Below are 57,064 nucleotides of genomic sequence, written 5' to 3'. Positions count from 1 at the left end.
CTGATCCAGCGCCCACGGCGCGTGCTCCCGCGAACTGCCGCAGCCGAAGTTCTTGCGCGTCAGCAGAATCGACGCGCCCTGATAGCGCGGCTGGTTCAGCACGAAGTCCGGATTGAGCGGACGCGTGCTGTTGTCCTGCCCGGGCTGGCCGACATCGAGATAACGCCATTCGTCGAAGGCATTCGGGCCGAAGCCCGTGCGCTTGATGGACTTGAGAAACTGCTTGGGGATGATCGCGTCGGTGTCGACGTTCTCGCGATCCAGCGGCGCCACGAGCCCGCTATGAACAGTGAATTTTTCCATGGTCTTTCTCAGTATCCCGATTGATCACGCGAGCTTGCGAACATCGACGAAATGGCCTTCGATCGCGGCGGCGGCGGCCATCGCCGGACTGACCAGATGCGTGCGGCCGCCCGCGCCCTGACGTCCTTCGAAGTTGCGGTTCGACGTGGACGCGCAGCGCTCGCCCGGATCCAGCCGGTCGGCATTCATCGCGAGGCACATCGAGCAACCCGGCTCGCGCCATTCGAAACCGGCGTTCGTGAAGATCTTGTCGAGCCCTTCGCGCTCGGCCTGCGCCTTCACGAGACCCGAACCCGGCACCACCATCGCGAGCCGCACGCTCGGCGCAACGCGCTTGCCGAGCGACTTCACCACATACGCCGCCGCGCGCAGGTCTTCGATGCGCGCGTTCGTGCATGAGCCGATGAAAATCTTGTCCGGCTTGATCGATTCGATCGGCGTGTTCGGCTGCAGCGCCATGTAGGTCAGCGCGCGTTCCATCGCGTCGCGCTTGACGGGATCTTTTTCACGCTCGGGATCAGGCACGCGGCCGTCGATCGACGTCACCATTTCCGGCGACGTGCCCCACGTCACCTGCGGCACGATCTCGGCGGCGTTGATCTCGACGACGCGATCGAACTGCGCGCCATCGTCCGAGTTGAACTGACGCCAGTATTCCACCGCCTGATCCCACTCGACGCCCTGCGGCGAATACGGCCGGTCCTTCAGATAGTTGATGGTCGTATCGTCGACGGCGACCATGCCCGCGCGCGCGCCCGCTTCGATCGCCATGTTGCAGACGGTCATGCGGCCTTCCATCGTCAGCGAGCGGATGGTCGAGCCGCCGAACTCGATTGCGTAACCCGTGCCGCCCGCCGTGCCGATCTTGCCGATGACCGCGAGCACGATGTCCTTCGCGGTGCAACCGCGCGGCAGCGGCCCTTCGACCTTGACGAGCATGTTCTTGCTCTTCTTCTGCAGAAGCGTCTGCGTGGCGAGGACGTGCTCGACTTCCGACGTGCCGATGCCGTGCGCGAGGGCGCCGAATGCGCCGTGCGTCGACGTATGCGAATCCCCGCAGACGATGGTCATGCCCGGCAGCGTCGCGCCCTGTTCCGGCCCGATGATGTGCACGATGCCCTGACGCAGATCGTTCATCTTGAACTGCGTGATGCCGAATTCATCGCAATTGGCGTCGAGCGTGTCGACCTGCAGCTTCGAGACCGGATCGGCGATGCCGTGCGAGCGGTCGGTCGTCGGAACGTTGTGGTCGGAGACGGCGAGATTCGCGCTGATGCGCCATACGGGGCGCTCGGCCAGCTTCAGACCTTCGAACGCTTGCGGGCTCGTGACTTCGTGGAGCAGATGACGATCGATATAGAGGATGGAGGTGCCGTCCTCTTCCGTGTGGATGACGTGCGTGTTCCACAACTTGTCGTAAAGAGTCTGTGACATGGTGAGCGCTTTCGTGGGTGACTGCGGGGTGTATTGGGAAGCGGCTTGTTGGACGATTATGCCACCTCCGCGCCGGCGCGTGGTACTAGGCTAGGCGAAAAAAGCGTGAAGAAACAGTGGGTTATCGTAGTGGTGGCGATACCTGGATGGGGAGTACCTGCCTGGGCGTTGTTGTTGCACCCGGATGCAATCAATGTCCAAGCATCGCGGCCAGACCAAGCTCCGATGCGACCTTGTGCAGGCGCTTGTCCCGCGTCCAGATGCTCACGCCCGCGCTTAAACGAGCGGACGCCAACAACGACGTGTCGACGAATCCAATGCCCCGGTTGAACAGCTTCTCCCGCTCGATCAGGAAAAAGACTTCCTCAGGCGTCGCCACAGACGCTTGGGGCAGATCGCGCAGCGCACCGAGCACGATATCGCGCGCGCGTAGGCTGCCGAGCGATATTTCCCCGATCACGAAGGGATGTGCCAGGACGCGTTCCTCGCTGAGCAGATCGACGAGCACGGGTTCCGAGGCGTTGATGTGGTCGATCCACACGGATGTATCGACGAGAATCATTCGGCGTCCTGCCGGCGACGCGGCGCTCCTTCGACGCCGGGCTGGCTTCCACCCAGACTGGCGAGGCGTCGGGCGGCCTCCCGCTGGATCAGGGCTTTGAGCGCCTCGCGGACGAGCGCCGATTTCTCGGCGACGCCGGTATAGGCTTGCGCCTTAGCGAGCAAATCGTCGTCGAGTGCGATGGTTGTACGCATGGATATCTCCTTTGTCAGGCACACATCGTAGCATCAAACGATGTCACCATGCGTGCCGATGGTGTCCACGCACAGGCCGCGCAAAAAGCAAAAAAAGCCCCGGCAGTCACCCGCCGGGGCTTCGAAACGCACTCTGCTCTACCGCATCAACCGATCAACGCTTGTCGACAGCCTTCGCTTCACGCGGCGTCTGGCCGATGAACAACTGGCGCGGACGGCCGATCTTCTGCTCGGGGTCGGCGATCATCTCGTTCCACTGCGCGATCCAGCCCACCGTACGCGCCATCGCGAAGATGCACGTGAACATCGACGTCGGGATGCCCAGCGCGCGCTGCACGATGCCCGAGTAGAAGTCGACGTTCGGGTACAGCTTGCGCGACACGAAGTATTCGTCTTCCAGCGCGATCTTTTCCAGTTCCATCGCGAGCTTGAAGAGCGGGTCGTCGTGCAGGCCGAGCTCGTTCAGCACTTCGTGGCAGGTTTCGCGCATCAGCTTCGCGCGCGGGTCGTAGTTCTTGTAGACGCGGTGACCGAAGCCCATCAGCTTCACGCCCGAGTTCTTGTCCTTCACCTGCTTGATGAACTCGGGAATGTTGTCGACCGAGCCGATTTCCTCCAGCATGTTCAGCGCGGCTTCGTTCGCGCCGCCGTGCGCCGGGCCCCACAGACATGCGATGCCCGCAGCGATACACGCGAACGGATTCGCGCCCGACGAACCCGCGAGACGCACCGTCGACGTCGACGCGTTCTGCTCGTGGTCCGCGTGCAGAATCAGGATACGGTCGAGCGCTCGCACGAGCACGTCGTTGACCTTGTACTCTTCGCACGGGTTCGCGAACATCATGTGCATGAAGTTCGCGCTGTACGACAGCTCGTTGCGCGGATACACGAACGGCTGGCCGATGCTGAACTTGTACGCCATGGCGACGAGCGTCGGCAGCTTCGCAATCATGCGGATTGCGGAGACTTCGCGGTGACGCGGATCGTTGATGTTCAGCGAGTCGTGATAGAACGCCGACAGCGCGCCGACCGCCGCCGTCAGGACCGCCATCGGGTGCGCGTCGCGACGGAAGCCGCGGAAGAAGAAGTGCATCTGCTCGTGCACCATCGTGTGACGCGTTACCGTGTCCACGAATTCCTTGTTCTGCGCAGCCGTGGGCAACTCGCCCTTCAGCAGCAGATAGCAGGTCTCGAGAAAGTCGGCGTTCACGGCCAACTGCTCGATCGGGTAGCCGCGATACAGCAGCTCGCCCTTGTCGCCGTCGATGTAGGTGATCGCCGAATTGCACGCCGCCGTCGACATGAAGCCCGGGTCATACGTGAACTTGCCGGTCTGACCGTACAACTTGCGGATGTCGATCACGTCGGGGCCCATCGTGCCCTTGTAGATCGGCATTTCGACGCTCGGCGAGTTGTCGCTGAACGATAGCGTGGCTTTAACATCTGACGGGGTCATAGCACATCCTCAATCGAAGTATGGATACAGGTTTTCGATAATTTGCACGACGGAAGCTGCGCGGCAGGACTGCACGATCGACCGCTGTCTGCTCTCGGCCGCCTGGCGCCCGGACTCAGGGCGCATTGTGCAAAACTCCGGGGATTTCTGCCGAAATCACACGGAACGCAGCATCTGAATCACGCGAATCACGTCCGGCGTGGCAAGCTCGCCTTCCGGCTCGGTCCGTGCGAGCAGCAGGTCCATCAGTTCGTTGTCGCTCAGCTCCAGCAGGCGGGTCAGAGCGGCCACGTCGGCGTCACTGAGGTCATGCTCATATCGGCTGAAAAAACGCTCGAAGATCAGATCGTTTTCCAGCAGGCCGCGCCGTGCGCGCCACCGAAGGCGCGCGCGGCGAAGAGGGTCGGACTGGTGAGCGCTGTCTTGCTTGTCGACCATTGCATCGTCCCTTTCAGACAGCCCGGCGCACCATCAATTCCTTGATCTTGCCGATCGCCTTCGTCGGGTTGAGCCCCTTCGGGCACACGTCGACGCAGTTCATGATCGTGTGGCAACGGAACAGACGATACGGATCTTCCAGGTTGTCGAGGCGCTCGCCGGTTGCCTGGTCGCGGCTGTCCGCGATGAAGCGATAGGCTTGCAGCAAGCCCGCCGGTCCGACGAACTTGTCCGGATTCCACCAGAAGCTCGGGCACGACGTCGAGCAGCTCGCGCACAGAATGCACTCGTACAGGCCGTCCAGCTCGTCGCGCTCGACCGGCGACTGCAGACGCTCCTTCTCGGGCGGCGGCGTGTCGTTGATCAGGTACGGCTTGATCGAGTGATACTGGTTGAAGAACTGCGTGAAGTCGCAAATCAGGTCGCGCACGACCGGCAGGCCCGGCAGCGGACGCAGCACGATGCGCTCCGGCAGATCGTTCAGGTTCGTCAGGCACGCGAGGCCGTTCTTGCCGTTGATGTTCATCGCGTCCGAACCGCACACGCCTTCGCGGCACGAACGGCGGAACGACAAGGTTTCATCCAGCGCCTTCAGCTTTACCAATGCGTCCAGCAACATGCGTTCGTGCGAGTCGATTTCGAGCTCGTAACGCTGCATGCGCGGGGCCGCGTCCTTGTCCGGATCGTAGCGGTAGACTTCAAAAATACGTTTTGCCATTTCGATTCCCTTGCCCTTAGAAGGTGCGCGCCTTCGGCGGCACCGATTCGACCGTCAGCGGCTTCATCTGGACCGGCTTGTAGTCGAGGCGATTGCCTTCGCTGAACCACAGCGTATGGCGCATCCAGTTGTCGTCGTCGCGATGCTCGTAGTCGCTGTGCGCGTGCGCGCCGCGGCTTTCCTTGCGCGCTTCGGCCGAGACCATCGTCGCGCGGGCGACTTCGATCAGGTTCGCCAGTTCGAGCGCTTCGACCTTAGCGGTGTTGAACACCTTCGATTTGTCTTTCAGATGCACGTGCTTCACGCGCTCCGCCAGTTCCGCGATCTTGCCGACGCCTTCCGACAGCAGCTTCGACGTACGGAACACGCCGGCATGCGCCTGCATCGTCGAGCGGATGTCGTTCGCGATGTTCTGCGTGTATTCGCCCGAGGTCGACTTCTCCAGAACGGCGAGACGCTCGAGCGCGAAGTCGGCGGCATCGGCCGGCAGCGGCTTGTGCTCGCGCGATTCCTTCGCGTACTTGATGATGTGATTGCCCGCCGCGCGGCCGAACACCACCAGGTCGAGCAGCGAGTTCGTGCCCAGGCGGTTCGCGCCGTGGACCGACACGCACGAGCATTCGCCCACTGCGTAGAAGCCGTTCACCGGTTCGTTGTAGCCGTTCGACGTGCCGACGACCTGCCCGTGCATGTTCGTCGGAATCCCGCCCATCTGATAGTGGATGGTCGGAACGACGGGGATCGGCTCCTTGATGCAGTCGACGTTCGCGAACTTCAGCGCGATCTCGCGAATGGACGGCAGACGCTTCATGATCGTCTCGGCGCCGATGTGCGACAGGTCGAGCAGCACGTGATCCTTGTTCGGACCCACGCCACGGCCTTCCTTGATTTCCTGGTCCATCGAGCGCGAAACGAAGTCGCGCGGCGCCAGGTCCTTCAAGGTGGGCGCATAGCGCTCCATGAAGCGGTCGCCGTTCGAATTGCGCAGAATGCCGCCTTCGCCGCGCACGCCTTCGGTGATCAGCACGCCCGCGCCGGCCACGCCGGTCGGGTGGAACTGCCAGAACTCCATGTCCTGCAAAGCGATGCCCGAACGCGCCGCCATGCCGAGGCCGTCGCCCGTATTGATGAACGCATTCGTCGATGCCGCGAAGATGCGGCCCGCGCCGCCCGTGGCGAACAGCGTGGTCTTGCCTTCGAGGATATAGACTTCGCCCGTTTCCATCTCGAGCGCGGTCACGCCGAGCACGTCGCCGTCGGCGTCGCGGATCAGGTCCAGCGCCATCCATTCGACGAAGAAGTGCGTCTTGGCCGCGACGTTCTGCTGATACAGCGTGTGCAAGAGCGCGTGGCCGGTACGGTCCGCCGCGGCGCAAGCGCGCTGCACCGGCTTTTCGCCGTAGTTCGCGGTGTGGCCGCCGAACGGGCGCTGATAAATGGTGCCGTCCGCGTTGCGGTCGAACGGCATGCCCATGTGTTCGAGTTCGTAGACTGCGTTCGGCGCTTCACGGCACATGAACTCGATCGCGTCCTGGTCGCCGAGCCAGTCGGAGCCCTTGATCGTGTCGTAGAAGTGATAGTGCCAGTTGTCTTCGCTCATGTTGCCGAGCGATGCGCCGATGCCGCCTTGCGCCGCGACGGTGTGCGAGCGCGTCGGGAACACCTTCGACAGCACCGCGACCGACAGGCCCGCCCGCGCGAGTTGCAGCGATGCGCGCATGCCCGAGCCGCCCGCGCCGACGATGACCACGTCGAAACGGCGACGCGGCAGGGAAGTCTTGATTGCAGCCATGTTCTTTAAACTCTCCAGAGAATCTGTGCAGCGTAGCCGGCGCATCCGATGAGCCAGAGCACGGTCAGCACCGTCAGGAACAGGCGCAGGCCGACCGGCTTCACGTAATCCATCCAGATGTCGCGCATGCCGACATACGCGTGATAGAAGAGCGAAAGCAAGGCTACGAAAGTGGCGAGCTTCATCCACTGCATTGCGAAGATGGACGCCCAGCCTTCATAGGAGAAGTTGCGCGCGCCGAAGAACAGCACGAGCAGGACGAGCGTATAGACAGCAACGACGATGGCGGTAATGCGCTGCGCGAGCCATTCACCGAGGCCGTAGTGCGCGCCGACGACCAGGCGCTTCGGGCCGACTCTGTTTTGCGTACCCATTATTAGAAGGCTCCGAAAAGTTTCAACGCGACGACGAACGTCAGCAGCAGCGACACGACGAGCACCGCCAGCGCGGTCTGACGGCCGCCTTCCTTGTTCACGGCGACGTGGGTGTCGAGCACGAGAAAGCGGATGCCGGCGCAGAAGTGATGCAGATACGCCCAGGACAGCACGAGCGTGATGATCTTGACGATGGGGTGGGCCAGAAAGCCTTTGAATGCGTCGAAACTAATTTCCGACGTCAGACTCTGATCGAGCAGATAGAGAAGGAACGGCAGTGCAACGAAGAGCAGCAAGCCGCTGATACGGTGCAGGATGGAGACCTTCCCTGCTAGCGGCAAGCGATATTTCGCAATCTGTCCAAGCCCGATGTTCCGGTACTCGGGCCTTGGTTTTTTTACGGCTTCAGCCATGCTAGACCCCAACTTGTTATTACACTAACCCGCGATTTTAGCGCCTTTTTATTTCACGCTGCAGGGAAAACCCGCCCAAGAGACTATTGCTGCACGCGTGAAAATGGCGAACGTGAATGCTTTGTCGATGCTCCGCGAGTCCTTCAGCCGATGCCCGCGGCCCCAGTATTCATTCGGTCAACTCAAGTCGTTCTGATAGTAATAGCCGGTCGTGACATACCAGCCGCGACGCACTTCCACCGGGCGATCGCCGTAGGTGTAGGAGATCCGCTCGACCGACAGGAGCGGAAAACCGGGCTGTACTTCCAGCAATTTCGCGACCGGCTCGTCGGCCGCCACCGCGCGGATCTTCTCCGACGCCCGGATCATGCGCGTGCCGAAGTCGGTCTCGAACATCGCGTAGAGCGGACCCTTGTAATCGGCGAGCCGCTCCGCCGTCAGCCCGCGGAAGATTGCGCCCGGCAGCCAGATTTCGTCGAACACGGTCGTGACGCCGTCGAACTGCAGCAGGCGCTTGATGAGCACCACGGGATCGGCGGGCTTGAGATCGAGCTGACGCGCGATTTCGGCAGGCGCACGCAGGCGCCGGCATTCGAGCAGGCGGCTCACGTGGGGATGGACGTCGCCATCGTCGGGCAGAAGGCGAAGGAAGCGGAACTGCACGCGATCTTCGCTGTGCGTCGCAACGAACGTGCCCTTTCCCTGGCGGCGCACGAGAAGATTGTCGGCGGCGAGTTCGTCGATAGCCTTGCGGACCGTGCCCTGGCTTACCTTGTAGCGGGCAGCCAGTTCCACTTCGCTCGGAATGATTTCGCCCGGCTTCCATTCGCCCGATTCGAGGCCCTGCGTGATGAGCGCCTTGATCTGCTGATACAGCGGGCTGAATGTCGGCGACGGCGCGCCCGCGGCTTCGGCCGACTGTGCGTTGCCGTTCGGTGGGGTGGTGCTCGCCGGGTTTGCCGCGTTGGAATTCATGCCGCGCATTTCAACACAAACGGCTGTCGCGCGTCCACATTTTCACGCACGATCCTATGTCTTATATAAGACATAAGATACTGTTGACTTTGCCTCCGACCAATCCTACACTCCTTGTCGAGCAAGGGTTTGCGGGTCGCTGCGCAGTCCGTGGAAAGTTCGTTCAGACCGGTTTTTTCGGCGGTTTTCGCCGCAAAGGCGCGGCGTTCGGCCAGTCACGGGGCGCGTCGCCAACCGCCAGGCACGCCCTTTCGCTTCCGCCTCACGCCGATCGGCCAATCGATTCGCGCGCCGCTGCCTGTCTATCGCCTCGCAACGTTCAGCGCCGTCTCGAAAGGGCGCTTGTCCGTCAGACTCTAGCGAATGGCCGTCCCCTCACGTCATACCGCGCAATCTCTCGCTCGAAGAAGAATTCATGGCATGACAGCCATGCCGTCACGCTTTCATGCCGCGCCATGCGTGGCGCCCCTACCGGGACGAGCGGCGGCATGGCTGGCATGTCTTCATCAACGCTTCGCGTAACGCGCATAAAATGGCGTTTTTCCCTAGCGTTCCACGCACCGTCAGGAGAGTTTCAATGGCTAAGTCCGCAAAGCGCGTTGCCGTCACCGGCGCCGCAGGTCAAATCGGCTACTCGCTGCTGTTCCGCATCGCCAATGGCGATCTGCTCGGCAAAGACCAGCCCGTGATCCTTCAGTTGCTCGATCTGCCGCAAGCGCAAGCCGCCGTGAAGGGCGTCGTGATGGAACTGGAAGACTGCGCGTTCCCGCTGCTCGCGGGCGTGGTCGTCACGGACGATCCCAAGGTCGCGTTCAAGGACGCCGACATCGCGCTGCTCGTCGGTGCGCGTCCGCGTTCGAAGGGCATGGAGCGCAAGGACCTGCTGTCGGCGAACGCCGAAATCTTCACGGTTCAGGGCAAAGCGCTGAACGAAGTCGCCAGCCGCGACGTGAAGGTGCTGGTCGTCGGCAACCCGGCGAACACGAACGCGTACATCGCGATGAAGTCGGCTCCGGATCTGCCGAAGAAGAACTTCACCGCGATGCTGCGTCTGGATCACAACCGCGCGCTGTCGCAACTGGCCGCCAGGTCGGGCAAGCCCGTTGCGTCGATCGAAAAGCTCGCCGTGTGGGGCAACCATTCGCCGACGATGTACCCCGACTTCCGCTTCGCGACCGCCGAAGGCGAGAACCTCACGAAGCTCATCAACGACGACGAATGGAACCGCAACACGTTCATTCCGACGGTCGGCAAGCGCGGCGCGGCGATCATTGAAGCACGCGGCCTGTCGTCGGCGGCATCGGCGGCTAACGCGGCCATCGATCACGTGCGTGACTGGGTGCTCGGCACGAACGGCAAGTGGGTCACGATGGGCATTCCGTCGGACGGCTCGTACGGCATTCCGGAAGACATCATCTACGGCGTGCCGGTCACGTGCGAAAACGGCGAGTACAAGCGCGTCGAAGGCCTGGAAATCGACGCGTTCTCGCGCGAGAAGATGGACGGCACGCTGAACGAACTGCTCGAAGAGCGCGACGGCGTGGCGCATCTGCTGGGCAACTAAGCCCGGCATCATCGGGAGCCTTCGCGGTTCCCGTCAGCGCGAGCGCTTCACGGCGTTCGCGGCTGATTCGATCGCGCTTGAACGAACGCCAACGGCATTCGAGCGCGGCCGAATCAGAAGCACGAGCAGCATCGAACTCTCTTTCCAACCGGAGCCGACGCCGACAATGCCCGCTCTCACCCCCGCCGAAGTGCTGTTCGACGGCGAGCCGCAACCCGCCGTCCTGCCGCCTTGCGACCACTACGCCGGCAGCGAGAAGCTGATCCGGAAGTCGCTCGCGCTGCAGGCCGAACTCGGGCCGGTGTTCGACATCACGCTCGATTGCGAAGACGGCGCGCAGGTCGGCCAGGAAGCCGAGCATGCGGAGATGGTGGCGTCGTTCGTCGGCGGCGAGGACGACCGCTTCGGGCGCGTCGGCGTACGCATCCACGACTTCCATCATCGGGCATGGCGCGAGGACGTTCGCATCATCCTTCGTCAGGCAAAGAAAGCGCCTGCTTTCGTGATGCTGCCGAAAATCCGCAGCGTGTTCGACGCCGCCGAGATGGTTGCGTTCATCGAGGCATCGCGTTGCGAGTTCGGCATCGCGCGGGCCATACCGTGTCATCTGCTGGTCGAAACGCACGGCGCGCTCGCGGAAGTCTTCGAACTGGCCGCGCTGGCCGGCGTCGAATCGCTGAGCTTCGGGCTGATGGACTTCGTGTCCGCGCACAACGGCGCCATTCCCGATACCGCCATGCGCTCGCCCGGCCAGTTCGAGCATCCGCTCGTGCGCCGTGCGAAGCTGGAAATCGCGGCGGCGTGTCATGCGCACGGCAAGGCGCCGTCGCATAACGTATCGACGGAAGTGCGGGACATGAGCATCGTCGCGAACGATGCCGCCCGCGCCCGCAACGAGTTCGGCTACACCCGCATGTGGAGCATCCATCCGTCGCAGATCAGGCCTATCGTCGATGCCTTCTCGCCGCGCTCGGACGAGATCACGCTTGCCGCCGAGATCCTCCTCGCTGCGCAACGCGCGCAATGGGGGCCGACGCGCCACGGCGACACGCTGCACGACCGCGCGAGCTATCGCTATTACTGGTCGGTGCTGCGTCGCGCCCAAGCCACCGGCCACGCGATGCCGGACGAGTGCGCCCCGCTCTTCGGAGCGGCTTCGATGGGAAGCGCGGCTTGAATGCAAGGGTTTCGTTACGCCGCGTACGGGCCGAATGTCCGACGCGCCTTTCAAGCAGAAGAGACGACGCTCTTTCACGAGCGTTCACAGGAGACTTGAGGCAATGAGCGACACCGCAACGACCGACGCGCCCGCCGCAGCGGGTGGTTTCAAGCCGAAGAAATCCGTCGCCCTTTCCGGCGTGACGGCGGGCAATACCGCGCTGTGCACCGTCGGCAAAACCGGCAACGACCTGCACTATCGCGGCTACGACATTCTGGATATTGCGACCACGAGCGAATTCGAGGAAATCGCGTATCTGCTCGTGCACGGCAAGCTGCCGAACGTCGCGGAACTGAGCGCCTACAAAGCGAAGCTGAAGGCGCTGCGCGGGCTGCCCGCGAACCTGAAGGCGGCGCTCGAATGGATTCCGGCGTCCGCGCATCCGATGGACGTCATGCGTACCGGCGTCTCCGTGCTCGGCACGGTGTTGCCCGAAAAGGACGATCACAACGTACCCGGTGCGCGCGACATCGCGGACAAGCTGATGGCGTCGCTCGGCTCGATGCTGCTCTACTGGTATCACTATTCGCACAACGGCCGGCGCATCGAAGTGGAAACCGACGACGATTCCATCGGCGGGCACTTCCTGCATCTGCTGCATGGCGTGGCGCCGTCCGAGTCGTGGGTCAAGGCGATGCACGTCTCGCTCAACCTCTACGCCGAGCACGAGTTCAATGCTTCGACGTTCACGGGCCGCGTGATCGCGGGAACGGGATCGGACATGTATTCGGCAATCACCGGCGCAATCGGCGCGCTGCGCGGCCCGAAGCACGGCGGCGCGAACGAAGTCGCGTTCGAGATTCAGTCACGCTATCAGACGCCCGACGAAGCCGAAGCCGACATTCGCCGCCGCGTCGAAAACAAGGAAGTGGTGATCGGCTTCGGCCATCCGGTCTATACGATCTCCGATCCGCGCAACAAGGTCATCAAGGAAGTCGCGAAGTCGCTGTCGGCCGAAGCGGGCGACACGAAGCTCTTCGATATTGCCGAACGACTCGAATCGGTCATGTGGGACGCGAAGAAAATGTTCCCGAACCTCGACTGGTTCAGCGCGGTCTCGTATCACATGATGGGCGTGCCGACCGCGATGTTCACGCCGCTCTTCGTCATTTCGCGCACGTCGGGATGGAGCGCGCACATCATCGAGCAGCGCATCGACAACAAGATCATCCGGCCGAGCGCGAACTATACGGGGCCGGAGAATCTGAAGTTCGTGCCGATAAATAAGCGAAAATAGCGGGCTTGCGCGATCGGAAGTGCGTCGTGAAGCGTTCCAATCCGCGCAACAACCGCCAATCAACCCCAATGTCTTTGAAAGGTTTTTAGATGAATAAGCTTCTGATCGCTGCAATCGTCGGCACGCTCGCCACCACCAGCGTGTTCGTGAGCGCCGACGCCTTCGCCGCGACAACCGAGTCGGGCGCGAGCAAGGCCAAGCGCCCCGCCCCGGCACGCCGCATCATCAAACGCTCTCCCAAGGCGGCGGCAGCAGCAGCAGCCAAGACCGACCCGATCCCCGAAGGCTCGGTGAAGTGGGCCTGCAAGGACGGTCTCGCTTTCTATCTGAAGGGCGACATGAAGCGTGACGCGATCGTCACGGTCAACTGGGCGAAGAAGGACTACAAGCTGCCGCGTCAGGAAACGACGACCGGCGCGGATCGCTTCCACGATTCGGCAACGGGCATGGACCTTGTCGTGATCCCGACCAAGGCGATGCTGTTCTCGGACAAGGATTCGTCGCGCCTCGCCGACGAATGCATGACGTCCGACATGGCCGCAGGCGCCGCAGCGCCGACGCAGTCCGAAGCGCTGAAGCAGAATCCGCTGCTGCTCAAGCCGGCGGAATAAGCAACGTCAGCATCCAAACAGGGAATCCTCGATGTCCGCACCGATCTCCAATGTCCGCCCCGAGCCGGACAAGGTACTCGTAGACATAGTCGACTATGTTCTCAACTACAGCGTCGACAGCACGCTCGCGCTCGAAACGGCGCGCAACTGCCTGATCGACACGCTCGGTTGCGGACTCGAAGCCCTCTCCTATCCCGCCTGCACCAAGCTGATGGGACCGATCGTGCCCGGCACGATCGTCCCCAACGGCGCCAGGGTGCCGGGCACCCAGTTTCAGCTCGATCCGGTTCAGGCCGCCTTCAACATCGGCGCGATGATCCGCTGGCTCGACTTCAACGACACCTGGCTCGCCGCCGAATGGGGCCATCCGTCGGACAACCTGGGCGGCATCCTCGCCACCGCGGACTGGCTCTCGCGTAACGCGATCGCGTCGGGAAAGACGCCGCTCACCATGAAAGACGTCCTGATCGCGATGATCAAGGCGCACGAGATCCAGGGCTGCATCGCGCTCGAGAACTCGTTCAACAAGGTCGGCCTGGATCACGTGCTGCTCGTGAAGCTGGCTTCCACGGCGGTGGTCGGCCAGATGATCGGCCTCACGCGCGAAGAACTCATCAACGCGGTATCGCTCGCGTTCGTCGATGGTCATTCGCTGCGCACGTATCGTCATGCGCCGAACACGGGCTCGCGCAAGTCGTGGGCCGCCGGCGATGCGACCTCGCGCGCCGTGCGTCTCGCGCTGATCGCGAAGACCGGCGAAATGGGCTATCCGTCCGTGCTGACCGCCAAGACCTGGGGCTTCTACGATGTCCTCTTCAAGGGCAACGAATTCCGGTTCCAGCGTCCGTATGGATCGTACGTGATGGAGCACGTCCTCTTCAAGATTTCGTTCCCGGCCGAGTTTCATGCGCAAACGGCGGTGGAAGCGGCCATGACGCTGCACGGCAAGCTGAAGGAAGCCGGCAAGGGCGTCGAGGACATCAAGAAGATCACGATACGCACGCATGAGGCGGCCATTCGCATCATCGACAAGAAGGGGCCGCTCGATAACCCCGCGGACCGCGATCACTGCATCCAGTACATGATCGCCGTGCCGCTGATCTTCGGCCGGCTGACCGCCGCCGATTACGAAGACATCGTCGCGAAGGACCCGCGCATCGACACGCTGCGCGCGAAGATGGAATGCGTGGAAGACCCGCAATTCACCCAGGATTATTTCGACCCGGACAAGCGCTCCATCGCGAATGCGCTGACCATCGAGTTCAACGACGGCAGCACGTTCGATGAAGTCGAAGTCGAATATCCGATCGGTCACAAGCGTCGCCGCGCGGATGGCATTCCGCTGCTCGTCGAGAAGTTCAGGACGAATCTCGCGCGCCGCTTTCCGACCAGGCAACAAGACGCGATCCTCGCGGTATCGCTCGATCAGGCAAAGCTGGAAGCAATGCCGGTCAATGAATACGTCGATCTGTACGTGATTTAGTCGATCGACTCGGTCATACAGAAACGTTGCATCGAAGCATTTCCTCGTTTAGTCCTAGGAAAACAACCATGGCCCACAATCTCCACAATACGCTCAAGGAATTCGACAGCGGTTCCGGCAAAGGCAAGTTCTACTCGCTGCCGCAACTCGGCGAAGCACTGAAGATCGACATCCAGCGCCTGCCGGTTTCGATCCGTCTCGTGCTCGAGTCGGTGCTGCGCAACTACGACGACAAGAAGATCAGCGAGGAGCACATCAAGCAGCTCGCGAACTGGAAGCCGAACGCGGCCCGCGTCGATGAAATTCCGTTCGTCGTCGCGCGCGTGGTACTGCAGGACTTTACCGGCGTGCCGCTGCTCGCCGATATCGCCGCGATGCGCGGTGTCGCGAAGCGTGCCGGCAAGGACCCGAAGGCAATCGAGCCGCTCGTGCCGGTGGACCTCGTCGTCGATCACTCCGTCCAGATCGACCACTTCCGCGAGCCGAACGCGCTCGACCTGAACATGAAGCTGGAATTCCAGCGCAATAACGAGCGCTACCAGTTCATGAAGTGGGGCATGCAGGCCTTCGATACGTTCAAGGTCGTGCCGCCGGGCGTCGGCATCGTGCACCAGGTGAACCTCGAATACCTCGCGCGCGGCGTTCACAAGAAGGCCGAAGGCAACGACACCGTGTACTACCCGGACACGCTCGTCGGCACCGACTCGCACACGACGATGATCAACGGCATCGGCGTCGTGGGCTGGGGCGTGGGCGGCATCGAAGCGGAAGCGGGCATGCTCGGCCAGCCCGTGTACTTCCTCACGCCGGACGTGGTCGGCGTCGAGCTGAAGGGCAAGCTGCGCGAAGGCTGCACGGCAACCGACCTCGTGCTGACCATCACCGAGATGCTGCGCAAGGAAAAGGTCGTCGGCAAGTTCGTCGAGTTTTTCGGTGAAGGCACGGCGTCGATCGCGGTTCCGGACCGCGCGACCATCGGCAACATGGCGCCCGAGTACGGCGCAACCATGGGCTTCTTCCCGGTCGACGAAAAGACCATCGACTACTTCAAGGGCACGGGCCGCACGGACGCCGAAATCGCCGCGTTCGAGAACTACTTCAAGGCGCAGAACCTGTGGGGCGTGCCGAACGCCGGCGAGATCGACTACACGAAGACGCTGACGCTCGATCTGTCGACCGTCGCGCCGTCGCTCGCAGGTCCGAAGCGCCCGCAGGATCGCATCGAGATCGGCAATGTGAAGAGCACCTTCACCGACCTGTTCTCGAAGCCGGTCGGCGAAAACGGCTTTGCGAAGAAGCCGGAAGAGCTCGAAGCGACGTACAAGACCGCTGACGGCATCGACGTGAAGAACGGCGACGTGCTGATCGCCGCCATCACCTCGTGCACGAACACGTCGAACCCGAGCGTGCTGCTCGCGGCCGGCCTGCTCGCGAAGAAGGCTGTCGAAGCTGGTTTGACGGTAGCGCCGCACATCAAGACGTCGCTGGCGCCGGGATCGCGCATCGTCACCGACTATCTGACGAAGACCGACCTGCTGCAGTATCTCGACAAGCTCGGCTTCACGCTGGCCGCTTACGGCTGCACGACGTGTATCGGCAATGCGGGCGATCTGACGCCGGAACTGAACGACGCGATCGTGAAGAACGATATCGTCGCGGCCGCCGTGCTGTCGGGCAACCGCAACTTCGAAGCGCGCATTCACCCGAACATCCGCTCGAACTTCCTGGCATCGCCGCCGCTGGTCGTGGCGTACGCCATCGCGGGCAACATCACGCGCGACCTGATGACCGAGCCGGTCGGCAAGGGCAAGGATGGCCGCGACGTGTATCTCGGCGACATCTGGCCGACGAGCGAAGAAGTGCACGCGCTGCTGAAATTCGCGCTCGACGCCGACGCGTTCCGCAAGAACTACTCGCAGCTCACGAAGGAAGGCGACCTGTGGAGCAAGATCGCGGGCGAAACGGGTCAGGTCTATGACTGGCCGAAGTCGACGTACATCGCCGAGCCGCCGTTCTTCGGCAACGACTTCTCGATGAAGCCGGCCGATTCCATCCCGGCTGTCACGGGCGCACGCGCGCTCGGCATCTTTGGCGATTCGGTGACGACCGACCACATCAGCCCGGCGGGTTCGATCAAGGAAACGTCGCCGGCGGGCGTGTGGCTGAAGGCGAACGGCGTGCAGAAGGCCGACTTCAACAGCTACGGCTCGCGTCGCGGCAATCACGACGTGATGATGCGCGGCACGTTCGCGAACGTCCGCATCAAGAACCTGATGATTCCGGCGAAGGCGGACGGCACGCGGGTCGAGGGCGGTCTGACGATTCATCAGCCGAGCGGCGAGCAACTGTCGATCTATGACGCAGCGATGAAGTACATCGCCGACGACACGCCGACCGTCATCTTCGCGGGCGAAGAGTACGGCACGGGTTCGTCGCGTGACTGGGCTGCGAAGGGCACGCAACTGCTCGGCGTGAAGGCCGTGGTCGCGCGCAGCTTCGAGCGTATCCATCGCTCGAACCTGGTCGGCATGGGCGTGCTGCCGCTGCAGTTCAAGGGCGCGGACAGCATTCAGTCGCTGAACATCACCGGCGAAGAAACGTACGACATCGAAGGTCTCGGCGAGGACTTCAAGCCGCAGCAGGAAGTCACGCTCGTGATCCATCGCAAGGACGGTAAGGACGATCGCGTGCAGGTGCTGCTGCGTATCGATACGCCGATCGAAGTCGACTACTACAAGCACGGCGGGATTCTGCCGTTCGTGCTGCGTTCGCTGCTCGCCGCTTAAGCGCGACCGTAGTTTTGCAGGTGACCGCGCTCGAAAGAGCGCGGGAACATTGGACCCGGCTTTGGCCGGGTTTTTTTTCGCGCCGGCCTCACAGGTTCGACGCGATCGTTCCGTTTTGCCCCGGGCGACGCGCAAACCACGCCCGCAGCACTTCAATCACGCTCTTGTCGCCCGCCGATGCCGACGCCAACGCGAACCGGCTGCCCTCGCATGTGCCGCTGACCCAGATCGTCGAATACGGCTTCAGTTCGACGGCGTCGCCGGCTTTCAGCCAGTGATCGTCCGCCTCTCCTTCGACCGTCATCCAGATTTGTCCGCGCAGCACGCGCAGCGTTTGAGGGCGATGGCTCGTCCACCGTGTTGGCGCATCGCGCCCGTCGAGTTCGAATGTCCGGATTTCACGCATGATGCCGCTCCCAGTCGATTCATCGGATGGCCGCGCCGTGGCAGTCGTCGCTTGGCCGTTGTGCATATTATTCGGCCGGTTCCGAACATCTTGAATGAACACTTGCATACAGTTGCATCGGAACTGTTAAGTCAGACAGGGTGAACAGTTTCCACTGTTCAGTCGGCAACAGGACACTGCGTTAGCCGTACGGACGGCTTGACATGGCTTTACGGCTGCGTTCGAATCACTTCTGACACTCAGCGAACAGCGCGTCCAACTGTTCACCCGACTCCACCGAACACTTGAAACGATGAACGCACTTCCGCTCAGAATCGACGGCGCGACCGGCGTGCCGCTCACCGAGCAGATCGTCAGCCAGATCGAAGCGATGATCCGCTCGCGGCGCGTGCTGGCCGGCGCGAAGCTGCCGTCGATCCGCCAGCTCGCCGCCGAGCAGCGCATCAGCCGCTTCCCCGTGATTGAGGCCTACGACCGCCTTGCCTCGCGCGGCCTCATTCAGCCGAAGCACGGCTCGGGCTTCTATGTGGCGAATCGCGTCGACGACCGCGACGCCGAGTCCGGAAACTGCGATCCGCGTCTCGCGGAAGAAGAATCGAATCAGGTGCTTCAGCAGTTCAACTATCCCGGCGAGACGCTAAAGCTCTCCAGCGGCTTCATCCCCGAGTCGTGGCGCGATGTGGACGGCCTCACGCAGGCCATCCGTCAGGCGTCGCGCAGCGATGTATCGAGCGTGATCGACTACGCGATTCCGCACGGCGACGCCACGCTGCGCCAGCAAGTGACCCTGCGGCTCAACGCGCTCGGCATCGCCGCCGATTCGCCGAACGTGATGATCACGAACGGCGCGAGCCAGGCGCTCGATCTGATCGTGCGCACGATGCTGAAGCCGGGCGATACCGTGTTCGTCGAAGATCCCGGCTACTACAACCTGTTCGGCCTGCTGAAGCTGCAAGGCGTGCGTCTCGTCGGCGTGCCGCGGCTCGCCAACGGACCCGACATCGACGCCGCCGAAATGCTGCTGAAGCAGCACAAGCCGAAGCTATTCTTCGTCAACACGGTCTTCCAGAACCCGACGGCGACGAACATCTCGCCGCAAGTCGCGTTCAAGCTGCTGCAACTCGCGACGCTGCATGGTTTCGCGCTCGTCGAAGACGACATCTACGCCGACTTCCAGGCTGTGCCGACGCAACGGCTGGCATCGCTCGATCAGTTCGACCGCGTGATCTACGTGGGGGGCTTGTCGAAGACGCTGTCGTCGTCGCTGCGAATCGGCTATCTCGCCGCGAACCGGCAGCTCGTGAAGGATCTCGTCGATGTGAAAGTGCTGACGAGCCTCGGCGGAACGCGATTCGCCGAGAGCGTCGCGGCAAGCCTGCTCGAGCGCGGGACGTATCGCAAGTATCTGGAGCGGCTGCGCAAGCGCGTGCGCGATTCGCTGTCGAGCGCGGTGCAGCAGCTCGAACGTTACGGCTGGAAAGTGTTCGATGAACCGGGCGGCGGCAGCCTGGTTTGGGCGAGCGTGCCCGGCATCGACGATTCAGCGGTGCTCGTGGACGAAGCGTTGAAGTTCGGCGTCACGCTCGCGCCGGGAAGCTACTATCGGCCGAACGGCGAAGCGTGTCCTTGGGTGCGGATCAACTCCGCGTACGCGGGCGACCGGCGCGCGGCGCGCTTCTTCGAGCATATGACCGAGAAGCGCGACGCGGCCTGAAATCCGCCCGTGCGATTACATCGGCGGGGCGACGCCATCCTTTTCGACGACGATCCGCTGCGCCGCATACGCGCCGCCGCTTTCCGGGCTCGCCACCACGAACACCTTCTTGCCGGGCTTGAGATCGTCATGCGTGGCCGGCGCGAAGGTCACGACGGGTACGTTCTCGGGCACCGTCACCGCGTTCGATCCGCCCTTGTACGACAGCTTCAAGTCGCGCCCGCTCGTGCCCTGCACGACCTGATCGACGTTCGCGTTGGTCATCGAGCTTTGCGGGCCGAGATCCCACGCATAGTGGCCTTCGCCGGTGCCGCGCGCGGCTTCCGGGAAGACGAGCACTTCGGTGGCCGTCAGCTTGCCATCGGTGCCGGTGGTGGCGGCCGTGCCGACGAACTGACCCGGCTTGATGTCGGACAGCTTGATGTTTTTCAGCGCCGTGACGGGTGTATCGGACTTCACCGCGATCTTCACGGTATCGCCGCTGCGGCGATGCACGGTCAGGGTATCGCCCGACAACGCGACGATATCGCCGCGAATGCGCGTCGGCTTGGCTGCAGGCGTCTGCGCGAAGGCGGCGGTCGTGAACGCGAGCACCGCGATGCTGAGGCCGAGTTTCATGCGAATCGACATTGAATCTCCTTCAGTGAGTGGACAAGGTAAGCGATGCAGAAGCGTCATCAGGAACCGCCGAACCAGTTATAGCCCTGGTTCTCCCAATAGCCGCCGGGGTAATCGTTGGTCACGGTAATCGCGACGATATGCTTCGGATTCTTGTAGCCGAGCTTGGTCGGCATGCGCAGCTTCATCGGGAATCCGTATTTCGGCGGCAAGACCTGGCCGTCGTAAGTCAGCGTGAGCAGCGTCTGCGCGTGCAGCGCGGTTGGCATGTCGATGCTCGTCGAGTAGTTGTCCGCGCAGTGAAAAGCGACATACTTCGCGCTCGTGTCCGCGCCCGCTCGCGCCAGAAAATGGGCGAAGCGCACGCCGCCCCACTTGCCGATCGCGCTCCATCCTTCGATGCAGATGTGCCGCGTCACCTGGCTTTCTTGCGGCATCGCGTGCAGTTCATCGAGCGTCCACACGCGCTTGCCTTTGACGAGACCGCCCAATTCCAGCTTGTACGCGGATGCATCCACTTCCGGCACTTCGTCGATGTCGTAGAACGCGTTGAACGGAAACGGGCGCGTGATCATCGAATCCGGATACGTCGGCGCGAGCTTGTTCGGATCGAAGAGCAGCGCCTGCGCGTCGTCGTTGAACGACGATATCTTGCGCAGCATCGCGTTGACGGATTTGTCGTCGGTGAGATTGCAGCCCGACAGCATCACGAGGCCGCCTAACGAAAGAATGCGCTTGCCGAAGAGACGCCGTGCGGGCGCTTTCAGTTCTTTCGCGGCATCCTTGATGATGGACTCTGCATCGAGCCTGGGTTTGAGAATCGACATGGCCTTAACGTCCTCTGATCATCAGCACGAGCGACCGCGGCACGAGGGCGACCATCACCACATGCAGCACGACGAACGCCACCAGGAAACTCATGCCGAAGAAATGCACGACGCGGGCGTTGTCGTAGCCGCCCATCAGCGTGCGAAGCAAGGGAAACTGCACGGACTTCCACACGACGAGGCCCGAAAGAACGATGACCACGATATCCACGATCACCGCGAGATAAGCGAGCTTCTGCACGGCGTTGTAGTGCGTGAGATCGTCGTGGCCGAGCTTGCCGCGCAATGCGGCGAGCGCATCGTGCGCGACGCTCTTGATGCTCAACGGAAACATGCGCCGGCGAAAGCGCCCGGTAAGAAGATTCATCGCCACATACACGATGAAGTTCGCCACCAGCAGCCACATGGCCGCGAAGTGCCATTGCAGCGCGCCGCCGAGCCAGCCGCCGAGCGTAATCGATGACGGAAACGTGAGCGGCCTGAAGATCGGCGATGCGTTATAGATCTGCCATCCGCTCGTCACCATCACGACGATGGCGATCGCATTGAGCCAGTGCGTGATACGCAGCCATAGCGGCTGTAGCGTTCCTTGCTGCACGTCGGACCTCGCGTCGGGTTAATGGGACTCGAAACAGGAGCATGAAACGGATGCTAACGGCGCGGCGCTGATGGATCGATGACCACTCGATGACTTTTTTGTCATACTCCGCCGGCCTCACGCGCGCGCTGGCAGAATGGCGTCAACGTATCGACGACAGCGAAGCACGCGCATGACCATCCTCGTGATCGAAGACGACCGCAAGACCGGCGACTACCTGAAAAAAGGGCTTATCGAGTCCGGCTATCAGGTCGATCTCGTGCGCAACGGCACGGACGGCCTGCATCAGGCCCTCGCGAACCCATACGAACTGATCGTGCTCGATGTGATGCTGCCGGGCATCGACGGATGGCAGATCATGTCCGCATTGCGCGCGAAGCGTGACCTGCCTGTCATCTTTCTCACGGCGCGCGATCAGGTCAGCGACCGCATTCACGGCCTCGAACTCGGCGCGGACGATTATCTAGTCAAGCCGTTCTCGTTCACCGAACTCGTGCTGCGCATTCGCACGCTGCTACGCCGTGGGGTGATGCGCGAATCGGATACCTTTCAGGTCGCCGATCTTCACGTCGATGTCCTGCGCCGCAAGGTCACGAGGAAGGGCATCGACATCGTGCTGACGAACAAGGAGTTCGCGCTGCTGCATCTCTTTTGCAGGCATCGGGGCGAAGCGCTGTCCCGCACGCTGATTGCATCCGAAGTGTGGGACATGAACTTCGATAGCGATACCAACGTGGTCGATGTCGCCATCAAGCGTCTGCGCGCGAAGATCGACAATCCGTTCGAACTGAAGCTCATCCATACCGTGCGCAGCATCGGCTATTCGTTCGGGGAAGATTCTTGAGGCGGCCTTCGCAATCGCTCGCGGTTCGCATTGCGCTGTCGTTTGCGGCGATCGTATGCGTGGTCGTCGGCATGGTCGGCGCATCGCTGTATCAGGCGACGAACTCCGCGCTGTCCACGCGCGCCGATTATCAGGTGATCGCGCGCGTCGAACATTTTCGCTCGCTGCTGCACGACCTCTATACGATCAACGAACTCGAAGCGCGGCCCCGGCTCTTCGAAACCATGCTGGGCGACCGGCAGGACGTGATCCTCTTCCGGCGCGCGGGCACGGCGCCGTTCATCAACGTCAATCCGGAGCGCATGCCGTTGCCCCCGCTGTCGATCGTGCCGGTCGATCGCCGCATCGGTCTCGACGACCTGTACGAAGGCACGCGCGCCGACGGCGTGCGCATGCGCTGGGTCGGCGCGCAGGCGCGCATCGGCGATAGCGGCGAAGTGGTCGACATCATCGCGGCGCACGTGATGACGCAGGAAGCGCGCGTGCTGTCCGCGTATCTCGAACGCGTATGGTTCACGGTGATCGGCGCGGTCGCAGTGACGATGCTGCTCGCGTACTGGGTCACGAGCCGCGGGCTCATGCCGCTCAGGCTGATGGCCGACAAGGCCGCCGAGATCACGCCGAACCGCATGTCGGCGCGGCTCGACGTCGCTCATGCGCCGGCGGAACTGCAAAGCCTCGCGGCGTCGTTCAACGCGATGCTCGACCGGCTCGAACACGGTTACGAACGTCTGCTGCAATTCTCGGCGGACCTGGCGCACGAGCTTCGCACGCCGATCGGCGTATTGATCGGCGAGACGCAGGTCATGCTCGCGCACGAACGCAGCGTCGCCGAATATCGCGGCGTGCTCGAATCGAATCTCGAAGAACTGGAGCGGCTCTCGCGCATCGCGCAGAACATCCTTTTTCTTGCACAGGCGGATCATTCGCAACAGCCGATCGCGCGCGAGCGTATCGACATTCGCGACGAACTCGAAACCATTGCGGCATATTTCGAAGGCATCGCGGAAGAACGCCGCATCACGTTCGATATCGACGCCAGCGGCGCGATGCACGCCAACGCGATCATGTGCCGGCGCGCGATCGGCAACGTCGTGGTGAATGCAGTGCGCTATGCGACGGCGGGGACCGTCGTGCGTCTGTCCGGTCATGCCGATGCGAACGGCGCGTGCATCGTCGTGGGCAATCGCGGCGCCGTCATCGCGAACGAAGAGCTTACGCGGCTCTTCGACCGCTTTTATCGCGGCGACGCGGCCCGCAGCGAGTTCACGGAATCGAGCGGGCTCGGCTTGTCCATCGTCCAGGCGATCGTGCGCATGCATGGCGGCAGCGCGTCGGCCGAGTGTTCGCCGGATGGATGGATCGAGTTCACGCTGCGGTTTCCGGCAGGCGCCTGAACGCTACGCCCCGGCGACGCTCAGAGCCTGCCGCTGCGCGAGCAAGCCGTGAATCTGCGCGACGACCGCCGCGCCCTCGCCTACCGCAGCCGCGACGCGCTTGGTCGATGTCGAACGCACGTCGCCGATCGCGAATACGCCCGGCACGCTCGTCTCCAGGCCCATCACCCCTTGCGTGCGTCCGTCGTGCGCTTCGGGGCCGGTCAGCACGAAGCCCTTGCCATCCACGCTCACGCTGCAGTCGCGCAGCCAGTCCGTGTTCGGGTCCGCGCCGGTGAAGAGGAACAGATGGCGCGATTCGAGCGTGAGCGGGCCATCGGGCGTCTTGCAGTGGATGGCCGTGAGCGCGCGGTCATCGCCCTTCAGCGAGACGATTTCGGTACGCGTGCGTACGGTCACGTTCGGCAGCGAGCCGATGCGCTCGACCAGATAATGCGACATGCTCGCCGCGAGCCCGGAACCGCGAATCAGCACATGTACGTGCTTCGCGTGCGACGCCAGATACACCGCCGCCTGCCCCGCCGAATTGCCGCCGCCGACGAGCACGACTTCCGCGTTCTTGCACAGCTTCGCCTCGACCGGCGACGCCCAGTAGTACGTGCCATGCCCTTCGTAACGCTCGAGCCCTTCGATTGCCGGCCGCCGATACGCCGCGCCCGACGCGATCACGACCGTTTGCGTGGTCACGCGCGCGCCGTTCTCCAGTTCGATCTGAATCGGCGATGAACCGCAGTGCAGCGCCTTGATGCGCGTCGGAATCGCGATATGCGCGCCGAATTTCTGGGCCTGCACGAACGCGCGGCCCGCGAGCGCCTGGCCGGAGATGCCGGTCGGAAAGCCCAGATAATTTTCGATGCGCGCGCTCGCGCCCGCCTGCCCGCCCGGCGCGCGGCAATCGAACACCGCCACCGACAATCCTTCGGACGCCGCATAAACGGCCGTCGCGAGACCCGCGGGGCCGGCCCCGACGATGGCGACATCGTAGACATGCGCCGGATCGAATTCGGGCAGCCAGCCGAGTTGGGTGGCGAGCTGATTTTCGTCGGGCGCGCGCAGCACGGTGCCATCGGGGCAGATGACGAGCGGAAAATCCGCCGTCGATGCCGAGATGCGTTCGAGCAGCGCGATTGCGTCCGGGTCCGAGCAGGCGTCGATGACCGTGTGCGGATAGCCGTTGCGGCGCAGGAAGCCTTGCAGCGACACGAGGCGGCCATCGTCGGACTGGCCGAGCAGCACCGGGCCGCTGCCTTTCTCGATCAGGCCGACGCGCCGCAGGATCAGCGCGCGCATGATCCGCTCGCCGAGTTCGGCTTCCGCGACGAGCAGCGCACGGAGCCGCTCGGGCGGCACGACGATGCCTTCGACGTCTTCCACCGCCATGCCGTCGACGAGACAGGGCTTGCCGGACAACTGCGCGACTTCCGCGAGGAAATGCCCCGCGCCGTGTTCGACGATGATTTGGTTCGCGCCGAGCGCATCGCGCCGCGTGACGCGCACGAGTCCGTTCAGGATGATGACCATGCCGCGCCCGACTTCGCCCATGCGGAACATCCACTCGCCCGCACGCCAGCGCGCCGCGGTGCCGAAGCGGCTCATGCGCTCGATTTCGCCGTCGGTGAGGCGCGGAAACATCTGATGCGAGCGCGTGTGCAGCGGCGAGAACGGCGCGCTGTCATCGCCGGATGCGGGTGCATTGACGCCCGTCGGCACGACGTTCGGATCGTCGGGCGGCGGCATTCCCGGGCTCCAGGCGACGACGTTCGGCATCTCGATTGCGTGCCCGTTGCTCGGGGTCGTACTCATGCGCGATCTCCGTGGGGTAAGCCTGGTTCATGCAGGGACGCAGCCGCCTGTGCCGCCTGAACTTCCTTGACCTGCTGCACGATGGGCAGCGAGCATGCCGCCGCCATCTGCTCCGCTTCTTCGGGACTCGTCGCCGCGAGTTCGCCGAACTCGGTGAGATTGGCGACTTCGAAACCGGCGAGCCGCCACGCGTCGAGGCCGCCCGTCAGCGGCAGCACGTCGCGAAAGCCCGCGTTGCGCATCGTCTTGGCCATCCACGCCGCCGACACTTCGTTCGGACACGAGCAATAGATCACGACCTTGCGCGACTTGTCGTAGCTTTCAATGATCTTCTGCAGCTCGCGCTCGTCGGCGAAGAGCGCGCCCGGAATGGCGAACGGATCGAGCATGCGCTTTTCGGCCGAGCGGATGTCGAAGATCACGGGCAGCGGTTCGGCGTGCATCAGCGAGTACAGATCGTCGACGGTGATGCGCGCTTTTTCGAGCGTCGCCATCAGCGCGCGGCGACGCCACCAGCGATACGTCACATAGATCGCAAGCAGGACGGCGACGACCATCCCGGCTTGCCGCCCGAGCCGCGAGATCAGCGCGAAGACCATTTCCAGCTCCGCGGCGAACAGGACGCCGACGCTCAGGCCGACCGCTCCCCACAGCGCGATGCCTGCGCCGTCGTGCGCGATGAAGCTGCGCAGCCGCACGCCCATTGCGCCGGCGAGCGGCACGGAAACGAGCGACAGTCCGGGGATGAACTTCGCGACGAGCAGGATTCGCACGCCCCACCGGCCGAAGAAGCGTTCGGTTTTTTTGACGCAGGTGTCGCGTGACAGCGAGAGCTTGCAGATGGTTTTGAGCGTGCGGTCGCCGTATTTGCGCCCGCCCTGGAACCAGACGAAATCGCCCAGCACCCCGCCCGCCACCGCGACGCACAGAACGCCCGCCAGCGGCGTCCAGAACGCGGCGCCGTTCACGGCCATCAACGCGATGGATGCGCCGACGATGATCATCGTCGGCATGGCGGGCACGGGCAGCCCGAGCGCCGAGCCCATCACGTTGAGGAAAACGATCGCCGGGCCGAAACGATCGACTAGCTGATGCAGCAACATGGGAATCTCCCGCTTGGGCGCTACGGCAAGTGACGGGACGAAGCGGCTTCGCGCGCGGAGGCGGCGAAGGGAGAACCGGAGATTGGGGAAAACGGGCGAGCGACGCCCGTGATCCATGGCGGCGCATGGAGCGCCGGGCCGGCCTTCGTCACATTTAAGGGATGAGTTTAGCGCGGAAATGCGGATGAAAGCGTGACGGCGTGCAGGGGGACGGGGTCACGCCGGTTGCCGGGAACGTGCGCTCCTTAAGCCCGACCCTCCTCCTCGATATAGCCCCGAACCACCTCCGCAAACGACCCATCCCCCGCCAGCCCGAGTTGCTTCGCCCGCGACGTGTCCCACGCGCCCGGCCAGCTTCCGACGATCTTCTCGATGCGCTCGTCGCGCTGCCAGTCGATGCGCGCCGCCGCTTCGTCGCCCGCCACTTCGCGCAATGCCGCGACCATCTCGTTCACGCTCACCGACAATCCCGGCAGATTCACGACGGGACGATTCCCCAGTGCCGCGCGATCCAGTTCACAGCCGGCGATGAGCGCCTCGATCGCGCTTCGCGGCGACAGCAGCCACAGACGCGTTTCACCATCGACGGGACACGTCGAGCGCTCACCGTTCAGCGGCTCGCGAATGATGCCGCTCGCAAACGACGACGCCGCCGCGTTCGGCTTGCCCGGCCGCACGCTGATGGTCGGCAGCCGCAGCACGCGGCCATCGACGAAACCGCGCCGCGCATAGTCGCACAGCAGCAATTCGGCGATCGCCTTCTGCGTGCCGTAGGAAGATTGCGGATTGAGCGCCGTATCGTCCTGAACGATGGCCGGCAGCGCGCCGCCATAGACCGCGACCGAACTCGTGAACACGACGCGCGGCACATGTCCCGCCGCGCGACACACTTCGAGCAGCGCACGCGATGCATCCAGATTGATCTTCATCCCGAGGTCGAAGTCGGCTTCCGCCTGCCCCGATACGATCGCGGCAAGATGGAAGATTGCTTCAGTGCTCGCGTCGACGTGACGCTCCAGCACCGCGCGGTCCGAGATGTCGCCGGTTTCGGCGCGCACGCGGGAATCGGCGAGAAGCGCGGCATCGGCGGGACGCGCCACGTCGAGCAAGACAAGCTCCGTGACGGGCTTGCCGTTCAATTCGCCGCGATCGAGCAGCCGTCTGGCTAGCCGCTGACCCAGAAAACCCGCGCCGCCGGTGATGAGGATCTTCATTCGCATCGCTCCCGAATCAGAGATAGGACTTGAGCCAGCCGAGGCCGTCGGACGTGCCCGCCTTCGGACGATATTCGCAGCCGATCCATCCGTCGTAGCCGAGCGAATCGATCAGGTCGAACAAATACGGATAGTTGATCTCGCCGATGTCCGGCTCGTTGCGATCCGGCACGCCCGCAATCTGAATATGTCCGATGCCCGCGTTGGGCCGCTTCATGTCGCGCTTGAGCTTGACGGCGACATCGCCTTCGACGATCTGACAGTGATAGATATCGAACTGCACCTGCAGGTTCGGCGCGCCGATTTCATCGCAGATGGCCTGCGCTTCGTCCTGACGATTGAGAAAGAAGCCGGGGATATCGCGCGTATTGATCGGCTCGATCACGATACCGATGCCCGCGCCCCGCGCCGCTTTCGCCGCGTAGTCGAGATTCTTCAGATACACCGCGCGATGCTCGTCTCGCGACTGCTGCGGCCCAATGAGACCCGCCATCACGTGCAGCTTCGGGTTGCCGAGCACCGCCGTGTATTCGAGCGCGCGATCGACGCTCGCCCTGAACTCGTCCTCGCGCCCCGGCAACGAAGCGATGCCGCGCTCGCCCGCCGCCCAGTCTCCCGGCGGCGCGTTGAAAAGCGCCTGCGCGAGGCCGTTATCGCTCAGGCGCGTCTTGATCTCGGCGGCGGGGAAGTCATACGGAAACAGGAATTCGACCGCCTCGAAGCCGTCCTTCGCGGCGGCGGCGAAGCGGTCGAGGAACGCGTGTTCCGGGTACATCATCGTGAGATTGGCGGCGAAGCGGGGCATTGCGTTCTCCTTGCATGTGTTGTCGTGGCAGGCCGGGCGCTGCGGTCACTTCGCGGTTTTCGGAACCTCGATGCCCGGAAAGATCTTGATGACCGCGATATCGTCCTCGCCGCCGTGGCCGGCCGTCGACGCCATCATGAACATCTGATGCGCCGCCGCCGACAGCGGAAGCGGAAACTTCGACGTGCGCGCCGTATCGAGCACGAGGCCCAGGTCCTTCACGAAGATATCGACGGCGGAAAGCGGCGTGTAGTCGCCCGACAGCACGTGCGGGACGCGGTTCTCGAACATCCACGAGTTGCCCGCGCTGTGCGTGATGACATCGTAGAGCGCGTCCGGATCGACGCCCTCGCGCAAACCGAGCGCCATCGCTTCGGCGGCCGCCGCGATGTGCACGCCCGCGAGCAATTGATTGATGATCTTCACCTTCGATCCCGCGCCGTGGGCATCGCCGAGCCGATACACCTTGCCCGCGATCGCTTCGAGCACGTCTTCGCATGCGGCGTAGGCATCGGCGGGGCCGGACGTCATCATCGTCATCTGGCCGGATGCCGCTTTGGCCGCGCCGCCGGAAACGGGAGCGTCGATCATCCGCAGGCCCGCCGCCTCCACGCGCTTGCCGAGTTCCACCGCGAAAGCCGGCGAAACCGTCGCGCAGGCGAGCACGACGCCGCCCGGCTTCATCGCGGGTACGGCGCCGTCATCGCCGAACAGCACGGCTTCCGTCTGCGCCGCGTTGACGACGAGCGTGACGACCACATCGCACTTGCCGCCCAGCTCCGCCGGCGACGCGCATGCGATGCCGCCTTCCGCGGCGAAGGCGTCGAGCACGTCGCGGCGCACATCGCACGCATGAACGGCGAACCCCGCGCGCAACAGCGAGCGCGCGACGCCCAGTCCCATTGCGCCCAAGCCGATGACTCCCACGTTTCTGGACATGGCGATTCTCTTCGAGTGATGGTTAGCGGATGCCGGCTTCCGCGAGACGGCGCGCGGCGTTGTAAAGATGCGTCTGGGCGGCGTGACGCGCCGCTGCCGGATCGCCCGCACGAATGGCGTCGGCAATTGCGGCGTGCTCTTCGCGCACCTGCCGCGAGAAGTCCTCACGCAGCGCCTCGTTGCGGCGCGTGACGAGCGTGCCCGCCTCCAGATACTGATTCAGGAACGCGAGTGTCTTGAGGAAATATGGATTGCCGGTCGCGTTCGCGATCTCGCGATGAAACGCCACGTCTTCCGCGACGCCATCGCGGCCAGCGCGCACCGCTTCGTCGATGCGGGCGAGCGCCGCGTCGATAGCGGCGAGGTGCGCATCGGTGCGGCGCGTGGCGGCCTCGGCGGCGACCTCGGCTTCGATAGCCCGCCGCAGCGCGAGAATCTGCACGACCGCGCCCGGCTCGACGGCCTGCGCGTAATCGATGCGCAATGGCCGGATGCCCGCCCGCTCGACAATGAACACGCCGCTGCCCTGCTTCGGCTCGACCATGCCTTCGTTCTTGAGACGCGACACGGCCTCGCGGATCACCGTTCGGCTCACGCCGAATTCCTGCGCGAGCACGGCTTCGCTCGGCAGTTTGCCGGTCGCCGCGAAACTGCCTTTCTCGATCAGCTTTTGAAGTTGCTGCGCGACGGTATCGGAAAGCGCACGGGGCGAAATCTTCTCGAACATGCGCGGCGGCGTGGTGTGCAATGTCATCGGGTCATCATACAAGTCGACGCCGCGCGTGTCTCTTCGGCGATAACCCTTAACTCGCCATCATTCGGCGAGCGGCTCGTCGATGAGCGCGAGCGCGTCGCGGATTTCGCCGGCATCGCCGGGGCGCACGAGGCGCGCGACTTCCTTGCCGCCGAGCATGAAGACGAGCGTCGGCCAGAGCTTGACGCGGAAGGACCGGCCGAGCGGACGGCCGCTGCCGTCCTCGATCTTGATGTGATGCACGCCGCGATGCGCCTGAAACGCCTGCGCGATCAGCGGCTGCGCGGCGCGGCAGTACCCGCACCAGTCGGTGCCGAACTCCACGACCGTGGGCCCGGTGAGGGCGTCGACTTCGCTGCGGTCGGGCGCGGTCTTCGCATATTCGGTGGTCATGCTCATGGCGCTGTCCTCGTGCGTTCGTTGTCTCGCGAAGCAGCAGAAAACCTGCCAGCCCGCGCGTGCTTCACTGCCCGAATCCCGTCAGGCCGATCAGCGCGCCGGCCCCGAGCAGCCACAGCGGATGCAGCCTCGTCCGGTAAGCCAGCCACGCGACGGCGACCGTGATGCCGGCGAGCATCGCGGTCTGATCGGACGCTTCCGCGATCAGCAGCGCGCTCGCCGCGACGAGCCCGACGGTGACCGGCACGAGTCCGAGCTGCACGTAACGCCGCCACGGACGGTCCTTGAAGCGCTCCCACGCGTGCAGCGCGGCGATCGTCACGAGCGATGACGGCCCGAACTTCGCAACCGATGTAATCAGCACGCCCGGCCATCCCGCGACGTGCCAGCCGATCAGCGTGACGACCATCATGTTGGGTCCGGGCGCGGCCTGCGCGAGCGCGAAAAGCGCGGAGAAGTCGGCTTTGGTCATCCAGTGATGGACCTGCACGACTTGCCGCTGCATTTCGGGAAGGATGGTGTTGCCGCCGCCGAATGCGAGCAGCGACAACTGGCTGAAGATCGCGGCGAGGGAGACAAGATCGTCTTTCATCGGCGCACCTTCCATGCGATGAGTACCGAAACCGGCGTGAGCACGAGCATGGACGGGAGCAGCGGCGTGCGGAACAGGGCGATGGCCGCGAACATCGCGAGCGCGACGACAGCGGCTTCGGGCTTCTTGCGAAGCGGCCACATGAGCTTGACCGACATCGCGACCAGCAGTCCCGCCGCGGCCGCCGCGAGGCCCGCGAACAGATGCGCGACGCGCGGATCGTGATGCGTGCGCTGATAGATCACGCCGAGCGCGATCACGACCAGCGATGGCCCGGCCAGCAGCCCGAGCAAGCCCGCGAGCGCGCCGGGCAGCCCGCGAAATTTCATGCCGATAGCCACCGACAGATTGATGACGTTGCCGCCCGGAAGAAACTGGCAGAGCCCGAGTAGATCGGTGAACGCGTCGGCATCGAGCCATTTGCGGCGCTCGACGATTTCGCGCCGTGCAAGCGGCAGCGCGCCGCCGAACGCCGTGAGGCCGAGCGTCAGAAAGCCGATGAAGATTTCGGCGATGGTGGGCCGGGGCGTGTCGCTCTGATGCATGGCGCGCAAGAAAAGGCGAGAAAGCGGCAAGCGTACAGCGTCAGGTGCGCCTCTCGCAATTGCTCAGCCTTTCGACGCACGCCCGCGCCGCGCCTCATACGCCTTCAAGTGCGCGTAGGCGACCGCCAGCAACGACGTTCCATCCACCGCTGCCTTTCGCCGCGCCAACAGATTCCCGACGATATGATCCGCTTCGATCGCCGCGTCGTTTTCGATGTCGCGCAGCATCGACGCGGTCATCAGCGAGCCGCGCTCCGAGAAGAACGTGCGCGAGCGCGCGATCACCGCTTCGCCCGGCGCATGACCGTTGTCACGGGCGACGCCGCTGCATTCTTCGAAGAGCCCGCGCAGCAGCGCTTCGCCGCCGGGCGCGGCCACGATATCGCCAATGGGCGCGCGCATCAGACAGGTTCCGGCGGCGAGCGTCGCGAGGAAAACCCACTTGTCCCACATTGCCTGCAGGATGTTCTCGGTGACGTTCAGTTCAAAGCGCGCGCCGGCCAGTTGCTCACCGATCGAATCGATACGCGCTGACCGCCCGCCCGCGCGTTCGCCGATGGTCATCGACTGCATCGTGTTCAGATGAACGATTGCGCCGTGAGCATCGAGCGTCGCCGCGATCACGCATTGGCCGCCCAGCACCTTGTCCGCGCCGAAGCGCGCGTCGAGCGCATCGAGATGCGCCATGCCGTTCAGGAGCGGCAGGATGGCCGTATCCGGGCCGACGGCGGGCGCCAGCGAATCGATCGCACTGTCGAGATCGTAAGCCTTGCAACTGAGCAGCACGAGATCGAACGGCTTGTCGATATCCTGCGTGAGCACGATCGGCGGATTGGTGAAACGCACATCGCCCTCGGGGCTTCGCACGTTCAGGCCGCCGTCGCGCAGCCGTTGCGCACGCCGCTCGCGCACGAGAAACGTCACGTCGCGGCCCGCTTCGAGCAGCCGCGCCCCGAAATATCCGCCGATGGCGCCCGCGCCCACTACCAGAATCCGCATGCCTCGCTCCTTGTTGTCGATTGTCCGTTTCGCTCAAGCCTGCCACACGCCATAGCCCGCTTCGCGCAAGCCGATTGCGAGTTCCACTTCCATGTCGCGTGCGCCGTCGTAGGGCATCGGGTTGTACATCTCGTACAGATGGGGCAGAAGGCGCAGCCCGAAGTCCCGCACGAACCGGTTCGACTGGATGCCGGCCTTGTGCTTGTCGAAACGCACGTCCGGGTCGATGCCCGTCATCCCGACATAGACGAACGGCTTGCCGGGCACGTAATCCGGGTTCGCGCGACGAAAGCGCGCCTCGTTCCAGACGGCGTCCGACAGTTCGACGACATAAACCGAATAGTGATGCGCTCGTGTGCGCCGGGACAGCGCCATGAAGAATGCGATACGGTCAGGGGCGTCCATTCTATGCCGATGCCCGCACGCGCGCGCGGTCGCGACCGCTGCCGGATGCGGCTCAAAGTGGTAAATTCGGGCGGTCTGCGCTCGCCCACTGGACATGCGTCGTTCGAATCCAGGACGCACCGTGGCGCGCGAGCGCCGCATCCATCGACAGTTTTCATCCGAAGCGCCCGCGCCACGAGCGGCAGGCGCTTCGGTCATTCGGAGATCAAGCATGAGCAAACAAGCTATCGGCGTGGTGGGCCTCGCCGTCATGGGCCGCAATCTGGCCTTGAACATCGAGAGCCGCGGGCACGCCGTTTCGGTCTACAACCGCAGCCGCGCCAAAACCGACGAACTGATTGCCGAACATTCCGACAAGAAGCTCGTGCCGACGTACACGCTCGAAGAGTTCGTGCAATCGCTCGAAACGCCGCGCCGCATTCTGCTCATGGTGAAGGCCGGCGCGGGCACCGACGAGACCATTGCGCAACTGCGTCCGCTGCTCGAAAAAGGCGACATTCTGATCGACGGCGGCAATACGCATTTCACCGATACCATCCGCCGCAATCAGGACCTCGCGAAGTCGGGCCTGCATTTCATCGGCACGGGCGTGTCGGGCGGCGAGGAAGGCGCGCTGAAGGGACCGTCGATCATGCCGGGCGGGCAGAAGGAAGCGTACGAACTCGTCGCGCCGATCCTGCACGAAATCGCGGCGAAGGCGCCGGACGGCGAGCCGTGCGTCGCGTACATGGGTCCGGACGGCGCGGGCCACTTCGTGAAGATGGTGCACAACGGCATCGAGTACGGCGACATGCAGTTGATCGCCGAGAGCTATGACGTGCTGAAGCGCGTGGCGGGCTTGTCGAACGACGAGCTCGGCAAGGTGTATGTCGAGTGGAATCAGGGCGAGCTGGACAGCTATCTGATCGAGATCACGTCGAAGATTTTTTCGAAGAAGGACGATGAGACGGGCAAGGATCTCGTCGATGTCATTCTCGACCGCGCGGCGCAGAAGGGCACCGGCAAGTGGACGAGCCAGAACGCGCTCGATCTCGGCGCGCCGTTGCCGCTGATTACCGAAGCGGTGTTTGCGCGCGTGCTGTCGTCGCTGAAGGATCAGCGCGTCAAGGCGAGCAAGGTGCTCTCCGGCCCGTCGCCGAAGTTCGATGGCGATCGTGAAGCGTTCATCGAATCGGTGCGTCGTGCGTTGTATCTGTCGAAGATCGTGTCGTATGCGCAGGGCTTTGCGCAGTTGCGCGCGGCATCGGATGAGTACAACTGGAACCTGCAGTACGGCGAGATCGCGAAGATTTTCCGCGCGGGCTGCATCATCCGTGCGCGCTTCCTGCAGAAGATCACGGATGCTTACGCGGCTGACAAGGACCTCGCGAATCTGCTGCTCGATCCGTATTTCAGCGATATCGCGGCGAAGTATCAGGATGCGTTGCGCGATGTCGTGGTCGCGGCGGTGAAGGCGGGGATTCCGGTGCCCGCGTTCTCGTCGGCGATCGCTTATTTCGATGCGTATCGGTCGGAAAGGCTGCCGGCCAATCTCGTGCAGGCGCAACGCGATTTCTTCGGCGCGCATACGTTCGAGCGGACGGACAAGGCGGGGAGTTATCACGCGAATTGGGCGTGATGACCTGAACCGTTGAAGGAGCGGGGCAGCCGAAAGCTGCCCCGTTTTTCAATCGATGCCGACCCACGCCCCATCACTCCGGCTACTCCTCAACACCCCTTCCACGAACCTCAACCCCGCGACCCCATCCTCGACGGTAGTCAACCAGTCATCCCCTTGAGTCGTCCCGCTCGCAATACACGCCGCCGCGTCCGTATAAACCTGCGCGAACGCTTCGATATACCCCTCCGGATGCCCTGCCGGCACGCGCGTCGCATGTTGCGCCTCGATGCCCTGCACCCGTCCGCGCGTCAGGCGCCGCGACGTCCCGCCGACCGGCGTGAACCACAACTCATTCGGCGACTGCTGATCGAACGCGAGACCCGCCTTCGTCCCATACACGCGCAAGCGCAAGCCGTTCTCTTCGCCCGCCGCAACCTGACTCGCCCACAACATGCCGCGCGCTCCGTTCGGATACCGAAGCATCGCCTGAACGTGATCGTCGACACGCCGCCCGGGCACGAACGTCGTCACTTCCGCCGATAGCTCCGACGGCCGCATTCCCGTCACGTATTCGGCAAGCTGATACGCGTGCGTGCCGATGTCGCCGAGACAGCCCGCCGGCCCCGCCATCGACGGGTCCGTGCGCCACGCCGCCTGACGGTTCGCCTGCGTCTCCACCGGCAACGAGAGCCAGTCCTGCGCATATTCCACCTGCACGACGCGGATATCGCCGAGCATGCCCTGCCGCACCATCGCGCGAGCGTGGCGCACGAGCGGATAGCCCGTGTACGTGTACGTCACCGCGAACACGAGCCCCTTCTCTCGCGCGAGCCTTGCGAGCGCCTCGCCTTCATCGAGCGATACGGCGAGCGGCTTGTCGCAGATCACGTGAATGCCCGCTTCGAGAAAGGCGGTCGCGATCGGCGCATGCAGATGGTTCGGCGTGACGATCGCCACCGCTTCGATACCATCGGAGCGGCCCGCCTCGATGCGCGCCATCTCGCGATAATCGTCATAGCTGCGCGGCAAGCCGATCGCCGCCGCGCTCGATGCCGCCCGCCGCGCATCCGACGACAACGCGCCCGCCACCAGCTCATAGCGATCGTCGAGCCGCGCCGCCATCCGATGCACCGCGCCGATGAACGCGCCCTCGCCCCCGCCGACCATCCCCAGGCGCACGCGTTTCATCGCTCGTCTCCGATGCCCAGCACATCGCGCATTCGCTCCCGGCTCGCGCCGCTGCCGGCGAAGTCATCGAATGCACGCTCCGCCACGCGGATGATGTGATCGCGGATGAACACCACCCCCTCGCGCGCGCCATCCTCCGGATGCTTCAACGCACATTCCCATTCGAGCACGGCCCAGCCTGCGAAGTCGTACTGCGCCATCTTCGAGAAGATCGCCTTGAAGTCGATCTGGCCATCGCCGAGCGAACGAAAACGTCCGGCGCGATCCACCCATCCCGAGTAGCCGCCATACACGCCTTGCCGTCCGTCGGGGCGAAACTCTGCGTCCTTCACATGAAACGCCTTGATGCGCGCGTGATAAATGTCGATGAACGCCAGATAGTCGAGCTGCTGCAACACGAAGTGGCTCGGATCGAAGAGGATGTTCGCGCGCGGATGATCGTCCACCGCCGCGAGAAAGCGCTCGAACGTCACGCCATCGTGCAGGTCTTCGCCAGGATGCAGCTCGTAGCACACATCGACGCCCGCGCGATCGAACTCATCGAGAATCGGACGCCAGCGTTTCGCCAGTTCATCGAATGCCGCTTCGACGAGACCTGCCGGACGCTGCGGCCACGGATACACATACGGCCACGCGAGCGCCCCCGAGAACGTGACATGCGCGTTCAATCCAAGGCGCTTCGATGCCGCCGCCGCATGCTTCAGCTGCGATATCGCCCATTCGGTCCGCGCGGACGGATTGCCCCGCACATGGGGCGCCGCGAAGCCATCGAACAGCGTGTCGTAAGCGGGATGCACCGCGACGAGCTGCCCCTGCAGATGCGTCGACAATTCGGTGATCGCGACGCCCGCATCTTCCACGGTGCGGCGGATATCATCGCAATATGCATCGCTCGATGCGGCCTTCTCGAGATCGATCAGGCGCGCATCGCAAGGCACCTGGATGCCCTCGTAGCCGAGCGAAGCCGCCCACGACGCTAGGTTCTTCAACGAATCGAACGGCGCGGCGTCGCCCATGAACTGCGCGAGAAAAATCGCAGGGCCCTTGATGGTCTTCATCTTTCGCCTCGATAAGAATGCCGGTCAACGCGTGACCGGCCTGGCGTTCAGAACGGCGAGTTCGGATAGTAGAACTGCTTCGCGTTGTCCTTCGTGATGAGCACCGAAGGAATGATGGTCGTCGGCGGCAGCTTGTCGCCCTTGAGACGCGCTTCGGCGGTCAGCTTGATCGCGTCGTAGATGAACTTCGGCGAGTAGGAGACATCGGCCTGCACGCGCTTGTCGCCATCCATGATGCGTTTCACCGCTTCCTTCGATCCCGCACCGCCGAACACTTCCTTGATGTCGGTGCGCTTCGCCTGATCGATCGCCTTCAGCACGCCGATCATCATGTCGTCGTCGGCGGCCCATACGGCGTCGATATGCTTGAAGCGCGTGAGATAGTCCTGCATCACCTTGAACGCGTCATCGCGATTCCAGTTCGCATACTTCGCGTCCAGTATCCTGATGTCCGGATGCTGCTTGATCACGCCTTCGAAGGCAGTCCAGCGTTCGTTGTCGAGCGTCGTCGGAATGCCGCGCAGCGCGACGATATCGCCACGGCCGTTGAGCGTTTTCGCGAGATACTCGGCGGGCAGCTTGCCGAACGCGGTGTTGTCGCCAGCAACGTAGGCATCCTGAGCATTGGTATCCGTCAGGCCGCGATCGACGACCGTCACGTACACGCCCTTCTTCTTCACTTGCGCCACCGGCTGCGTGAGCGAAGCCGATTCGAACGGGAAGATGACGAGCGCATTGATCTTGTTGACGGTCACGAGATCCTGCAGCTGATTCGCCTGCTCGGGCGCGCCGCCCGCCGTCTTGACGATGATCTTCAGGTCCGGATGCGCCTTTTCCAGCTCCTTTTTCGCCTCGTTCGCCCACCAGACGATGCCGCCCGTGAAGCCGTGCGTGGCGGTCGGGATGGCGACGCCCACCACGACCTTGTCGGCGGCGCGAGCGGATGGCGCAACGGCGAACGCGCTCGCCGTGAGCGTCAGCGCGGTGAGCGCGCGGAAGAGTTTCTTCATGACGATGTCTCCTGTTCGATTATTAACGACGGCCACGCTGCAAGAAGGCTACGAAGATGATCACGGCACCCTGCACCGCCGCGTTCAGATACACGCTGATGATGCTCGTGAGATTGAGGATGTTGTTGATGACCGATAGCAGGATCGCACCGATGACCGTGCCGATCACGCGCCCTTCGCCGCCCTTGAGCGCCGTGCCGCCGACCACGACGGCCGCGATCGCTTCGAGCTCCCACAAGAGGCCGGTCGTTGGCGTCGCAGAACCGAGGCGCGGGACATAGAGCACGGTCGCCACCGCGACGCACAACCCGAGCAGCACATAGGTCGCGATTTTCACGTGATCGACGCGTATCGCCGCATAACGCGCGACCTGCTCGTTCGACCCGATGGCCTGCACGTGCCGCCCGAACACCGTGCGGTTCAGCACGAGCGCACCGCCTCCCGCGACGATCGCGAAGACCCAGATCGGCACCGGCACGCCGAAGAGGCTCGCGTAATACACCGGGCCGTAGAGATCGACGAGGGAATTGTCGAGCGTCAGCGCGCCGCCGTCCGCGAGCCACGTCAGCAGCGCGCGAAAAACGCCGAGCGTGCCGAGCGTCACGATGAACGGTTCGATGCGCCCTTTCGTCACGAGCAGGCCATGCGCAAGACCGAACAGCGCGCCGAGCACGAGCGCGAGCACGATGCCGAGCGCGACGATCAGAAGCGGCGGCACCGCATGGCCGCTTGCTCCCTGCATCAACCCGTTCATCATGTAGATCATGCTGCCCGCGATCAGCGCGGCCATCGATCCCACCGACAGATCGATGCCGCCCGAGATGATCACGAAGGTCATGCCCACCGCGATGATGCCGATGAACGACGTGCGCGTGAGCACGTTCATCGCGTTATCGACCGTGGCGAAGTCGCTGTTGAGCAGCGTGCCGCCGATACATAGCGCAATCAGCCCGAGCAGCGGCCCGATGCCGAACAGGATGCGCGAAATGGCGGCGAAACGGCTTTCGCGTTCGGTGTCTTCAGTGTGTGCCGGTCGCATGCGCGATCAACCTCTCTTCGGTCAGAAGGTCCATGCCGAGTGTCGCGACGAGTTCGCCCGCGCGCATCACCGCGACGCGATGGCATAGCCCGATCAGTTCGATCAGCTCGGAAGAAATGACGATTACCGCGCGCCCTTCGGCGGCGAGGCGATGAATCAGAAAGTAGATGTCGCGTTTCGCGCCGACATCCACGCCGCGCGTGGGTTCATCGAGCACGATCACGCGTGGATCGGGATGCAGGAACTTGGCGAGCGCGAGCTTTTGCTGGTTCCCGCCGGACAACATGCGCGCGCGGTTTCCCGCATTGCCCGTGCGAATGCCGAAGTCCTTCAGCGCGACGCCGAGCGCATTGCGCTCCGCGCGTTTGTCGATGAGCGGATGCGCGTAGCGTTCGAGCGTCATCATCGTGAGGTTGTCCTTCAACGCCATGTCGACGTGCAGGCCGCGTCCCTTGCGGTCTTCGCTCAGATACGTGATGCCGTGACGCATCGCGTCGCGCGGGCTTTTCAGCGTGGCCGCCTCGCCCGCGATCGACACGCGTCCCGTGCTCAAGGTCCGCAGGCCCACGAGCGCTTCGAACAATTCGGTGCGTCCCGCGCCGACGAGTCCCGCAAAGCCGAACACTTCACCTTCGCGCACCGAGAAGCTCACGCCATCGGCCCAGCCCGGCACCGATGCCGCTTCCACTTCGAACGCGACGCGCGCATCGGCGGCAAGGGCGGGCTTCGGCGGAAACATGTCGGAGACTTCACGGCCGACCATCAGATTCGCCATCTGCTGCCGCGTCAGGTCGGACGTGGGCGCGCGCGCGACGAAACGGCCATCGCGCATCACGATGACTTCATCCGTCACGCGCTCGACTTCATCCAGCTTGTGCGAGATATAGACGATGGTCGCGCCGGCGTCCTTCAGGCGCGCCATCAGCGCGAAGAGGCGCTGCGTTTCGGAGGGCGTGAGCGTCGCCGTCGGCTCGTCCATGATGAGCAGGCGCGCATCGCGCAGCATGGCCTTCGCGATCTCCACGAGCTGCTTCTCCGCGACGATCAGTTCGCGCACCCTGGTATCGGGATTCTTGTGCAGGCCGACTTCGGCGAGCGCGGCGCGGGCCTCGTCGCGCATCGACGGTTCATCGAGAAAATAGCCTTTGCGCAGCTCGTGCCCGAGATACATGTTCTGCGTGATGCTCAGATGATCCGCGAGATTCAGCTCCTGGTGAATCAGCACGATGCCCGCGCGTTCGGCATCGCGCGAACTCGTGAAGTCCGCGCGCGCGCCATCGATCGACACGATGCCTGCGCTCGGCCGCTCGTAGCCCGCGAGAATCTTCATCAGCGTGGACTTGCCCGCGCCGTTCTCGCCGAGCAGGCCATAGATGCGTCCGGGCGCGAGATCGAAGCTCACGCCATGCAGCACGCGCACCGGCCCGAACTGCTTCTCGATTCCCTCAAAGCGCACGGCAAGGCTCATTGTCAGGCGCTCCTTCGTTGGATCAGCCGATGCGGCAGCAGCACGCCCGGCACATCCGCGCGTGGATCGCGCAGGCGCCGGAGCAGCAGATCGGCGGCGGCTTCGCCGAGCGCCTGCATCGGCTGCGCGACGGTCGTCAGCGGCGGATCGACGTGCGCCGCCACGGCGATATCGTCGAAGCCGACGACGGCGATATCGTCCGGCACGCGCAGGCCCACGCCGCGCAAGCCGTTCATCACGCCGATCGCGAGCGTGTCCGAGACCGCGAAGATCGCCGTCGGCCTGTCGCGACCAAGCGATGCGAGCTGCACGGCGGCACGTTCGCCCGCGTCGTAGTCGAGGCTGTCGAGGTCGATGCGCCATGCCGGATTCGGCGCGATGCCCGCGGCTTCGAGCGCATCGCGATAGCCTGCGAGCCGCTGCCGTCCGTACAGATAGCCCTGGCCCGAACCGACCAGCGCAATGCGCTCGTGACCCTTGCCGATCAGATATCGCACGACGTCGCCCGCTGCAAGATGATTGTCGATGCCGACATACGGCACGCCCGCGTCGGGATCGAACTCGCAGCACGCAACCCACGGCAGCGTCGATGCCTCGTCGGCCAGCGCGTTCTGCACGGCGGCGGGATCGAGACAGATGGCGCCATCGGCGCGCCGTCCCCGCAACAGGTCGAAATAGCTGCGTTCGCGTAAGGGGTCTGCGCCGGTATCGCACAGCAGCATGAAATAACCATTTTGACGCGCTACGCTGTCGATGCCGCGCACGATCGCCGCGTAGAACGGGTTGCCGAAGTCGGGCACCATCGTGAGGAGGAGGCGGCTCTCGGCCGTGCGAAGATTGCGAGCCAGCTCGTTGATGCGATAGCCGCTCGCCGCGACCGCCGCGCGCACCTTGTCGCGTGTGATCTCGCGCACGTTCGTGTGGCCGTTGAGCACGCGCGATACCGTCGCGACGGACACGCCTGCGCGTGCCGCGACATCGGCAATCGATACTTCCTCACGGGGACGAACGGTTTCCGACATGCTGCGCGCCACGACGGCGGACGGGATGTAATGGATTACATTATTTGATCCGACGTGCCCGCATGGCAACCGGAATCGGATAGGGATAAACGCTTAATGTCGATTCGGCGTGGGTTCGGTCGTCGTGACGTCATGACCCGACGAACCACCACGAGGAGCACGTCCATGCGATTCATGATGCTGATGATCCCGCGCGGTTACGAGAGCGCGGAACCCGGCACGATGCCGGGCGCCGAAGCCGTCGCCGCGATGATGAAATACAACGAAGCGCTGCAGAAGGCCGGCGTGCTGCTCGCGCTCGACGGGCTGCATCCGCCGTCGATGGGCGCGCGCGTCAGCTTCGAAGAAGGCAAGCCGCGCGTCGTCGACGGCCCGTTTGCCGAAGCTAAGGAAGTGCTCGGCGGTTACTGGATGATTCAGGTCAGTTCGCGCGAGGAAGCGATCGAATGGGCGAAGCGTTGCCCCGGCTCGCCGAACGAGACGATCGAAGTGCGGCAGGTCATGGAGTTCGACGACTTCCCGCCCGATGTGCAGGAAGCGTCCGCTGGCTTCGACGAGATGCAGAAGGCGGCGAAGCGGTAACGCCGGATCAGCGCGGGATGCCGGTGATATAGACCGGCGCTTGCGTCGAAAGCGATTGCTTGACGGCGCGGCCGGTGTCGTCGACGAGCACCTCTTCTTCGCCGCGCTCGACCGCCGCCAGCACTTGCTCGACCACGCTTGCCGGCGATGTCTTCGGCGCCGCGACTTCCGCGACCATGTCCGTGTCGATATAACCGGGATGCACGCCGACCACGAGCGTGCCCTGTGCGCGCAGTTCGTCGCGCAGCGCGTTGGTCACCGCCCACGCCGCCGACTTCGACACGCTGTACGCGCCGCCATCGGGCAATACGACCCAGCTCAGCACGGACAGCACGTTGACGACCGCGCCGCCGCCGTTCTTCCCGAGAACGGGCGCGAACGCCTGCGTGACGTTGAGCGGTCCGATCGCGTTCACTTCGATGAGATCGCGCACGCCCTGTGTCGATGCCGGATCGAGCAGCGGGCCGCGCGTGAGCGCACCTGCGTTGTTGATGACGATCTGCACGTCGGTGTACGTCGCTGCGGCCTGCGCGATCTCCGCGGAATTCGTCACATCGAGCTTGATGGCCTTCGCGCCTTCGATATCGACGCTGCCCGGATTGCGCGCCGCCGCATAGACTTTCGCTGCACCCGCATCGAGGAGCGACTTCACGAACTGCTTGCCGAGACCGCGATTCGCGCCGGTGACGAGAACGACCTTTCCTTTGATCTGCATGACGACCTCCACTTGAAGTGCATATGCACTGAAAACGGTATATAAAAGCCCGCATCGCTGCGAGCCACGGTTCAATCGATCATTCCATCTCGGTCAGTTCGAAGAGCGTCTTGCGCAAAGCCTTCGCGCGCTTCTCGCCGAACTTCGCTTCGAATTCCGTCTGCGCCGCGCGCCATTGCTCGTAGCCCTGCGCGAGCATGACCTTGCCCGCCGCCGTCAGCTTCAATCCGACCGCGCGCGAACTCGGCGCTTGCTGCTCCATCTCGACGATGCCATCGCGCTGCAGCGGCTTGAGCGCGCGCACGAGCGTGGTCCGATCCATCACCATCGATTCCGACAGCTCGGCCATCTGCACGCCTGGCTTGCGGGAAATCGCGGCAATGAGCGTGAACTGCGCCGGCGTGATGCCCACGACGCTCATATGCCGCTCGTAAAGCTGCGATACATAGCGCGCGGCCTGACGAATGGCGAAGCAATTGCAATCGAGAGGAGAAGAATTCGTTGTCATGGATGCAGCCTATCTGTGCATATGCACTTCGTCAAGCACGGCGTTTTTATCGCGACGATAGGCGCGGCACAAATCGTCGCGCGAGACGAAGCGCAAAAACCCGCGCCGCCGCGCCGCATCTGCGAAAGCGCGCGGCCGGGCCTGTGCCGAAATCCGCATTCCGTTCGCGATGAAACGACAAGACGCGGCGAATTTGGCTTCCTACATTGCCCATGTCCGCCGCTCTCGCGCGAGGGCAACTCCGTCTTGCCGGCGGGTAATTGATCGTGTTCCATGCAGTGGTCATGCGCGATGCAACGGCCACGTCTGACCGGACTGCCAAACCACAACAGGAGAGGAAACCATGCGTATCCGCACGAGCTTCAAACAGTCTGCATGGATCGCGGCGTGCGCCGCCGCGTTCGCCGCCGCGCCGATGATGGCTGCAGCCGAGGACGTCACGGTGAAGGTCGGTTTCGCCGCCCCTCTCACCGGCGCGAATGCAGGCTACGGAAAGGACCTCCAGAACGGCGTGCAACTCGCGCTCGACGAAGCCAACGCCAAAAAAATCACCATCGGCGGCAAGACGGCGAAGTTCGAGATCGCGGCGCAAGACGATCAGGCCGATCCGCGCGTCGGCGTGCAGGCGGCGCAAAAACTCGTCGATGACGGCGTCGCGGTCGTCGTCGGCCACTTCAATTCGGGCACGACGCTGCCCGCCTCGCCGATCTACAACAACGCCGGCATCCCGATGATCGATCCCGCCGCGACCAACCCGACCATCACGACGCGCGGCCTCGAGAACATCTTCACGGTGATCTCGAGCGATGCGCAGAACGCGGGCAACGCCGGCGTGTACGCGGTGACGACGACGAAGGCGAAGCGCATCGCGATCATTGACGATCGCACGGCCTTCGGTCAGGGCGAAGCCGACGAGTTCGAGAAGGCAGTGAAGGCGAACGGAGGCAATATCGTCGCGCGTGAATTCAGCGACAACCAGACCGTCGACTTCAGCGCGCAGCTCACGCGCCTGAAGGCCGTGAACGCGGACCTGATCTTCTTCGGCGGACTGGACCGGCAAGCGGCGGCGGTCGTCAAGCGGATGAAGCAGCTCGGCGTGAACGCGCAGTTCGTCGGCGGCGGCGGCGTGATGGACGCCGATTTCCTCAAGCTCGCCGGCGATGCCGCCGAAGGCGCGCAGGCGTGGGAATACGGCAGTCCGCTCGACAAACTTCCGCAAGGCAAGGCGTTCGGCGACAAATTCCAGAAGCGCTTCGGCGTCGCGATCCTCTCGTATGCGCCGTTCGGCTACGACGCCGCATGGGCCGCCATCAACGCGATGCAGAAGGCGAACTCCGCCGATCCGAAGGTGTATCGCCCGGTGCTGAAGAGCATATCGTTCGAGGGCATCACCGGCCCGATCGCGTTCGACGAAAAGGGCGCGCTGAAGAATGCGTCCTCGACGCTCTATCAGGTAAAGAACGGACAGTGGGAAACGATCGTCACGAAACACGGGATGTAGCGTGCAGCGCGTTCCGCGTGGCCGCGGCCTCGCCGTCGAGCCACTGCGCGAACTGCCGCAGCGCGGACGACGGCGCGGGCCGCTCCGGATAGACCAGGTAATAGCCCGCGCCGCTCGGCACGCGCAGTGAAAACGGCGCGATCACGCGTCTTGCGCGCAGGTCTTCTTCGATCAGCGATACGTCGCCGATGGTCACACCGAGACCCTGCATCGCCGATGACATCGCAAGATCGAGCGTATCGAAATGCTGCGCTTTCGCCGATGGCAAGCCCGCGTAGCCGTATGCGCCGAGCCACAGCAGCCAGTCGCGGCGATCGCGCGTCGGATGAAGCAGCGTCTTGCCGGCGAGGTCGCCTGGCGTGGGCGTCGTGTGCCTGCGCGGCTTCCACAGTTCGGGCGCGCATACGGGCGTCAGCACTTCGTCGAAAAGAGGATGCACGGTCACGCCTTTCATCGACGACACCACGGCCGGCACGCCGAAGACGATGGCGGCATCGAAATGCTCGGCGTCGAACTCGACGCCATGCGACACCGACGCCGTCACTTCCACCACCAGTTCCGGCCGCTCGTTCTGCAGGCGGATGACGCGCGGCAGCACCCAGCGCATCGCGCAGGTCGGGCATTTGACGCGCAGCGTGCCGGACTGGCTGCCGCTTTTGGCGAGCGCATCGCCGATTTGCGCGAACGCCTGCTGCAGCGGCGCGACCAGCAGCGTTCCCTGATGCGTGAGCGCGAGCCCGCGCGCCTGCCGCACGAAGAGCGCATAGCCGAGATGCGCTTCGAGTCCGGCGATTTGCCGGCTCACCGCGCCCTGCGTGACGTTGAGCAGGTCTGCGGCGCGCGTGAAGTTCAGCTTCTGGGCGACCACGAGGAAGGTCTTCAGCACGTCCAGCGAAGGCAGCGGTTTCATCGGGTTTTTGTCGAGTAGCCATGAGCAGCAAGCATGGCTAGTATGACAAACTTTCGATTGTCGGCGCTTTATTGCCGCGGTTGAATCGCCGCAATGCCAAAGTGGAGTCTTCTGCCGTGCAAAGCGCCTGCATCCCCGAGTCCAAACTGCCGAATGTCGGCACGACCATTTTTACCGTCATCGGCCAGCTTGCCGATGAACACGATGCGCTGAACCTGTCGCAAGGCGCGCCGAACTTCGCGTGCGATCCGAAGCTCGTCGACGCGGTTACGCGAGCCATGCGGGCAGGACATAACCAGTACTCGCCGATGGCCGGCACGGTCGCGCTGCGCGAGGCGATCGCCGTGAAGACGCTTAAGCTCTACGGCGCGCAATACGATCCGGGCACGGAAGTGACGGTCGTCGCGAGCGCGAGCGAAGGGTTGTACGCGACGATCAGCGCGCTCGTGCATCCCGGCGACGAGGTGATCTACTTCGAGCCGTCGTTCGACAGCTATGCGCCCATCGTGCAGCTTCAGGGCGCGAAGCCGGTTGCGATCAAGCTGTCGCCGGAAGATTTCAGCATCGACTGGGACGAAGTCGCCGCCGCGATCACGCGGAAGACGCGCATGATTCTCGTCAACACGCCGCACAACCCGACGGGCAGCGCATTCACGCCCGCCGATATCGAGCGGCTCACGGCGCTCACGCGCGGCACGAAGATCGTCGTGCTGTCGGACGAAGTGTACGAACATGTCGTCTTCGATGGCGCGCTGCATCACGGGATGGCGCGTTATCCCGAACTGGCCGCGCGCAGCGTGATCGTGTCGTCGTTCGGCAAGTCGTATCACGTGACGGGCTGGCGCGTCGGTTATTGCCTCGCGCCGGCGGCGCTCACCGCCGAAATCCGCAAGGTCCACCAGTTCATGACCTTTTCCGCCGATACCCCGATGCAGATGGCCTTCGCCGAGGCGCTCGCGGACGAATCCAGCTATCTGCATCTCGGGCCGTTCTACCAGCACAAGCGCGACGTGCTCGCGAAGGCGCTCGAAGGCTCGCGCTTCGAGCTATTGCCGAGCGCGGGCAGCTTTTTCATGCTCGCGCGCTACAGCGCCATTTCGGACGAGCGCGACAGCGACTTCGTGCTTCGGCTGATCCGCGAGGCGCGCGTCGCGACCATTCCGCTGTCCGCGTTTTATACCGATGGCACCGACAATCGCCTGATCCGTCTTTCGTTCGCGAAGGACGACGACACGCTCACCGAAGGCGCGCGCCGCCTTTGCTCGATTTAGCCTTTCGTTTTCCGGAGACCATCACGATGAAGAAGAATCACATTGCGGCCGCGCTGTTGATCGCGTGCTCGTTCGCAAGCGGCGCCGCGCTCGCCGCCGATACGCTGCGCTTCGGCCTCGAAGCGCAATATCCGCCGTTCGAATCGAAGTCCGCGACGGGCGAGCTGGAAGGGCTGGACATCGACGTGGGCAATGCGGTCTGCGCCGCCGCGAAGATGCAGTGCAAGTGGGTCGAGACCTCGTTCGACGGCCTCATTCCCGCGCTGCAGGGCCGCAAGTTCGACGCGATCAACTCCGCGATGAACGCGACCGAGCAACGCCGCCAGGCGATCGATTTCACGACGGTCGTGTATCGCGTGCCGACGCAGCTCATCGCGAAGACGGGTAGCGGTATCGAGCCGACGCCGGCGTCGCTGAAGGGCAAGAGCGTGGGCGTGCTGCAGGGCTCGATTCAGGAGACGTTCGCGAAGGCGCATTGGGAGAACGAGGGCGTGAAGGTCGTGCCATATCAGGATCAGAATCAGGTTTACACGGACCTGAAGTCAGGCCGCCTCGATGCGACCCTCGTGCTCGCGCCCGCCGGTCAAAGCGGCTTTCTGTCGAAGCCTGACGGCGCGGGCTATGCGTTCGTCGGCGCGCCGGTGCGCGATGACAAGATTCTCGGCAGCGGCATCGCTTACGGCATCCGCAAGGGCGACGATGCGCTCAAGACGAAGCTGAACGCCGCGATCGAGAAGGTCAAGGCGGACGGGACCATCGACAAGTACGCGAAGAAGTATCTGGGGAACATCGACATTTCGGCGAAGTAAGGCGGGGCGTGCGCGGCGTGCGTGTCGCGCACGCGTCGGTTCAGAGCTGCAGGAAGGTGCGAACCGCGAGCTTTCCAGCGGATGGCCCGGTCTCGCAGCGTGTCGACGCGTCGATACGCGCGCTGATGCTGCGTCAGGACGCCTATCGTCCGTCTGTCCAGCAGCATTCACTGACAACAGGCACACTTGCGGATCGACCAACCGCCGTCGCATGACCCGCGCGGCGATTCACCGGGAACCGCATGAGCACGCCGCCGCCAACCAACGCCGGGCAGCCGACGCCGCCGCCGCTTCAGGGCGCTCGACTCGTGCTCGCCACCTTTGCCGTGGCGCTCGCGACGTTCATGAACGTACTCGATTCGTCGATTGCGAACGTCGCGATTCCGACGATCTCCGGCAATCTCGGCGTGTCCGTCAACGAAGGCACCTGGGTCATCACGGTGTTTGCGGCATCGAATGCGGTGTCGATTCCGCTTACCGGCTGGCTCACGCAACGGCTCGGGCAGATCCGGCTCTTCGTCGGCGCCATTCTGATGTTCGTGCTGTCGTCGTGGCTGTGCGGCCTCGCGCCGAACCTGCCGGTGCTGCTTGTTGCGCGCGTGCTGCAGGGCGCGGTCGCCGGGCCGCTGATCCCGCTTTCGCAGGCGATCCTGCTCGGCTCGTATCCGAAAGAGAAGTCGTCGATGGCCCTCGCGCTATGGGCGATGACCGCGACCGTCGGCCCCATCGCCGGCCCGGCGCTCGGCGGCTGGATCACCGACAGCTATTCGTGGTCGTGGATCTTCTACATCAACATTCCGGTCGGCCTTTTCGCGGCGGGCGTGACGTGGGCGATCTACAGCAAGCGCGAATCGCCGACGCGCAAGGCGCCCATCGACGTGATCGGCCTCGCGCTGCTCGTCACATGGGTTGCGTCGCTGCAGATCATGCTCGACAAGGGACGCGACCTGGACTGGTTCTCGTCGCCGGTGATCGTCGTGCTGGCGATCGTCGCGGCCATCTCGTTCGCGTTCTTCGTCGTATGGGAGCTGACGGAGGCGAACCCGGTCGTCGACCTGCGCCTTTTCGCGGGGCGCAACTTCTTCGGTGGCACGGTGGCGATATCTGTCGCGTATGGCGTCTTCTTCGGCAACCTCGTGCTCCTGCCGCAATGGATGCAGCAGTATCTGAACTACCGTTCCGTCGACGCCGGCCTCGTCACCGCGCCGCTCGGCGTGTTCGCCGTGATCCTTGCGCCGGTGATGGGCAAGGTGCTGCCGCGCAGCGACGCCCGCGTGATCGCGACGATGGCGTTCATCGGCTTTGCATTCGTGTTCTGGCTGCGGTCCAGGTACGTGATCGAGATCGACACCTTCCATCTCGTGCTGCCGACGCTGCTGCAGGGCATTCCGATGGCGATGTTCTTCGTGCCGCTCACGGCGATCGTCTTGTCGGGCTTGCCGCCATCGAAGATTCCGGGGGCGGCGGGATTGTCCAACTTCGCGCGCGTGTTCTGTGGCGCAGTGGGCACGTCGCTCGCGGGCAACGCGTGGGACAACCGCATCGCGCTGCATCACGAGCGGCTGACCGATGTGGCGAATATCTATAACCCGGCGTTTTCCCAGTCGCTCGCGATGTCGCAATCGACGCTCGGCATCAGCGAAGCACAGGCGCGCGGCATGTTCAACTTCACGGTGAACTCGCAGGCCGCGATGATGGGGCTCAACGATATCTTTCTGATCTCGGCGGTAATTTTCATTCTGATCATTCCGCTGATCTGGATCACGAAGGTGGCGAAAGGCGGCGGGGGTGGAGCGGCGGCGGGGGCGCATTGATGCCTTGGAGTATCAGTCATAGAGCCGTTGCGCCCGCGCGTTTTTAGCTCTGCGGCGTCAAGAAATATATGGGCGTCAGCGGCATGCGCGCCCGTGCATTGTCGTCGAGCTTCCCATAGAACTCGATCCACAGTTCAATGAGGCGCTCTGCATCGATCAGTGTGATCTTGCGGCGCTCCTGGTCCCGCGCGAACGATTCCGCATCGCGGGTGAATCCGCCTAGAGAAACGAAGAGTCCGACGTCGTCATCGTTGATGATAGCGATGAAGGACTTGAGCCCGTCCTTGTCGACCGATGCCCTATCCGCTTCACCTGCACCTTGATGCGCGGTGCTCGCGTGCCCAGCGGATCCATATTCGCGATTATATCGACTCCGCCGTCCTTGCCTGGCGGCGATACCCAGCCGATGTGGTAACCCATCGCCCGCAACAGATCCGCGACGAGATCCTGAAAATCGTACGGTGGCATCTTGTGGAGATGCTGTTCGATCTCGCCCCACGCTTGCTCCTCGGCCTGTCATATGTGACGCTGGCCGCTTCCGCGTCAGCATCGAATGACAGCGCGACCTGCTCGCTTAACTTCGCTGAGACGTTGACTAGTCCGACGGGATCGCGAGACTGTGACGCCCGCCACTGTGCATACAGCCGACCGGTTTCGCGGCAGAATTCAGCAGGATCCTTGAACTTTGCATCGGCCGATATTCCGACGTCCGTCACTGCCCATATTCCCTTGTGCTTTACGAGCCAGCCCCCTTTCACGCAGGCCACAGTGGCAAACCGCACTATCTTCTCGAAGCGCCTCACACCGCTTTCATAGTGACCGGATTCATACGGCGTGAGCGTCACAGTGTTGGCGAGCGCTTCGAGCGCCTTGCCGGCAGGCATCCCCTCGGGATGCAACTTCAAGATTTCGAACAGTTTCTTCAACAGTTCGCCAGTGCGTTGTCTGGAAGTTTCGGCCATTGCTATTCCTTCGTCGTACCGCGCATATATGTGGGGAGCGCGGAAAGACTGCAATTGTCCCTGTGCAGAGCGATACAACAGTCAAAATTGTTGGCTAAGTCAGAAGGAATCAGTGCTTGCGCTGGCCGGCTCGCTTTGCGCGAATTTCGCAAAACGGGCTTGATCGGATTTCGCGATTCCGAATTCACCTGATCCTTACCACGAAGTGGCAAACCGCGATGAAGACGGCGCGGCGCATTGAACCGCGCCCGTGACAAAAGCGCGAGCCGGGCCGCTCGCGCGTTCGCGGTCATTCCGGCAGAAATCCCTCTTCAAGCACGGATGTCATCGGCCACGGGCATGTTTCCGGGAACGAATCGAAGTCGATGCCCGTCTCGGTTTCCGCCAGATTCCGGGCCTTCATCCATACAAGGTCGAGCCACCTCGCTTCCTCGAACCGGCGTCGCAGGCTCGGCGCTTCGCTCAGAAGATAAAGCGCTTCGGTCCTTTGCGTGCGGATGGTATTCATCCAGCTCTTGCCCCGCCGCTCAGGTTGATGTCGCCACTTGAGCAGATGCGCGAGAAGCACCGACACCCTGCTCCCCAGCTCGCGTAATTGGCTCTTACCCACGTCCTCGATTTCCTCTGCAATATGCTCGATATCGATGGCCGAGAGCCTTCCTGCCCGCAGCAGCGCGACCTGTTCTTCGGCCCACGCCACCACGTCTTTGTCATAAGGCGTTCCCATCGGCTCACTCCCGTTTTCCTCAGGACTTCCGGTATCGATCATGCTCTGCAGTTCCCTCTTCATCGAGTCGTCCGAATGGCCAGTTCGCTTCACTTCAACCCCAGCTCCACGCGGCTCCCCGCGCCCTTGTCGTCGATGCCGTCCGCATTCAGCTTCGGCGCGACGACGTATATTCGGCTGCTGTCGATTTTCCCGTCGAAATACTCCTTCACCGCCTGCGCGCGCCGCTGTGCAAGATCGCGCAGCGCCGTCTCATCGACCGGAGCGTTCTGCATCAGCGCAGCCTTCATGTCGGCATCGGGCAAACTCTTCGTCAGGCCGATCATGTTGCGCGGCTTCTTGAAGTCCGCTGCCTTGTAGACCTTCGCCAGATACTTGTCGTAGTCGTCGCCTGACACCTTCACCGCCGACCAGTCGACCGACTCGCCGCGATCCGACAGCTCGCGCACCTTCGCGCGCTTCACCTGCGCATCGACCCACGCACTGCGCAAGCCCGGCTCGTCCACCTTCGGATCGACGCGGCCCGTCACATCCAGCCTGATCGACGGCTTGTCGGCCAGCGCCTTCGCAATCGTGTCCAGCTTCTTCTGCGCGGCATCGCCGAGCGTGGCCGAGCCTGCATCGAACTCGACGTAATTCAGCTCCTCGCCGCTGCCGCCGATCGCGTGCGCGAGCAGCGAGAACGGCGCGGTCACCGCTTTCTGCACGAGGTTCACGATGGCCTGCCACACGAGTCCGCCGATCGAGAACTCCGGGTTCGAGAGCGATCCGGAAATCGGAATGTTCACGTCGATCTCGCCGCGCGAATTCTTCAATAGCGATACCGCGAGCCGCACCGGCAGCTTCGTCGCGCTCGGATTGTCGATGTGGTCGCCGAACGTGAGCTGGTCGATGAACAGGTGATTGTTCGCGGTGAGCTTGTCGTCGGCGAGCATGTAGTGCAGATCGACGTTGAGCTTGCCCTTCGTGATCGGATAACCCGCGTATTTGGCCGAGTAAGGCGTCAGGTTCGTCAGTTCGACATCGTGCGCGCTCGCGGTCAGATCGAGCGCGGGTTTCTCGATCAGCGGATTGACCTGCCCCTTGATCGACACCGGCCCGTTCGCCGCGAGCTTCGCGGTGACGTCGACGGGCGCGGGCGTCGTCGAATGCGTGCCGAACGCGCCGATGGTCCCGTTGATCGCGACGAGATTCGCCGTGTAATTCGGCTTGATGAAGTCGTCGGTATAAGTCACGCGGCCGTTCTGCAGCACGAGCTGCCCGAAGCGCATGTTGACCGGCGGCCCCGACTTCGCGGTGTCCGGCGGCGCGCTCGCCGCGACCGGCGCGGACGCCGACGGCTGCGTCACCGACTGCGCCTGACCGCTGTCGCTGACGACGACGTTCTTCAGATTCAGCTTGCCCTGCGCATCCAGCAGCACGCGGCCGTAGAAACTCGCGAACATGATACGCGCCGCCTCGACGTCCGTGCCGCGCTCGCCGTACGTCGCCTTCACGCTGGTGAGGCCGAGCAGTTTCCAGCCGGCGAAGCGGTCCGACGTGGACTTGTCGAGCATCCGTACGTCCGTGAGCGAGACGTCGCCCTTATACGATGCCGCGAGCGTCTTGCCGCTGCCCGACATCGCCACGTCGCCGTTCGCGTTCAGATACGCGCTCGTCACCGCCACGTTCAGCCGGTCGCCGAAGTACGGTTCGAACGCGGAGGCGTCGACCTGATCGCCCTTCACGTGCAACGCGAGTTTCAGCGGACTCACCGTCACGTTGCCCGTCACGCCGAGCGCGCCCTTGCCGTTCAGCGTGAGCTTGCCGTCGACGGCAAGCGGTTTCGTCAGATCGTCGCTGAACTGCTTCACACTGACCGATACCGGTGCGAGATGCAGCTTCACCGGCCGCGCAGGCGTTTCGTCGGTGAAGTTCGCCGATGCCTCCGCCAGCGATATCTCGCCGATCTGATAGCGCCATGCCGGACCGGCCGCCTGCGCCTTCTGAATCTTGCGCGTCGCGGTCTGTTCGGGCGCGGCTTCGTGCGGACCGGCGAGCGCGGCGAGATTAATGCTGCCGTCCTTGCGGCGAGTCGCATCGAGCGAAAGGCCGCGCAGCTGCACGCTGTCGAGCGAGGCGGTGCGCGCGGCGACATCGACCTTGCCGATCTTCGCGTTCGCCGACGCCAGCTTGATCGGCGCAGCGCCCGCTGCATGCGCTGGCAGGAGCGTGAGCGAATCGAGCTTCAGCTCGCCGGCGCCGACCTGCACGGCGGCGTCCGGCTTCGACCAGTCGACCGATAGCGGCAGTTTCGCGCCGAGCGTGCCCGACGCGACGCGCGCCGCCACCGCATTCGCGATGTACGGCTGCAGCGGCGGGAGCGCGAGCGCGTCGAGCGTGAGCGTCGCGTCGGCGGTTTTGGCGGCGAGCGTCACGTTGCCGGATGCGTCGAGCGCGCCGCCCTTGTCGAACGCGGTCTTGAGCGTGTAGCGCGCGGGCGTTTTCGCGAGCGTCGAAAAGCCGTCGAGCGTGATCGCGACATCGGTCAGCGCGCCTTGCACCGGCTGCTTCAGCAGACGGTCGTCGAACGTGAGCTTGCCGCCGTCGATCGCCAGATGCCCGACCGACAAGTCGAGCGGCGGCGTCTTGTCCTTGCCTTCCGCGGGCTTGCGGTCCTCCGGCTTCGACGGCGACGCGAGCTTGCCGACATTCAACGCGCCCGAAGCATCGCGCAGCAGATGCACGTCCGGCCCGGAAAGCGTGATCGCGTCGAAGCGATAGATGCCGCGCAACGGCTGCATGTCCGCGATCTTCACATGCACCGCGCGAGCCGCGGCGAGCGGTGCGTTCGCGCGGTCGGTGACGGCTGCATCGGCGAGCGTCGCGGTTCCGTCGATGCGGATCGTCGGCACGTCGCCCGCGAAGGCGAATTGCACGTTGAGGTCGGTCGAGAGCCGCCCGCTCTTGACCACGACCGGCACGGAAGCCGGCGCATACGACGCCATCTGCGGCACGTCGAGCGCATCGAGCGTGAGCGCGACTTCCGATTCGCGCGACGTGGCGAACGGCTTCGTGCGGCCCTTGACGACGAGCGGCGAGCCGTCGATGCGCGCCTGCAGGAGCGGCGTCACGAAGATATCGGTCGCGGAGGGCAGGGTCGCGATGAACGGAATGCCGAGCGCGACACGATCGATGACGTGCTTCGCGTTCGTCGTCCGGTCGTCGAATTCGATGCGTCCGTTCTCAAGTTGAATGTTCGATACCGAGAAACGCGCGGGTCCGCCCGATGGCTCGGGCGTCGGCTTCGAGAACTTCGCAATCAGGTCGGAGAAATTGAAATGGTCGGCGTCATAGCGCGCGATGCTGATGCGCGGCGAGTCGATCTTCAGTTCATCGACGACGGGCGCGAGCCGGAAAAGCGAAGTCCACGAAGTCCGCACGACGAGCCGCGAAACATCGACGAAACTCGCTGTTCCGCCCGGCGCTTTCGCGATGTTCGCCGCCGATTCGCCGATATGCACGTCATCGGCTTCGAATCGCAGCGTGTACGGATTGAGCGCGATGCGGCGAATGCTGACCGGCCGGTCGAGCTGTTGCGACAACTGCGATTCGGCGACGTGACGAATGACCGGCGGCGCGGCGAAGAAGCCGAGCACGCCGACGACCAGCAATGCAATGACGAGCCCGATTGTGATGCGCCGCGTGCGGCGCGCGCGAACCACGTCGCGCAGGGTTCGCCCGGCCGTGGTGAAGGTTGACTTCGTGGTGCTTGACATTCGGTGCGCGGCGGCGCGTGCGCGCGGGATCGCCGTTCGGAAGGGGGATGCACGAGTATACGACGATGCACCGCGCCGACGTTGTCAAAACTTTTGGTGTTTGCTTGCCGTGCAGAAAGCTATTGCCGCTCGATTGCGGGGGGCGCCCACGTGCCGTCGCTTGCCTGCGGCTTCGGCGCATAGAGGCGCATCGTCAGCTGGAATTCGCCATCGGGTGCGGGCAGCCAGTTCGATGCCCGCGCCTTGCCCGGCGATCCGGCCGACACGACGACATCGATCGAGCCATCGCGATTCTTCTTCAGCCGGTCGCGATCCGACAGCGCGATGCGCGGGAGCTTGTCGTCGGCGAGCGCGCCGTCCTTCGTGTACGCGGTGAGCGTCCAGAAGCCGCGCACCGGCGGAAGCTGATTCGGCGCGAAATGCAGCACGTACTGGTTCGCGCCGTTGAGCGGATGACCCTCGCTATCCAGATGTGCGACCGGCTTCACTTCGCCCTCCTTCGTCGTCGTCGCGATCTGCTGGCGAGCGAGATACGCGCGCAAGATGTAATCGGTGCCGTATACGCCGACGCCATCGCCGAACCACGTCCAGCCGTTCCTGGTGATCGCGTTGGTCGGCGCGGTCGCGAGGCGCGCGCGGGCATCGGCGACGCCGGAATCCAGCAGCGGGGCATCGGCTTTCCTGAACTGCACCGGCTCGCCGGGCTTCACGCCGAGCGCGGCGAGACGGCTCATCGCAGGGGTATCGGCAGTGGCGGGCGGGTTGGCGTCGAGCGAGCGGGCGAGACGGGCGAAGAACGCGTTGGCGTCCAGCGCTTCGGCCTGCGCGCCCGGCGATGCCGTCGGCGGCGCGGCAGGCAGCGCCGGCACCGCGGGCAACTGGCCGCTGGAACCGCCCGGCCACGCGCCGGTGACGGCGGCGGGCGCCGCGCCGGCTTCCGCGTCCGCGCCCTTTGCGGGGGTCGCCGTGTCGATGCGCATCGCGGTCTGCAGCTTGCGCGCCTCGCGGACGTCGCGCGGGCCGTTCACCCGCACGCGCACCGACAGCCACACATAGCGCGTGCGGGTTTCGACGCGCGTCGCGTTGGCGGGCAGCGAGCCGGTCCATCCCGCCGGCACGAACGCTATCGTTTGCGCTTTCGGGAACGGCGTCGTGTCGGCGCTCGAATACAGCGCGTTGGTCCACGCGTCGAAAGCGCGGGCGTCGAGGTAGCGGCCGCGCGGCGCGGCGGGCAGCGAGACGATGACCGGCTCGGCCGATACATCGAGCCACGCGGTCGAATCGAGCGTATCGACGGTCGGCCAGCCGGTCGCACCGACAGGCGGCAGCGCCGTCGCATGACGGAACGTGTTGAGCGGCGCGCGGCCGGGCTGCCCGGCGCTGCCGCTCGCCCGCTCCCGCGCGATGTCCGACGCGACGAGCGGAAAGCCGAACGTGTAGGCATCCGCGACCTGATCCTTCACCCAGCCGCCGCCGCTCGTCTTTGCTTCGGGCGCTTTGTCGGCGGCGCAGCCGGACAGCAGCGCCATGCCGGTCAGGCTGGCCGTCATCCAGAAAGCGGCGGTCAGCGGGAACGTCCAGCGTCGGTTTTGGTTCATTCG

At 63.9% G+C, this 57,064-nt stretch carries 54 protein-coding genes and 1 pseudogene (1 of these 55 only partly in view); 15 read left to right on the top strand and 40 right to left on the bottom strand.

The window, feature by feature from the left end:
• The 11 genes from leuD to P9220_RS14490 all read right to left on the bottom strand — a co-directional run.
• Positions 1-303 carry the 5' portion of a 3-isopropylmalate dehydratase small subunit gene (gene leuD / locus P9220_RS14540; protein ID WP_309765701.1) on the bottom strand. Its footprint begins 348 nt before the window's first position, so the window shows 303 of its 651 coding nt (coding positions 1-303); the start codon lies at positions 301-303; the stop codon falls past the left edge of the window.
• 24 nt (positions 304-327) lie between these two features.
• Positions 328-1,737, bottom strand: coding sequence for a 3-isopropylmalate dehydratase large subunit (leuC, locus tag P9220_RS14535; protein ID WP_309765700.1), 1,410 nt, complete (start codon positions 1,735-1,737; stop codon positions 328-330).
• Positions 1,738-1,927: 190 nt separating this feature from the next.
• Positions 1,928-2,299 carry a PIN domain-containing protein gene (locus tag P9220_RS14530; protein ID WP_309765699.1) on the bottom strand — a complete coding sequence of 124 codons (372 nt, stop codon included), beginning with the start codon at positions 2,297-2,299 and terminating at the stop codon, positions 1,928-1,930.
• Positions 2,296-2,493: a type II toxin-antitoxin system VapB family antitoxin gene (locus P9220_RS14525; RefSeq protein ID WP_309765698.1), complete on the bottom strand. Its 198-nt coding sequence runs from the start codon at positions 2,491-2,493 to the stop codon at positions 2,296-2,298. Before P9220_RS14525 ends, P9220_RS14530 begins: the two co-directional genes overlap by 4 nt.
• Positions 2,494-2,647: 154 nt before the next feature.
• Positions 2,648-3,949 (bottom strand): citrate synthase, encoded by a 1,302-nt coding sequence (gene gltA, locus P9220_RS14520; RefSeq protein ID WP_309765697.1) that lies wholly within the window; start codon positions 3,947-3,949, stop codon positions 2,648-2,650.
• A 156-nt stretch (positions 3,950-4,105) separates the two neighbouring features.
• On the bottom strand, positions 4,106-4,387 hold the full coding sequence (locus P9220_RS14515; RefSeq protein ID WP_309765696.1) for a succinate dehydrogenase assembly factor 2: 282 nt from the start codon (positions 4,385-4,387) through the stop codon (positions 4,106-4,108).
• Between the two features lie 13 nt (positions 4,388-4,400).
• The gene (locus P9220_RS14510) at positions 4,401-5,105 is read right to left on the bottom strand and encodes a succinate dehydrogenase iron-sulfur subunit (protein WP_035968879.1); all 705 of its coding nucleotides are present in this window, start codon (positions 5,103-5,105) and stop codon (positions 4,401-4,403) included.
• Between the two features lie 16 nt (positions 5,106-5,121).
• Entirely contained in the window at positions 5,122-6,897 is a 1,776-nt protein-coding gene (sdhA, locus tag P9220_RS14505) for a succinate dehydrogenase flavoprotein subunit (protein ID WP_309765695.1), read from the bottom strand.
• Positions 6,898-6,902: 5 nt separating this feature from the next.
• Positions 6,903-7,271: a succinate dehydrogenase, hydrophobic membrane anchor protein gene (sdhD, locus tag P9220_RS14500; RefSeq protein ID WP_309765694.1), complete on the bottom strand. Its 369-nt coding sequence runs from the start codon at positions 7,269-7,271 to the stop codon at positions 6,903-6,905.
• Positions 7,272-7,273: 2 nt separating this feature from the next.
• Positions 7,274-7,684 (bottom strand): succinate dehydrogenase, cytochrome b556 subunit, encoded by a 411-nt coding sequence (sdhC, locus tag P9220_RS14495; protein WP_309765693.1) that lies wholly within the window; start codon positions 7,682-7,684, stop codon positions 7,274-7,276.
• Positions 7,685-7,861: 177 nt separating this feature from the next.
• Entirely contained in the window at positions 7,862-8,659 is a 798-nt protein-coding gene (locus tag P9220_RS14490) for a GntR family transcriptional regulator (RefSeq protein ID WP_309765692.1), read from the bottom strand.
• A 577-nt stretch (positions 8,660-9,236) separates the two neighbouring features.
• Here P9220_RS14490 and P9220_RS14485 point away from each other — a divergent pair.
• The 6 genes from P9220_RS14485 (at position 9,237) to acnA (ending at position 17,559) form a co-directional block, all read left to right on the top strand.
• The gene (locus P9220_RS14485; RefSeq protein ID WP_309765691.1) at positions 9,237-10,223 is read left to right on the top strand and encodes a malate dehydrogenase; all 987 of its coding nucleotides are present in this window, start codon (positions 9,237-9,239) and stop codon (positions 10,221-10,223) included.
• A 166-nt stretch (positions 10,224-10,389) separates the two neighbouring features.
• Positions 10,390-11,400, top strand: coding sequence for an aldolase/citrate lyase family protein (locus P9220_RS14480; protein ID WP_309765690.1), 1,011 nt, complete (start codon positions 10,390-10,392; stop codon positions 11,398-11,400).
• Positions 11,401-11,503: 103 nt separating this feature from the next.
• A complete protein-coding gene (prpC, locus tag P9220_RS14475; protein WP_309765689.1) occupies positions 11,504-12,679 on the top strand; it encodes a 2-methylcitrate synthase in 1,176 nt (391 codons plus the stop codon).
• 89 nt (positions 12,680-12,768) lie between these two features.
• Positions 12,769-13,290 carry a hypothetical protein gene (locus tag P9220_RS14470; protein WP_309765688.1) on the top strand — a complete coding sequence of 174 codons (522 nt, stop codon included), beginning with the start codon at positions 12,769-12,771 and terminating at the stop codon, positions 13,288-13,290.
• A gap of 31 nt (positions 13,291-13,321) precedes the next feature.
• Positions 13,322-14,773, top strand: a complete 1,452-nt coding sequence (locus tag P9220_RS14465; protein ID WP_309765687.1) for a bifunctional 2-methylcitrate dehydratase/aconitate hydratase — start codon at positions 13,322-13,324, stop codon at positions 14,771-14,773.
• Positions 14,774-14,841: 68 nt separating this feature from the next.
• On the top strand, positions 14,842-17,559 hold the full coding sequence (gene acnA, locus P9220_RS14460; RefSeq protein WP_309765686.1) for an aconitate hydratase AcnA: 2,718 nt from the start codon (positions 14,842-14,844) through the stop codon (positions 17,557-17,559).
• An 88-nt stretch (positions 17,560-17,647) separates the two neighbouring features.
• On the opposite strand, the gene P9220_RS14455 is transcribed toward acnA, so the two are convergent.
• The gene (locus tag P9220_RS14455; protein ID WP_309765685.1) at positions 17,648-17,965 is read right to left on the bottom strand and encodes a DUF2917 domain-containing protein; all 318 of its coding nucleotides are present in this window, start codon (positions 17,963-17,965) and stop codon (positions 17,648-17,650) included.
• Positions 17,966-18,257: 292 nt separating this feature from the next.
• Here P9220_RS14455 and P9220_RS14450 point away from each other — a divergent pair, with 292 nt between their 5' ends.
• Positions 18,258-19,679, top strand: a complete 1,422-nt coding sequence (locus P9220_RS14450; protein WP_309765684.1) for a PLP-dependent aminotransferase family protein — start codon at positions 18,258-18,260, stop codon at positions 19,677-19,679.
• Between the two features lie 15 nt (positions 19,680-19,694).
• Here P9220_RS14450 and P9220_RS14445 read toward each other — a convergent pair whose 3' ends face one another.
• Genes P9220_RS14445 through P9220_RS14435 form a run of 3 tightly spaced genes read right to left on the bottom strand, consistent with a single transcriptional unit; the run spans position 19,695 to position 21,722 of the window.
• Positions 19,695-20,309: a DUF5666 domain-containing protein gene (locus tag P9220_RS14445; protein ID WP_309765683.1), complete on the bottom strand. Its 615-nt coding sequence runs from the start codon at positions 20,307-20,309 to the stop codon at positions 19,695-19,697.
• 47 nt (positions 20,310-20,356) lie between these two features.
• Positions 20,357-21,124, bottom strand: coding sequence for a molybdopterin-dependent oxidoreductase (locus tag P9220_RS14440; protein ID WP_309765682.1), 768 nt, complete (start codon positions 21,122-21,124; stop codon positions 20,357-20,359).
• Positions 21,125-21,128: 4 nt separating this feature from the next.
• Positions 21,129-21,722, bottom strand: a complete 594-nt coding sequence (locus P9220_RS14435) for a cytochrome b/b6 domain-containing protein (RefSeq protein WP_309765681.1) — start codon at positions 21,720-21,722, stop codon at positions 21,129-21,131.
• Between the two features lie 172 nt (positions 21,723-21,894).
• On the opposite strand from P9220_RS14435, the gene P9220_RS14430 reads away from it, so the two are divergent.
• A complete protein-coding gene (locus P9220_RS14430) occupies positions 21,895-22,566 on the top strand; it encodes a heavy metal response regulator transcription factor (protein WP_309765680.1) in 672 nt (223 codons plus the stop codon).
• A complete protein-coding gene (locus tag P9220_RS14425; RefSeq protein ID WP_309765679.1) occupies positions 22,563-23,963 on the top strand; it encodes a heavy metal sensor histidine kinase in 1,401 nt (466 codons plus the stop codon). Before P9220_RS14430 ends, P9220_RS14425 begins: the two co-directional genes overlap by 4 nt.
• Positions 23,964-23,966: 3 nt before the next feature.
• On the opposite strand, the gene P9220_RS14420 is transcribed toward P9220_RS14425, so the two are convergent.
• From P9220_RS14420 to P9220_RS14370, 11 genes are all read right to left on the bottom strand, one after another.
• A complete protein-coding gene (locus P9220_RS14420) occupies positions 23,967-25,766 on the bottom strand; it encodes an FAD-dependent oxidoreductase (protein ID WP_309765678.1) in 1,800 nt (599 codons plus the stop codon).
• Entirely contained in the window at positions 25,763-26,866 is a 1,104-nt protein-coding gene (locus P9220_RS14415; protein ID WP_404980289.1) for a DedA family protein/thiosulfate sulfurtransferase GlpE, read from the bottom strand. Before P9220_RS14415 ends, P9220_RS14420 begins: the two co-directional genes overlap by 4 nt.
• A 248-nt stretch (positions 26,867-27,114) precedes the next feature.
• Positions 27,115-28,083 (bottom strand): D-erythronate dehydrogenase, encoded by a 969-nt coding sequence (gene denD / locus P9220_RS14410; RefSeq protein ID WP_309765676.1) that lies wholly within the window; start codon positions 28,081-28,083, stop codon positions 27,115-27,117.
• Positions 28,084-28,099: 16 nt separating this feature from the next.
• Positions 28,100-28,888, bottom strand: coding sequence for a 2-oxo-tetronate isomerase (otnI, locus tag P9220_RS14405; protein WP_309765675.1), 789 nt, complete (start codon positions 28,886-28,888; stop codon positions 28,100-28,102).
• 45 nt (positions 28,889-28,933) lie between these two features.
• Positions 28,934-29,827: an L-threonate dehydrogenase gene (ltnD, locus tag P9220_RS14400; RefSeq protein ID WP_309765674.1), complete on the bottom strand. Its 894-nt coding sequence runs from the start codon at positions 29,825-29,827 to the stop codon at positions 28,934-28,936.
• A 22-nt stretch (positions 29,828-29,849) separates the two neighbouring features.
• Positions 29,850-30,554, bottom strand: a complete 705-nt coding sequence (locus P9220_RS14395; RefSeq protein WP_309766756.1) for a FadR/GntR family transcriptional regulator — start codon at positions 30,552-30,554, stop codon at positions 29,850-29,852.
• A gap of 87 nt (positions 30,555-30,641) precedes the next feature.
• On the bottom strand, positions 30,642-30,980 hold the full coding sequence (locus P9220_RS14390) for a thioredoxin family protein (protein ID WP_309765673.1): 339 nt from the start codon (positions 30,978-30,980) through the stop codon (positions 30,642-30,644).
• Between the two features lie 64 nt (positions 30,981-31,044).
• Positions 31,045-31,572, bottom strand: coding sequence for a chromate transporter (locus tag P9220_RS14385; RefSeq protein ID WP_309765672.1), 528 nt, complete (start codon positions 31,570-31,572; stop codon positions 31,045-31,047).
• Complete coding sequence (locus P9220_RS14380) at positions 31,569-32,117, bottom strand: chromate transporter (protein ID WP_309765671.1); 549 nt, start codon at positions 32,115-32,117, stop codon at positions 31,569-31,571. The genes P9220_RS14385 and P9220_RS14380 overlap by 4 nt, the downstream gene beginning before the upstream one ends.
• Positions 32,118-32,180: 63 nt before the next feature.
• Positions 32,181-33,116, bottom strand: a complete 936-nt coding sequence (gene panE / locus P9220_RS14375; RefSeq protein WP_309765670.1) for a 2-dehydropantoate 2-reductase — start codon at positions 33,114-33,116, stop codon at positions 32,181-32,183.
• A gap of 33 nt (positions 33,117-33,149) precedes the next feature.
• Positions 33,150-33,521 carry a hypothetical protein gene (locus tag P9220_RS14370; protein WP_309765669.1) on the bottom strand — a complete coding sequence of 124 codons (372 nt, stop codon included), beginning with the start codon at positions 33,519-33,521 and terminating at the stop codon, positions 33,150-33,152.
• Between the two features lie 211 nt (positions 33,522-33,732).
• Here P9220_RS14370 and gndA point away from each other — a divergent pair, with 211 nt between their 5' ends.
• Positions 33,733-35,139, top strand: a complete 1,407-nt coding sequence (gene gndA, locus P9220_RS14365) for an NADP-dependent phosphogluconate dehydrogenase (RefSeq protein ID WP_309765668.1) — start codon at positions 33,733-33,735, stop codon at positions 35,137-35,139.
• 48 nt (positions 35,140-35,187) lie between these two features.
• On the opposite strand, the gene P9220_RS14360 is transcribed toward gndA, so the two are convergent.
• Genes P9220_RS14360 through P9220_RS14335 form a run of 6 tightly spaced genes read right to left on the bottom strand, consistent with a single transcriptional unit; the run spans position 35,188 to position 41,906 of the window.
• The gene (locus tag P9220_RS14360) at positions 35,188-36,309 is read right to left on the bottom strand and encodes a Gfo/Idh/MocA family oxidoreductase (protein WP_309765667.1); all 1,122 of its coding nucleotides are present in this window, start codon (positions 36,307-36,309) and stop codon (positions 35,188-35,190) included.
• The gene (locus P9220_RS14355) at positions 36,306-37,367 is read right to left on the bottom strand and encodes a sugar phosphate isomerase/epimerase family protein (RefSeq protein WP_309765666.1); all 1,062 of its coding nucleotides are present in this window, start codon (positions 37,365-37,367) and stop codon (positions 36,306-36,308) included. Before P9220_RS14355 ends, P9220_RS14360 begins: the two co-directional genes overlap by 4 nt.
• Positions 37,368-37,414: 47 nt before the next feature.
• Positions 37,415-38,377, bottom strand: a complete 963-nt coding sequence (locus P9220_RS14350; RefSeq protein ID WP_309765665.1) for a substrate-binding domain-containing protein — start codon at positions 38,375-38,377, stop codon at positions 37,415-37,417.
• A 22-nt stretch (positions 38,378-38,399) separates the two neighbouring features.
• On the bottom strand, positions 38,400-39,416 hold the full coding sequence (locus P9220_RS14345; protein WP_309765664.1) for an ABC transporter permease: 1,017 nt from the start codon (positions 39,414-39,416) through the stop codon (positions 38,400-38,402).
• On the bottom strand, positions 39,397-40,884 hold the full coding sequence (locus P9220_RS14340; protein WP_309765663.1) for a sugar ABC transporter ATP-binding protein: 1,488 nt from the start codon (positions 40,882-40,884) through the stop codon (positions 39,397-39,399). The genes P9220_RS14345 and P9220_RS14340 overlap by 20 nt, the downstream gene beginning before the upstream one ends.
• 2 nt (positions 40,885-40,886) lie before the next feature.
• Entirely contained in the window at positions 40,887-41,906 is a 1,020-nt protein-coding gene (locus tag P9220_RS14335; RefSeq protein ID WP_309765662.1) for a LacI family DNA-binding transcriptional regulator, read from the bottom strand.
• Between the two features lie 165 nt (positions 41,907-42,071).
• On the opposite strand from P9220_RS14335, the gene P9220_RS14330 reads away from it, so the two are divergent.
• Complete coding sequence (locus P9220_RS14330) at positions 42,072-42,488, top strand: YciI family protein (protein ID WP_309765661.1); 417 nt, start codon at positions 42,072-42,074, stop codon at positions 42,486-42,488.
• 7 nt (positions 42,489-42,495) lie between these two features.
• On the opposite strand, the gene P9220_RS14325 is transcribed toward P9220_RS14330, so the two are convergent.
• Both P9220_RS14325 and P9220_RS14320 read right to left on the bottom strand, forming a co-directional pair.
• Positions 42,496-43,203 carry an SDR family oxidoreductase gene (locus tag P9220_RS14325; RefSeq protein WP_309765660.1) on the bottom strand — a complete coding sequence of 236 codons (708 nt, stop codon included), beginning with the start codon at positions 43,201-43,203 and terminating at the stop codon, positions 42,496-42,498.
• 79 nt (positions 43,204-43,282) lie between these two features.
• Positions 43,283-43,711 carry a MarR family winged helix-turn-helix transcriptional regulator gene (locus P9220_RS14320; protein ID WP_309765659.1) on the bottom strand — a complete coding sequence of 143 codons (429 nt, stop codon included), beginning with the start codon at positions 43,709-43,711 and terminating at the stop codon, positions 43,283-43,285.
• Between the two features lie 343 nt (positions 43,712-44,054).
• Here P9220_RS14320 and P9220_RS14315 point away from each other — a divergent pair, with 343 nt between their 5' ends.
• A complete protein-coding gene (locus tag P9220_RS14315) occupies positions 44,055-45,212 on the top strand; it encodes a branched-chain amino acid ABC transporter substrate-binding protein (protein ID WP_309765658.1) in 1,158 nt (385 codons plus the stop codon).
• Here P9220_RS14315 and P9220_RS14310 read toward each other — a convergent pair.
• A complete protein-coding gene (locus P9220_RS14310) occupies positions 45,193-46,122 on the bottom strand; it encodes a LysR substrate-binding domain-containing protein (RefSeq protein WP_309765657.1) in 930 nt (309 codons plus the stop codon). The two genes, P9220_RS14315 and P9220_RS14310, sit on opposite strands and share 20 nt — an antisense overlap.
• A gap of 116 nt (positions 46,123-46,238) precedes the next feature.
• Here P9220_RS14310 and P9220_RS14305 point away from each other — a divergent pair, with 116 nt between their 5' ends.
• The 3 genes from P9220_RS14305 (at position 46,239) to P9220_RS14295 (ending at position 50,016) form a co-directional block, all read left to right on the top strand.
• Positions 46,239-47,393 (top strand): methionine aminotransferase, encoded by a 1,155-nt coding sequence (locus tag P9220_RS14305; RefSeq protein WP_309765656.1) that lies wholly within the window; start codon positions 46,239-46,241, stop codon positions 47,391-47,393.
• Between the two features lie 26 nt (positions 47,394-47,419).
• Positions 47,420-48,202 (top strand): ABC transporter substrate-binding protein, encoded by a 783-nt coding sequence (locus tag P9220_RS14300; RefSeq protein ID WP_309765655.1) that lies wholly within the window; start codon positions 47,420-47,422, stop codon positions 48,200-48,202.
• Between the two features lie 242 nt (positions 48,203-48,444).
• A complete protein-coding gene (locus tag P9220_RS14295) occupies positions 48,445-50,016 on the top strand; it encodes a DHA2 family efflux MFS transporter permease subunit (protein WP_309765654.1) in 1,572 nt (523 codons plus the stop codon).
• A gap of 43 nt (positions 50,017-50,059) precedes the next feature.
• Here the strand turns inward: P9220_RS14295 and P9220_RS14290 are convergent.
• From P9220_RS14290 to P9220_RS14270, 5 genes and pseudogenes are all read right to left on the bottom strand, one after another.
• Positions 50,060-50,436, bottom strand: a pseudogene (locus P9220_RS14290) (restriction endonuclease).
• Positions 50,379-50,978 carry a hypothetical protein gene (locus P9220_RS14285; RefSeq protein ID WP_309766853.1) on the bottom strand — a complete coding sequence of 200 codons (600 nt, stop codon included), beginning with the start codon at positions 50,976-50,978 and terminating at the stop codon, positions 50,379-50,381. Before P9220_RS14285 ends, P9220_RS14290 begins: the two are co-directional and overlap by 58 nt.
• Before the next feature lie 289 nt (positions 50,979-51,267).
• The gene (locus P9220_RS14280) at positions 51,268-51,705 is read right to left on the bottom strand and encodes a DUF29 domain-containing protein (RefSeq protein ID WP_309766754.1); all 438 of its coding nucleotides are present in this window, start codon (positions 51,703-51,705) and stop codon (positions 51,268-51,270) included.
• An 89-nt stretch (positions 51,706-51,794) separates the two neighbouring features.
• A complete protein-coding gene (locus tag P9220_RS14275; protein ID WP_309765653.1) occupies positions 51,795-55,463 on the bottom strand; it encodes a DUF748 domain-containing protein in 3,669 nt (1,222 codons plus the stop codon).
• A gap of 119 nt (positions 55,464-55,582) precedes the next feature.
• Complete coding sequence (locus tag P9220_RS14270; protein ID WP_309765652.1) at positions 55,583-57,061, bottom strand: DUF1214 domain-containing protein; 1,479 nt, start codon at positions 57,059-57,061, stop codon at positions 55,583-55,585.
• Positions 57,062-57,064: the final 3 nt, after the last annotated feature.

It is taken from the genome of Caballeronia sp. LZ016, assembly GCF_031450805.1.
In the GTDB taxonomy this organism is placed as follows: Bacteria; Pseudomonadota; Gammaproteobacteria; order Burkholderiales; family Burkholderiaceae; genus Caballeronia.
Note: the sequence above shows the minus strand (reverse complement) of the source record. Positions and strands in the feature narration are given on the sequence as shown.

Coding starts and splice junctions, on each gene's coding strand:
- P9220_RS14350 (WP_309765665.1), bottom strand. CDS start 38,377: ATGAAGAAACTCTTCCGCGCGCTCACCGCGCTGACGCTCACGGCGAGC.
- P9220_RS14455 (WP_309765685.1), bottom strand. CDS start 17,965: ATGCGTGAAATCCGGACATTCGAACTCGACGGGCGCGATGCGCCAACA.
- P9220_RS14360 (WP_309765667.1), bottom strand. CDS start 36,309: ATGAAACGCGTGCGCCTGGGGATGGTCGGCGGGGGCGAGGGCGCGTTC.
- sdhC (WP_309765693.1), bottom strand. CDS start 7,684: ATGGCTGAAGCCGTAAAAAAACCAAGGCCCGAGTACCGGAACATCGGG.
- P9220_RS14525 (WP_309765698.1), bottom strand. CDS start 2,493: ATGCGTACAACCATCGCACTCGACGACGATTTGCTCGCTAAGGCGCAA.
- P9220_RS14370 (WP_309765669.1), bottom strand. CDS start 33,521: ATGGACGCCCCTGACCGTATCGCATTCTTCATGGCGCTGTCCCGGCGC.
- P9220_RS14515 (WP_309765696.1), bottom strand. CDS start 4,387: ATGGTCGACAAGCAAGACAGCGCTCACCAGTCCGACCCTCTTCGCCGC.
- panE (WP_309765670.1), bottom strand. CDS start 33,116: ATGCGGATTCTGGTAGTGGGCGCGGGCGCCATCGGCGGATATTTCGGG.
- P9220_RS14385 (WP_309765672.1), bottom strand. CDS start 31,572: ATGAAAGACGATCTTGTCTCCCTCGCCGCGATCTTCAGCCAGTTGTCG.
- P9220_RS14280 (WP_309766754.1), bottom strand. CDS start 51,705: ATGGGAACGCCTTATGACAAAGACGTGGTGGCGTGGGCCGAAGAACAG.
- P9220_RS14480 (WP_309765690.1), top strand. CDS start 10,390: ATGCCCGCTCTCACCCCCGCCGAAGTGCTGTTCGACGGCGAGCCGCAA.
- gltA (WP_309765697.1), bottom strand. CDS start 3,949: ATGACCCCGTCAGATGTTAAAGCCACGCTATCGTTCAGCGACAACTCG.
- P9220_RS14420 (WP_309765678.1), bottom strand. CDS start 25,766: ATGAGTACGACCCCGAGCAACGGGCACGCAATCGAGATGCCGAACGTC.
- acnA (WP_309765686.1), top strand. CDS start 14,842: ATGGCCCACAATCTCCACAATACGCTCAAGGAATTCGACAGCGGTTCC.
- P9220_RS14530 (WP_309765699.1), bottom strand. CDS start 2,299: ATGATTCTCGTCGATACATCCGTGTGGATCGACCACATCAACGCCTCG.
- P9220_RS14295 (WP_309765654.1), top strand. CDS start 48,445: ATGAGCACGCCGCCGCCAACCAACGCCGGGCAGCCGACGCCGCCGCCG.
- otnI (WP_309765675.1), bottom strand. CDS start 28,888: ATGCCCCGCTTCGCCGCCAATCTCACGATGATGTACCCGGAACACGCG.
- P9220_RS14300 (WP_309765655.1), top strand. CDS start 47,420: ATGAAGAAGAATCACATTGCGGCCGCGCTGTTGATCGCGTGCTCGTTC.
- P9220_RS14345 (WP_309765664.1), bottom strand. CDS start 39,416: ATGCGACCGGCACACACTGAAGACACCGAACGCGAAAGCCGTTTCGCC.
- sdhA (WP_309765695.1), bottom strand. CDS start 6,897: ATGGCTGCAATCAAGACTTCCCTGCCGCGTCGCCGTTTCGACGTGGTC.
- ltnD (WP_309765674.1), bottom strand. CDS start 29,827: ATGTCCAGAAACGTGGGAGTCATCGGCTTGGGCGCAATGGGACTGGGC.
- P9220_RS14450 (WP_309765684.1), top strand. CDS start 18,258: ATGAACGCACTTCCGCTCAGAATCGACGGCGCGACCGGCGTGCCGCTC.
- P9220_RS14510 (WP_035968879.1), bottom strand. CDS start 5,105: ATGGCAAAACGTATTTTTGAAGTCTACCGCTACGATCCGGACAAGGAC.
- prpC (WP_309765689.1), top strand. CDS start 11,504: ATGAGCGACACCGCAACGACCGACGCGCCCGCCGCAGCGGGTGGTTTC.
- P9220_RS14275 (WP_309765653.1), bottom strand. CDS start 55,463: ATGTCAAGCACCACGAAGTCAACCTTCACCACGGCCGGGCGAACCCTG.
- P9220_RS14335 (WP_309765662.1), bottom strand. CDS start 41,906: ATGTCGGAAACCGTTCGTCCCCGTGAGGAAGTATCGATTGCCGATGTC.
- P9220_RS14310 (WP_309765657.1), bottom strand. CDS start 46,122: ATGAAACCGCTGCCTTCGCTGGACGTGCTGAAGACCTTCCTCGTGGTC.
- gndA (WP_309765668.1), top strand. CDS start 33,733: ATGAGCAAACAAGCTATCGGCGTGGTGGGCCTCGCCGTCATGGGCCGC.
- P9220_RS14380 (WP_309765671.1), bottom strand. CDS start 32,117: ATGCATCAGAGCGACACGCCCCGGCCCACCATCGCCGAAATCTTCATC.
- sdhD (WP_309765694.1), bottom strand. CDS start 7,271: ATGGGTACGCAAAACAGAGTCGGCCCGAAGCGCCTGGTCGTCGGCGCG.
- P9220_RS14485 (WP_309765691.1), top strand. CDS start 9,237: ATGGCTAAGTCCGCAAAGCGCGTTGCCGTCACCGGCGCCGCAGGTCAA.
- P9220_RS14340 (WP_309765663.1), bottom strand. CDS start 40,884: ATGAGCCTTGCCGTGCGCTTTGAGGGAATCGAGAAGCAGTTCGGGCCG.
- P9220_RS14430 (WP_309765680.1), top strand. CDS start 21,895: ATGACCATCCTCGTGATCGAAGACGACCGCAAGACCGGCGACTACCTG.
- P9220_RS14465 (WP_309765687.1), top strand. CDS start 13,322: ATGTCCGCACCGATCTCCAATGTCCGCCCCGAGCCGGACAAGGTACTC.
- P9220_RS14355 (WP_309765666.1), bottom strand. CDS start 37,367: ATGAAGACCATCAAGGGCCCTGCGATTTTTCTCGCGCAGTTCATGGGC.
- P9220_RS14330 (WP_309765661.1), top strand. CDS start 42,072: ATGCGATTCATGATGCTGATGATCCCGCGCGGTTACGAGAGCGCGGAA.
- P9220_RS14445 (WP_309765683.1), bottom strand. CDS start 20,309: ATGTCGATTCGCATGAAACTCGGCCTCAGCATCGCGGTGCTCGCGTTC.
- P9220_RS14490 (WP_309765692.1), bottom strand. CDS start 8,659: ATGAATTCCAACGCGGCAAACCCGGCGAGCACCACCCCACCGAACGGC.
- P9220_RS14315 (WP_309765658.1), top strand. CDS start 44,055: ATGCGTATCCGCACGAGCTTCAAACAGTCTGCATGGATCGCGGCGTGC.
- P9220_RS14270 (WP_309765652.1), bottom strand. CDS start 57,061: ATGAACCAAAACCGACGCTGGACGTTCCCGCTGACCGCCGCTTTCTGG.
- leuC (WP_309765700.1), bottom strand. CDS start 1,737: ATGTCACAGACTCTTTACGACAAGTTGTGGAACACGCACGTCATCCAC.
- P9220_RS14470 (WP_309765688.1), top strand. CDS start 12,769: ATGAATAAGCTTCTGATCGCTGCAATCGTCGGCACGCTCGCCACCACC.
- P9220_RS14440 (WP_309765682.1), bottom strand. CDS start 21,124: ATGTCGATTCTCAAACCCAGGCTCGATGCAGAGTCCATCATCAAGGAT.
- denD (WP_309765676.1), bottom strand. CDS start 28,083: ATGAAGATCCTCATCACCGGCGGCGCGGGTTTTCTGGGTCAGCGGCTA.
- P9220_RS14320 (WP_309765659.1), bottom strand. CDS start 43,711: ATGACAACGAATTCTTCTCCTCTCGATTGCAATTGCTTCGCCATTCGT.
- P9220_RS14395 (WP_309766756.1), bottom strand. CDS start 30,554: ATGTTCGAGAAGATTTCGCCCCGTGCGCTTTCCGATACCGTCGCGCAG.
- P9220_RS14325 (WP_309765660.1), bottom strand. CDS start 43,203: ATGCAGATCAAAGGAAAGGTCGTTCTCGTCACCGGCGCGAATCGCGGT.
- P9220_RS14285 (WP_309766853.1), bottom strand. CDS start 50,978: ATGGCCGAAACTTCCAGACAACGCACTGGCGAACTGTTGAAGAAACTG.
- P9220_RS14390 (WP_309765673.1), bottom strand. CDS start 30,980: ATGAGCATGACCACCGAATATGCGAAGACCGCGCCCGACCGCAGCGAA.